This window comes from Streptomyces sp. SCSIO 30461 (assembly GCF_037023745.1).
Lineage (GTDB): Bacteria > Actinomycetota > Actinomycetes > Streptomycetales > Streptomycetaceae > Streptomyces.
The window spans coordinates 5,812,506-5,869,343 of the sequence record NZ_CP146101.1 but is presented as its reverse complement, the minus strand read 5'-3'; the positions used below and the strand labels follow the sequence as shown (position 1 = coordinate 5,869,343).

Sequence of the window (56,838 nt, the reverse complement as noted above, 5' to 3'; positions counted from 1 at the left end):
TGTCGGCGCCACGGCCGCCGTGGACCTCAGGCCAGGACACCACCGACCAGCGGCCGGCGTGCAGCGTCGCCTCCCATTCCCGGTGCGCGGCGAAGCCCTCCGCCGTCTCCAGGGAAGGCAGGGGGCGGGCGGGGACGTGGGAGCGCAGCCAGTCGCGGGCGAGCGTCCTCAAGGCGGTCTCGTCTTCCGAAGGGGTCAGATCCATGAGAAGTCCGCTTCCGTCCACGGCGTCGAAGACGCCGATTCGAGTACATCGCCGGCAGACGAGGCCGTTCCCTAACAAGTGTTTGGTAGGTTAACGTGCTGATGTGACGGACAACAAGGCTCAGTACGTTCCGGGGCACGCCCTGCTGGCCGGGCGCAGCGCCGTCATCACCGCCGCCGCCGGAGCCGGGATCGGCGGGGCCACCGCCCGCCGCTTCCTGGAGGAAGGCGCGCGGGTCCTGATCAGCGATGCCCACGCACGCAGACTTAAGGAGACCGAGGAGGCGCTCGTCGGGGAGTTCGGGGCGGAGGCGGTCTCCTCACTGCCCTGCGACGTCACCGACGAGGCCGCCGTGCAGGCCCTGGTCGGGGAGGCGGTGCGGCTGCACGGGGGCCTCGATCTCGTCGTCAACAACGCGGGCCTCGGCGGGACCGCACCGCTCGTGGACATGGCGGACGAGCAGTGGACGCGGGTCCTGGACGTGACGCTCACCGGCACCTTCCGCTGTACGCGCGCTGCCCTGCGCGCCTTCCGTGACGGGGGGCGGGGCGGGGTGGTGGTCAACAACGCCTCAGTCGTCGGCTGGCGCGCCCAGACCGGCCAGGCCCACTACGCCGCCGCCAAGGCCGGTGTCATGGCCCTGACCCGGTGCGCGGCGCTCGAAGCCGCCGCATACGGCGTCCGGGTCAACGCCGTCGCGCCGAGCCTCGCCATGCATCCGCACTTGGTGAAGGTCACCTCGTCCGAGTTGCTCACCGAGCTCACCGGGAAGGAGGCATTCGGCCGGTACGCCGAACCCTGGGAGGTCGCCAACGTGATCGTCTTCCTGGCCAGCGGCTACTCGTCGTACATGACCGGTGAGACGGTCTCGGTGAGCTCCCAGCGCGCATGAACAATGGACAGGTGCCTACCGCAAAGAAGAAGACCCAGGTGACCGCCTCTCCCGCCAGGCGCCGCGAACTGCTCGACACCGCCGCCGAGGTGTTCGCGGCCCAGGGATACAACGCCACCACCGTCCGCCGGATCGCCGACGAGGCCGGGATGCTCGCGGGCAGCCTGTACTACCACTTCGACTCGAAGGAGTCGATGCTGGACGAGATCCTCTCCACCTTCCTCGATGAGCTCTGGGCCGGATACGACGCCGTGCTCGGCGCCGGTCTCGGGCCCCGGGAGACCATCGAGGCCCTGGTCACCGAGTCCTTCCGGGAGATCGACCGGCACCGCGCCGCCGTCGCGATCTACCAGAAGGAGTCGAAGCACCTCTCCGCGCAGCCGCGTTTCCGCTATCTCGGAGACTCCCAGCGGAAGTTCGAGAAGGCATGGCTGGGGACCCTGGAGCGCGGGGTCAGGACCGGAGTGTTCCGCGACGACCTGGACATCAGGCTCACCTACCGGTTCGTCCGCGACACGGTGTGGGTCGCGGCGTCCTGGTATCGACCGGGCGGTGGGCACAGCCCGGACGAAATCGCCCGCCAGTACCTGTCGATGGTGCTGGACGGGGTTTCCGTACGCCCCTGACGACCCGAGGAGCAGCAGCCATGGCCGAGGCCTACATCGTCGAAGCGGTCCGCACCCCGGTGGGGCGGCGCAGGGGAGGCCTCGCGGCCGTGCACCCCGCCGACCTGGGCGCACATGTCCTCACGGCCCTGGTCGCCCGCTCGGGGATGGACCCGGCAGCCGTGGAGGACGTGGTCTTCGGCTGCCTGGACACGGTCGGCCCGCAGGCCGGGGATATCGCCCGCACCTGCTGGCTGGCGGCCGGCCTGCCGGAGGAGGTGCCCGGTGTGACCGTCGACCGCCAGTGCGGCTCATCCCAGCAGGCCGTGCACTTCGCCGCCCAGGCGGTGCTGTCAGGGACGCAGGACCTGGTGGTCGCGGGCGGGGTGCAGAACATGTCGCAGATACCGATCGCCTTCGCCTCCCGCCAGGCCGGGGAACCGCTGGGCCTCACGGAAGGTCCCTTCCACGGCTCGAAGGGCTGGCGGGAACGCTACGGCGACGCGCCCGTCAACCAGTTCCACGGCGCCGAACTCATCGCACGTCACTGGGGTGTCTCGCGCGGCGACATGGAGGAGTACGCCCTGCGCTCCCACCAGCGCGCGCTCCGCGCGATCGACACGGGCCGCTTCGAGCGCGAGACGGTCCCGTACGGCGAGGTGAGCGTGGACGAGGGCCCCCGGCGTGACACCTCGCTGGAGAAGATGGCCGCCCTCCGGCCCGTGGTGGACGGCGGCACCATCACCGCCGCCTGCTCCTCCCAGGTCTCGGACGGTGCGGCGGCGATGCTGCTCGCGAGTGAGCGGGCGGTACGCGCACACGGACTGACCCCGCGAGCCCGGGTCCACCATCTCTCCGTACGCGGGGAGGACCCCATCCGCATGCTCTCGGCACCGATCCCGGCGACCGCCCACGCGCTCGGCAGGTCAGGACTGTCCATCGACGACATCGACCTCGTGGAGATCAACGAGGCCTTCGCCCCCGTTGTGCTCGCTTGGCTCAAAGAGACCGGAGCAGATCCGGCCCGTGTCAACGTCAACGGCGGGGCCATCGCGCTCGGGCATCCGCTGGGTGCGACAGGGGTCAGGCTGATGACGACGCTGCTGCACGAGTTGGAGCGCACGGGCGGTAGGTATGGGCTCCAGACCATGTGCGAGGGCGGTGGCCAGGCGAATGTGACGATCATCGAGCGGCTGTGACGGGCCGTGCGGCTCCCGATGCGGCGGGGTGGGCCGTGCCGCTGTCCGCGATCGCCATGGTTTCGGCGGGTCGCGGCCGTGATGGCACAGGATTCAGAGGACGGGTGTGCTAGTCTGCGATCGTTGCAGTTGTGGTACCCATGAACGTTATGTGCGCCTGACGGGAAATGTTCGTCGGGCGCATTTTTGTTTTCCGGAGTTTTCCGGATGGGGCTGCTCGACCTGATCAGGAGAAAAAGTTATGGCCACCGGCACCGTGAAGTGGTTCAACTCGGAAAAGGGCTTCGGTTTCATCGCGCAGGACGGCGGCGGCCCCGACGTCTTCGCCCACTACTCGAACATCGCCACCTCGGGCTTCCGTGAGCTCCAGGAGGGCCAGAAGGTCACCTTCGACCTCACCCAGGGCCAGAAGGGCCCGCAGGCGGAGAACATCCTCCCCGCCTGACATCAGCGCGCCCAGGCCCTGCACAGCAGGGTCCGGCTCGCAGCCGGGACCCGCGCCGCCACGGCGCGGGTCCCGGTTTGTGCTGTCCATGAGGTCCAGGAAGGCAATCCCGATGACTCGTACCGAACGCCCCGGTGCCGGCCAGGCACGCAGGGGCCCGTCGCAATCCCGTGGCAGGGCAGCCGCGAGGACTTCCGGGAAGCCGTCCGCGAGGACCTCCCCGAAATCCTCCGCACGTGGCACCCTGCCCACCGGGGAGTTCACCCTCCCCGAGACCGTCACCCCCGCGCTGCCCCCCGTCCAGGCGTTCGGTGACCTCGACATGCCGGCGGCCCTGCTGAAGACGCTTGCCGCCCAGGGCGTGACCGCCCCGTTCCCCATCCAGGCGGCAACCCTGCCGAACTCCCTCGCCGGCCGCGACCTCCTCGGCCGTGGGCGGACCGGATCAGGCAAGACCCTCTCCTTCGGCCTGGCACTGCTCGCGCGCACCGCCGGCCGGCGTGCCGAGCCCGGCGCGCCGCTCGCTCTGGTGCTCGTGCCCACACGTGAACTCGCCCAGCAGGTCACCGACGCCCTCACGCCGTACGCGACCGCCGTCAATCTGCGGCTGACGACGGTGGTCGGCGGTATGTCGATCACCAAGCAGGCGGGCTCGCTGCGCAGGGGCGCCGAGGTGCTGGTGGCCACCCCCGGGCGGCTGAAGGACCTCATCGAGCGCGGCGACTGCCGACTGGACCAGGTCGCGATCACCGTGTTGGACGAGGCCGACCAGATGGCCGACATGGGCTTCCTGCCGCAGGTCACCGCGCTGCTGAAGCAGGTCGAACCGGGCGGTCAGCGGATGCTGTTCTCGGCCACCCTGGACCGCAACATCGACCGGCTGGTCAAGCAGTTCCTCAGCGACCCCGTGGTGCACTCGGTGGATCCGTCAGCGGGCGCGGTCACCACCATGGACCACCACGTCCTGTACATCGCCGACGAGACGGACAAGAAGGCGGTCACCACGCGCATAGCCGCTCGTGACGGCCGGGTCATCCTCTTCCTGGACACCAAGCGGTCCGTGGACCGGCTGGTGAAGCGGCTGCTCGCCAGCGGAGTACGCGCGGCCGGCTTGCACGGGGGCCGCTCGCAGCCGCAGCGCAACCGCACCCTCGACCATTTCAAGAGCGGTCATGTCACGGCACTGGTCGCGACCAACGTGGCGGCCCGCGGCATCCACGTGGACGACCTCGACCTCGTCGTGAACGTCGACCCGCCGACCGACCACAAGGACTACCTGCACCGGGGCGGGCGCACCGCCCGCGCCGGTGAGTCGGGCAGCGTCGTGACGCTGGTGCTTCCGGAGCAGAAGCGGGAGATGACCCGGCTGATGGCGGACGCCGGGATCAGCCCGCGGACCGCCAGGGTGAAGTCCAGTGACGAGGAACTCGCGCGGCTGACCGGCGCCCGCGAGCCGTCCGGTGTCGCGGTCACCATCGACGTACCGCAGCCGCCCCAGCAGCCGTCGGCCGAGTCGACCCGGCCGAAGCGCAGGCGCGCCCGGAGCGGCGGCGCCCGTGGCCAGTCGGCGGGGAGCACTCAGGGGAGCGGCTCCACCCGTGGCCAGGGGAATGGCGGCACCCGCGCCCAGGCGGGCAGCGGTCAGGCGGGCCGTGGCCAGGGGAGTGGTTCCAGCCGCGCCCAGGCCGGCGGCGGTCAGTCCGGGCGCGGCCGTCCGGGGCGCGCCGACGGCGCTCACGCCCAGGGCCGGAGCCGCGCGTCCGGCACCACCCGGAGCGGTGGCGCCGGCGGAGGCGGCGGCAGGCGGCCCGCGGCCAGGTGACTCGTCCTCCGGTGAACCGGCCGTACGCAGGTCGCCCGCTCCACGGGGCGCGGGACCCGCGGAACCGGTTCACCGGATCGCCGTCGCGCGGTTCCGGCGTCATCCGGGAGCCGGAGGTCCGCAGGTCCGGCCGAGCGCGCCCAGCACCTGGGCCGCCTCCTCCATCACCCGGTCCACCAGCTCCGCGCAGCTCGGCAGGTCCTCGATCACCCCTGCCACCTGGCCCGAAGCCATCACCCCGAGGTCGGTGCGGCCCTCCACCATGGCCGCTCTCAGCAACATCGGGGTGTTCGCGGCGAGCAGGACCTGGCCCCATGTCAGATCCTTGCCGTGCCGCATCGCGCGTCCGTCACGCAACATCGCGGCCCAGGACAGCCCGGAGAGCCGGCGGAATCCGGCGGCTCGGCGGACTGCATGCAGCAGGGTGCGGGCGCGGCCGTACCGCTCAAGCGCGGCGACGAGGTCGGTGCGGAGCATCCGGTGCGGGAGCCCGTCCACGGCGGTCGTCACGGTGACGTCCCTGACGGTGGCCGCCAGATAGCGGGCCTTGACGGCGTCCGGGACGGTCGAGTCGGATGTGAGCAGGAAACGCGTCCCCATGGCGATGCCCGCAGCCCCGTACGCCAGCGCCGCCACCAGGCCCCGCCCGTCGTGGAAGCCGCCCGCCGCGATCACCGGGATGTCGACGGCGTCCACCACCTGGGGGAGCAGCACGGTGGTGGCGACGTCGCCGGTGTGGCCGCCGCCTTCACCGCCTTGGACGACCACCGCGTCCGCGCCCCAGGCGGCGACTTTCTCGGCGTGGCGGCGGGCTCCGACGGACGGGATCACCACCACGCCCGCGTCCTTGAGTTCGGTGATGAGTTCCCGTGACGGGGCGAGGGCGAACGAGGCGACACGTACGCCCTCGTCCACGACGATCCGCACCCGCTCCCGGGCGTCCCCCGCGTCCGCGCGCAGATTGACTCCGAACGGCGCGTCCGTACGGGACTTGACCTCGCGTACCGCCCGCCGGAGCTGCTCCGCGGTCATGGTCGCGGACGCCAGGATGCCCAGCGCCCCGGCGTGGGCCGTCGCCGACACCAGGCGGGGGCCCGCGACCCAGCCCATACCGGTCTGGACGACGGGGTGCTCGACCCCGACCAGCCGGGTGAACGCCGTCTCGATCCGGCGCATCAGCCGCGAACCTCGCGCTCACGGGCGCCGGCCGGGTCGATGACCTCGCGGATCAGCCGCAGTTCCGCCGCGGTCGGTTCACGGGTGTGCGGCACGTCGTCGGCGGTGGCGAGCGGGAAGCCGGTGGCCTCCTGGACTTGTTCCACGGTCACTCCGGGGTGCACGGACACCAGCCGCATCGAGTGGTCCGGGGTGTCGAAGTCGAAGACGCCGAGATCGGACACGACACGGGGGATGCGGTGGAACCGGGTCGCCGAGTCGCCTGCCGCGGCGGCGTTGTCGTAGCCGACGCCGCTGACCATGTCGACTTTCTCGACGAAGACCCGCCGCGAATGCCGGGAGACCCAGTAACTCACTGGATTGTTGAGGGTGTTCACAGGGGCGCCGCGTACTCCCAGCAGCTGCCTGGCCGGGCGCGACCAGTCGCCGATGCAGGAGATGTTCTGATTGCCGTACCGGTCGATCTGGCTGGCGCCCATCATCACATGGCGTCTGCCGCCGGTGACCATGGTCAGATGGCGGCGGTAGGGCAGCCAGCCCTCGACCGTGCCGTCGAGGCCGACGAGCATGGCCTCGCCATCGGTCAGCAGCAGATCGGGGGAGAAGGTGTGGCGGGCGAGGCGGGCGCCGATTCCGGGGATCAGGCCCATCGGACTGGCCAGCACCTCGCCGTCGCCGCGCCAGGCGTCGGCGCAGGCGACCACGCAGAAGTCCGCCCTGGTGGCCGGTGCAAGGGTTGTCGGACCGGTCATCACTGCTCCTCGCGCCAGGCGCGTACCGCCGACTGGTAGGCCTGTTCGTCGGGGCCGGACAGGAATCGCTCGGCGAAGCCGTCCCAGGGGGTGTCGGCGTACAGCTTCTGGAAGGACTCGTCACGTCCGTAGTCGGGGACGCAGGAGGTGAAGTGGGCGCCGTGTGGGGTCTCCACGACACCGGTGACGCTGTGGCGGCCGACCAACAGGGACTGCGGCGCGGCGTCCTTGGCCAACTCGGCTGTGTCCAGCAGCTGTTCACAGGAGACGTATGCTTCGTCCGCTGCCTCGCAGAAGAGGTCGTCGAAGTACGGGTCCGGGCCCAGGTACTGGCCGTTGCCGATCCGATCGGCCCGGTTCATGTGCACCAGCGCCACATCCAGCCGCAGCGCGGGCACCGCGACGAGTTCCTCGCCGTCCTCGTACGGCGAGGTGATGGTCCGCAGTTCGGGGTTGACCCGCAGCACGTCCGAGCCGAGGCCCGCGCGCACCGGAAGGAAGGGCAGCCGGTTCACGGCCGCCTGCAGGCCCCACATGAACATGGCCTCGTCCAGCTCCGTCATCCGCAGGGTGCCGCCCTCGCGGGCAGCCCTGAAGTGCGGTTCGAGTGGGATCGAGTCCAGCGTCGCGAAGGGCGCGACAAGTCGGCGGATTCGGCCGGCGGCTGCCAGCAGGCCGACATCGGGTCCGCCGTACGAGACGACCGTCAGATCGGTGATCGAGGACCGGAGCAGTGCTCTGACCAGGGCCATCGGCTTGCGTCGGGAACCCCAGCCGCCGATGCCGACCGTCATTCCGCTGCTCAGCCGGGAGGCCACCTCGTCCGGCGTCATGGTCTTGTCAGTCACGCCCCCGTCCCCCTTCTTCTTCCTTCCCGAACGTGTCCCGCACCCGCGCGGCCGTCCCACTGAGGCCCGCCTCGAAGGTGAAACCCTGCTCGAAGCGATAGCTGCGGCGCACATCCACGGGGTCGATGCCGTTGATGGCGGCCTTGGCCAGTCGGAGCAGCCTGCCGTCCTTACGGGCGATCTCGCGTGCCAGCTCCGAGGCCGCGTCCGGCAGTTCCCCGCGGGGCACGACCCGCCACACCGAGCCGTGCGCCATCAGCTCGGCTGCGCTCACCGTGCGCGAGGTGTAGTACAGCGTCCGCATCAGATGCTGCGGCACCAGCCGCGCGAGATGCGTTGCGGCGCCGAGCGCGCCGCGGTCCAGCTCCGGCAGCCCGAAGACGGCGTCATCGGAGGCGACGATCGCGTCGGCGTTGCCCACCAACCCGATCCCGCCGCCGAGGCAGAAGCCGTGGACGGCGGCCACCACCGGCACCTCGCACTCGTAGACCGCCGCGAACGCCTCGTGGCAGCCGCGGTTGGCGCCGATCAGGGCCTCGTGCCCGGTGTCGCGCTGCAACTCCTTGATGTCCACGCCCGCGTTGAAGCCGCGTCCCTCGGCGGCCAGCACCACGCAGCGGATCTCCGGGTCGCGGCCCGCCGCCCGCACGGCGTCCGCGAGGTCGTACCAGCCCTGCACGGGGAAGGCGTTGACGGGCGGGAAATCGATCGTGACGACGGATATGCCCTTCTCGGGGCTTGCGGTGGAGACACCCATGAGCCGATCAGCTACCTTTCCACCAAACGTTTGTTAGGTGACTGCCCAGTGAGGAAGGTAGCAGCCGATGGAGCTGGACGGGAGGGTCACCGTCGTCACCGGCGGCACCCGGGGTGTCGGGGCGGGCATCGCGCGCGCCTTCCTCGCCGCGGGTGCCGAAGTCGTCGTCTGCGCCCGCAGACCACCGCAGTCCGCCCTCGAAGCCGCCGGACGTTCGGCCCACTTCGAGCCCGTGGATGTGCGGGACGCCACCTCGGCGCGCGACTTGGTCGATCGGGTGGTGCGCAGATACGGGAGGCTGGACACCCTGGTCAACAACGCGGGCGGGTCGCCCTACCGGTTGCTGGGTGACGCGGACCCCGCACGGCACGCACGGGTGCTGGAGCTGAATCTGGTGGGTCCGCTGGCCGTGTCGCTCGCCGCCTATGAGCAACTGCGTCTGGCGTGCGGCTCGGTCGTGATGATCGGCAGCGTGAGCGGCGCCCGCCCTTCGCCCGGCACGGCCGCCTACGGTGCGGCCAAGGCGGGGCTGGAGAACCTCGCACGCTCGATGGCGGTGGAGTGGGCCCCGCGGGTCCGGGTGAACACCCTGGTGCTGGGGATGGTCCGCACCGAGCAGGCGCCACTGCACTACGGCGACGAGGCGGGAGTGGCGGCTGTGGGCCGCACGGTGCCGCTGGGGCGGCTGGCCGAGCCGGACGAGGTCGGCGATGCGGCGGTCTTCCTCGCCTCGCCGCGCGCGGCCTATGTGAGCGGGGCGTCGCTGCTGGTGCACGGAGGCGGGGAGCGTCCGGCGTTTCTGGACGCGGCAACGGCCAACAAGGAGGTTTGAGATGAGCAGCGCCACACCGGGTGGGACACCCGGCATCTGCGCGGGCAGGGTCGTCATCGTGACAGGCGCCGGACGGGGGCTGGGCCGTGCGCACGCGCGCGCCTTCGCCGCCGAGGGCGCGAGAGTCGTGGTGAACGACCTCGGCACCGGACCCGACGGGTCGGGCGCATCCGCCTCACCGGCCGATGAGGTCGTCGCGGAGATCAGGGCGAGCGGCGGGGAGGCGGTCGCCCATGCCGCCGACATCACCACGGGCGAGGGTGCCCGCTCGCTGGTGGCCACCGCGCTGGACTCGTTCGGCCGTCTGGACACCCTCGTGAACAACGCCGGTTTCCTTCGGGACCGCATGCTCGTCAACCTGGACGGCGAGGACTGGGACGCGGTGCTGCGAGTGCACTTGCGGGGCCACTTCCTGCCGTTGAAGTACGCGGCCGCCCACTGGCGTACCGAGGCGAAGGCGGGACGCGAACCCCAGGCCCGGATCGTCAACACCTCCAGCGGAGCCGGGTTGCTGGGATCGGTCGGACAGGGCGGCTACAGCGCGGCGAAGGCGGGCATCGTCGGGCTCACCCTCGTCGCCGCGGAGGAACTCGCACCGTATGGGGTCCGGGTCAACGCGATCGCCCCGGCCGCCCGGACCCGGATGACCGAGCGGACCTTCGCCGTGACGATGGCCACCCCGGACGACCCGGCCGCGTTCGACGCGATGGCACCGGAGAACGTCTCGCCGCTGGTCGTCTGGCTCGGCTCGGCGGACAGCGAGGGGGTGACGGGGCGGGTGTTCGAGGCCGAGGCGGGACGCATCACGGTCATGGAGGGCTGGCGGCCGGGTCCCACGGCCGACAAGGGCGCCCGCTGGAGCCCCGCGGAGGCGGGCCTGGCGGCCCGAAAGCTCCTGGAGGCCGCCGAACCGCCACTGCCGGTGTACGGGGCGCGGGGTTAGGGCGGCGGCCCGCTGCCGGTGACGGGCGGGTGTGCTCAGTGCGCATGAGTACGGGTACTCATGCGCGCCACCTGCCGTCGTGATCAAGCTGGCAGGATGAGTGAACGTTCCATTAACCGCGATCCGCAGCAGGACGAGCAGAAGTCATCCGGGTTCGCCGCGTACGCGCTGGTGATCCTGGAGCTGGCGGGTCTGCTGCTGACATACGGAGCCTGGGCGCGGTCGGGGCTGAGCTTCGGCTCGGTGGGGCGCGCGAATCCGGCGGGGCCCTGCCTCGGAGTGGTGGGTGTGCTGTTGATGGTTGCTCTCGCACTGTGCGCCTATGGCACCTGGGCGCACAAACGTGCCCTGGTACGTGGACAGTTGGTCATGGCCGGACTGCTGATGCTGGTGTTGCTCGGAGGTGCGGCCGTTCAGGACGACGGCGGCCGTCAGCCGGTTTCGGCGGGATGTCATCCGTATGAACATCCAGAGGTGGCTGATTCGTGTAGGTGAGATGCACAGGAACTCCCCACGATTGTCATTGACGCGTCAATTTCTACGCGCGTCAATGGAGTCATGCGAATCCCCCCACGATTCACCCTGTTCGGCGCCGCCGCCCTTGTGTCCACGCTGCTCGTCGGCGGCTCGATCGCGGCCCCCGCAAGCGCCGCCACCGCATCGTACGTAGGCCAGATCTGCTACTCCGAACTGCCGTCGCAGGCCCATGACACCCTCGAACTCATCGATGAGGGCGGTCCGTTCCCCTACTCCCAGGACGGCACGGTCTTCTCCAACCGCGAAGGCATCCTCCCGTCGGAGTGGCAGGGCTACTACCACGAGTACACCGTCGAGACGCCCGGCTCCTCCACGCGTGGCGCCCGCCGCATCGTCACCGGTGACGCGTCGCAGGACTACTACACCGCCGACCACTACGCGTCCTTCGACCTCGTCGACCACGGCTGCTGACCGCCGCCGCTTCCCCCACCCCCACCACCGTGCCGTCGGCCCCTTCGGGCCGGCGGCACGGCCGTGTCCGCAGGGGCCGGAATCGCTCGTCGCCCGCCCGAGGGGGAGGAGTGGCGCGGTCGGTCCGCCGGGACTTGGCACTGTCCACCGTGCCGTAACCCCGGTGTCACCGCCGACCGGGAGGCTCCCGGTGGTCAAGAAGTTGTCTGCGTCCTGGCAATGAGGACGATTCCTGGCCTAAGGGCTGTCCCGTAATCCCCGGCGGGCGCGCGACGACAGCTACGGCCCCCGCTGCGTTGTCGAATCGCCCGAATACACCCAGTATGCGGGCGACCCTCCGCCTTGCGTTGCACCGCACCTGACGCCGCGCTCTGATCCACCGCGGATTACGGGACAGCCCTTATTCGCCGTCTACGTCCATGCCGCCGAGGAGAGCGGCGGCGCGGCACTCGCGCCTGAGCGGAGGCGACCATGTTGCGAGGACTCACCACGGTCAGTTTCCAGGCAGCCGATCCGATCGCAGCCAAGGCCTGGTACACCGAACTGCTGGGCAAGGGGCCGTACTTCGAGCGCCCCGGGTACGCCGAGTTCCGTCTGTCCATGGGTGGGAAAGTCTACGAGCGGTTGACGGAGCGGGGCCCGGGGTTCGTGACCGCCTCCGTGGTCGACCCCTTCGGCAACGTCCTGGGCATCATGTACAACGCGCACTACCTGGAGATGCCGGAACTCAACCGCCGAGCTTGCGTCCCAGCGCGCTCGCCGATGTCGAGCTCTGCATCGTGAACGCCACCGTCCCCGGCAGATAGCGGTCCTGGGACCACTCCACGGGCGAGCCGGACGGATCCGTCGAATGCCGCCGCTCCCGCAGCAGGGACTCGCCCTGGCGGCAGCCCAGCAGCTCCGCGTCGTCATCGTCCGCGGGCACCAGGTCGATCGTGTGCCTGGCGTCCGCGAACAGGACGCCGTGGAACTCCAGTTCCTCCGAGTGCGACACAGTGTCCGACGGCATGTCGGCAACCAGTTCCCCGATGCGCTCCGGATACGTCGTCCGCTCCACCATCACCGGAGTGCCCGAGAGAGTACGCAGTCGGCGCACCCGGAAGACGAACGCACCCTGTGGCAGGATGAGTTGCTCCGCCTCCTCCGGGGCCGCCGGAACCCGGTCCAGCGTCACCACACGGCCGCCCGGCTCCTCTCCCAGCGAGCGCGCCCAGCGGGTGAACGAGCGCAGCTCGCCGAAACTGTGCAGCAGCGGGCCGCCGGTCGGCAGCACGACCCGGCGCGCGCCGCGCCTTGAGGTGATCAGGCCGTCGGTGCGCAGGGCGGCGAGCGCCTGGCGGACCGTACCCCTGGAAACGCCGTACCGGCGGACAAGCGCGTCCTCCGCGGGCAACTTCGCTCCGGAGCCGTACTCGCCCGCCGTGATGGCGGCGCGCAGGTCGGCGGCGACCTTCAGATACAGCGGCGTCCCGGTCCGTCGTTCGCTCACGCGCACACCCATGTCACGCCGTCGGAACCGGTGGCACCAGCGACCTCAGCAACTCCGGGTCCACCTCGGTCAACGAGCGCACCAGGGTGACGTTGCCGGTCGCGGTGAGCGGTTCGACGGACGGTACCGCGAGCACCCGGCAACCCGCCGCGACGGCCGATGCCACACCCGTCGGACTGTCCTCGACCGCGACACACCGACGCGGGTCCGCGCCGAGCGCGGCGGCGGCCGCCAGATAGGGGTCCGGCGCCGGTTTGGTACGCGCGGTGTCCTCCGCGCCGAACAGTGCGTCGAAGCGATGCCCGTCCAGAGTTCTGGCGACCTGCTCCACCACAGCTCGCGGTGATGCCGACACCAGGGCCGTGGGCACCCGTCGGGCGCGTAGCGCGGCGAGCAGCCGCAGCGCACCAGGGCGGGGGGCGGCGGCCACCGCGAGCCGGGCGGCGAAGTCCGCGCCCAGTTCCGCGGCGAGTTCCTCCTCCGCCGTGCCCAGCCAGGTGTGCAGCACGGCAGCCGTGTCGTCCACCGAGCGGCCGGTCACGGCCGAGCGCCGCGCCGGGTCCAGTGAGCGCCCGCGGCGTACCACCGCCGTCTCGACCACGTCGAGCCAGACCTCCTCGGAGTCGACGAGGGTTCCGTCCATGTCGAACAGCACCGCGTGCAGGCCGCTCACCCCTGCCCGCCCTCCCCGCCCCGGGAGACGGCACTCCGCGAGGCGACCAGCACGGGCCGCTGCTGCGGGCTCACGGTCACGGCCGTGCCCGGGACCAGTCCGGCCACCGTATGCGTGGGTACGTCCGCCTTGACGGACGTGCCGTCGGCCAGCGTGACGCGGACCCGCGTGGTGGGGCCGTGGAAGGCGGTTCCGGCCACCCGGGCCGTACCGTCCGCGTCCGCCGCGACGTCGAGCGACTCAGGCCGGACCAGCGCCTGGACCTCACCGGGGTCGGGCGCGTCCCCTTCCACCGGCAGCCGGACGCCGAGCAGCTCCACCAGGCCGCCGTCGACGGCGCGTGCGGGAATCCGGTTCATGGTGCCGATGAAACCGGCGACGAAGCCGGTGGCGGGTCGGGCGTACAACTCGGTCGGCGTGGCGCACTGTTCCAGCCGACCCTGGTTCATCACGGCGACCCGGTCGGCCATCGACAGGGCCTCCTCCTGGTCGTGGGTGACGAACACGGTGGTGATGCCCAGTTCGAGCTGCAGCCTGCGGATCTCCTCCCGCAGGGCCACCCGCACCTGCGCGTCGAGTGCCGACAGCGGTTCGTCGAGCAGCAGCAGCCGGGGCCGCAGCGCCAGCGCGCGCGCCAGTGCAACACGCTGCTGCTGACCGCCGGACATCTGGTGCGGGTAGCGCCCTCCGTGACCGGGCAGTCCGACCAGCTCCAGCAGCTCGGCGGCACGCGCCCGGCGCTCGGCGCCCCCGACCTTGCGCATCCGCAGCCCGAAGGCCACGTTGTCGGCGGCCGTCAGATGCGGGAAGAGGCTGTACGACTGGAACACCATCGCCGTGTCACGGCGGTTGGCGGGCACCGGCACGATGTCCTCGCCGTCCAGCAGCACCTGACCGCGGTCGGGCTGCTCGAAACCGGCGAGCACCCGCAGCGCGGTGGTCTTTCCGCAGCCGGATGGGCCGAGCAGGGCGAGCAGCTCGCCGGGTGCCACGTCCAGGTCGAGCCCGTCGAGGGCGACGGTGGGGCCGAACGCACGGCGCAGTCCGCGCATCCGGAGAGCGGCGCCGGTACGCACCGGTGTGTCGAGCGTGGGCATCAGGAGGTCTTTCCTTCGGCGGTGGACGCCGCAGTGGAAGCGGCGGGGGGCATGGCAGCGGGCGTGTACGAGGCGCCGGGCCCGCTGCGGCGGTTGCCCAGCACGGTCAGGGCCAGCAGCAGCGCCCAGGTCAGCAGCAGACTCAGCAGCGAGACGGCCACCGAGAGCCGCGCGTCGGAACCGGACGCCTGCACGATCCATACCGCGAACGGCTGGAACCCCAGCAGCGAGGCGACCGTGAACTCGCCCAGCACCAGCGCGAGCGTGAGGAACGAGGCGTTCAGCAGAGCGCCGCGCAGGTTGGGCAGAACCGCCGAGACCAGCGCACGCGGCCAGGAAGCGCCGCAGTCGCGGGCCGCCTCCACCAGGGTGCGCACATCGACGGACCGCAGCCCCGCGTCCAGCGCCCGGTAGACGAACGGGAGCGCCATGACGGCGTACGCGAGCACCAGGACGAGGGGGAAGTCCGGGTTCTGCACGGCCACGAACGTCTGGTAAAGCGGGGTCGTGGACAGCTTCTCGGGTCCCCAGCGCAACACGGTACCGAGACCTGCGGTCAGCGCCACGGGCGGGACCACCAGCGGCAGGGTGCACATCACTTCGAGTACCGGGCGCAGCCGTGGCGCCGACAGCCGGGCCGCGACCGCGGCGGGCACGGTGACCAGCAGCACCAGGGCCACGGTGGCAGTCGCGAGCCCCAGCGAGAGCAGCAGGCTGCCGGTGAAGCCGGGCGCGGCGACGATCCGCGAGTACGAGGACAGGGTGAGGCCCTGGCCCGGTACGTCCAGGGTGAAGACCGCCGATGCGAGCAGCGGCACCAGGAAGTACATCCCGGCGGCCAGCAGGACGGCCCCGCGCCAGGGACGGACGGCGTTCAGGCGAGCCAACGGGTGCTCCTCCGCTGAAGGGGCAGATGGACGGCCATCACCAGCGCGGCGACCAGGACCATGTCGAGGCTGAGCGCGAGAGCCACGTTCTCCTGCCCGACGAGGACGTTCCCGGACAGCGCGTCCGCGATCTGGAGGGTGACGAGCGGCACCGAACTGCCCACCATCGCCGCAGCGGTGGCGTAGGCCGCGAAGGCGCTGCCGAAGAGCAGTACGAAGCCGCCCAGCAGCGTCGGCAGCAGCACCGGTACCCCGACATGCCGCCAGTACTGGCCCGCGGAGGCGCCGCAGTCACGCGCGGCTTCCCGCCACTGGGTGCGCAGCCCGTCGAGCGCTGGCGCGACGGTCAGCACCATCAGGGGCACCAGGAAGTACAGATAGGTCAGGGCCAGTCCCCAGAAGCCGTACAGCGACCAGCCGTACTCATCGAGTCCGAGCCGGGTGGTGAGCACGCCCGCGTTGCCGAGCGTGGCGACGAAGGCGAAGGCGAGCGGCACACCGCCGAAGTTGGCGAGCACACCGGACGCGGTGAGCACCGCCTCGCGCAGCGCCCTGCCGCGCGAGGTGACGACGGCCTGGGCGAGCAGCAGCCCGAAGAGCGTTCCGGCGGCGGCGGTGAGCGCGGACAGCCTGACACTGCCGAGCAGGGCGGTGCGGTAGGCGCCGTCGGCCGACGCGACCACATGGTCCAGTCCGTAGCCGGTGGGGAGGCCGGTGGACGGGTCGGTGACAGTGAGGGCGCCGTCGGCCATGGCCAGTGCGGGCAGCCCGAAAGCGACGGCGACGAGCAGCAGCAGTGGTAGCGCGGACAGCCAGGCCGGCGGCCTGAGCCTGCGGGGAAGCGAGCCCCGGCGGGGGCCCGCGCCCACGCCGCCGGCCGGTGCGGTGCCGGCCGGGGCATGGGCGGGGGAGTTCAGCAAGGTCATCGACGGATCACCCGGAGACGGCCGCGGCCCAGCCCTTGGCGAGGGTCTCCTTGGCCTTGGCGGTCTGCTGTTCGCTCGGGAACCGGGGGGTGCCTTCGACGGGCGGCAGAGCGGCGGAGGCGGCCTTGTCGATGGTGTCGTCGGCGGTCATGGCGGGCATCAGCACCGGGCGGGCGTGGCCCTTGAGCCACAGGTTCTGGCCTTCTGCGCTGTACAGGTACTCCTGCCAGAGCCGCGCGGCGGCCGGGTGCGGGGCGTCCTTGTTGATGGCCTGCGAGTAGTACTGGGCGTAGACGCCGTCCTTCGGGACGACGGTGCGCCAGTCGAGGCCCTTCGGCTTGAACTGCTCGGCGTAGCCGGAGTTGAGGTAGTCCCAGTCGATGCTGATCGGGGTCTCGCCCTTCTCGATCGTGGCCGGGGTGGACTCGACGGGGTTGTAGTTGCCGTTCCTCTTCAGCTTGCCGAAGAAGTCGATTCCGGGCTGGATGTCGTCGAACGACCCACCGTTGGCGATCGCGGCGGCGTAGACACCGCCGAAGGCAGAGCCGGACTTGGTGGGGTTGCCATTGAGGGCGACCTTGCCCTTGTACTCCGGCTTCAGCAGATCGGCGAAGGTCTGCGGGCAGACCTTGACGCGCTTGGCGTCGCAGCCGATGGAGACGTAACCACCGTAGTCGTTGAACCAGCGGCCCTGCGCGTCGCGCTGGCTCGCAGGGATCTTGTCGAAGGCGACGACCTTGTAGGGGGCGGTCAGTCCCTGTGCCGCCGCGGCCTGCGCGAAGGCAGCCCCGAGGTCGAGTACATCCGGCGCGCGGTCCTGGCCCTTGCGGGACTTCACCGCGTTGATCTCGTCCTGGCTGGAGCCGTCGGGGTTCTCGACGTGCACCTGGATGCCGTACTTGGCGGTGAACCCGTCGATGATCGCCCCGTAGTTCGCCCAGTCGCGGGGGATGGCGATCGCGTTGAGCGTGCCCTCCTTCTTCGCGGCGGCGACCAGCGCGTCCATCCCGCCCACGTCGGCAGCCGATGCCGCGGTCGCGATGTTCTTGCCGTCGGCGGTGGTGGCGGTGGTCTTGTCGGGTGCGGCGCCACAGGCGGTGAGGGTCAGGGCGATACCGAGGGCGCCGGTGAGAGCGGCGGTACGTGCAGGGGTGGTCACGCGTACTCCATGAGCGTTGCGAGGCGGGGCCGAAGCTGTATGGACAACTGTTGTCCGTACAGCTCCGCATTACGGCGGGCCGGAATGTCCCCGTGGTGAACGCGAGACGTCGCCCGCGATGCGTTTGCCGGGCGCGCCGGGTTCGGCGGGGCGGGGTGCCCGCACCCGCCGGGTCCCGACGAGTGAGGCGGGCAGACCCGGCGGCGCACCGCACCGGGGTGCGGTGCGCCGGGAGCGCGCACCCCGCTCAGCGACCGCGCGGCACCGTCGCGTCCAGGCGTCGACGGGCCGCCTCGTCCAAGACGTACTCCACCGCCTGCTCCGCGGTGGAGTACGCGTACCCACCCGGGTCCTCGTCCGCCAGGATCCGCTCCAACGCCGCCACCGCGCGGGTGTCCTGACGCATCGCCAGGCCGCGCGCGGCCTCCGCCTCGATGTCCGGGACCGCGTCCGCGAGGCGGTCGGCGAGAGCCTGGCGGATCGCGGGGCCGTCGGCCTCGGTGTCGGCCAGCACGGTCGTCGCCCAGTCCCGCACTCCGTCGTCCTCGTCCCGGGTGAGCCCGATGACCGTGTCGATGCCCTCGGCGTGGCCCCCGGGCAGCAGCCCGTGCAGCGCCACCGCCACACCGAAGCGCACCTCGGGATCCGCGTGTCCGGCGTGGCGCAGGATCTCCCCCACCCCGGCCGGGTCGCGCTGCTGTCCGAGCCCCGCGACGGCGGAGCGGATCACCTCAGGATCGCCGGCCTCCCGGGCGAGCTCCCGCAGCAGCGGCACCACGCGGGCTGGCAGCCCCGCGTGTCCGGGATTCGCCTGCCCCGACCCGGCCGGGACGCCGTCCGGATCGGCGGCACCGGTGCCGTGCTCCTCGTCCGGCAGCCCGAGACCCGCCAGCACATCCGCCCCGAACGCCTGCCGCAGCGGATCCTCGGTTCCCACCCACGCGGCTGCGGCCAAGAAGGTCTCCTCGTCGCCGCGGCGCTGGAGCACGCCCACGGCCTCGGTCCAGTCGTCCTGGTCGGGATCGCCGCAGCGCAGGGCGCGCTCGGCCAGCTCGCCGGCGGGGGTCCTCGTGCCCATCGAGGCCTCCAGCAATGTGGCGACGGCGGCGTGGCCGGTCTGCTGCTCGTTGCCTGCCACCAGGCTCCCGTCCTGGATCAGCTCGACGATCACCGTCACGGTGCCGCCCTCGTCGACACGACGGGACACGGTCTCAAGCCCTTCGCCGCCCATCCCGGACAGCTCACGGCGCAGCCGCGCCTCCACATCGACGCCGATCCACTCGCGAGCCTCGCCGAGTGCCTCCGGCGTGGGCCTGGCACCGTGGCGCAGCAGGGTTCGCACGCTTGCGGGTGAGCCGCGCCTGGCGGCGGTCACCAGTGGCGGCTCACCGCCTGAGCCCGGCAGATCCGGGTCGGCGCCGGCGGTGAGCAGCAGGTCCGCCACATCCGCGCGGCCCTGGCGGCAGGCCCAGGTCAGCGCGCGCACCCCGGGATCCTCCTCCAGATCGGGCCGAGCGCCCGCGGCCAGCAGAGCCCGCATCACCTCGGTGCGACCCCAGACCGCGGCCCCGCACAGGGGCAGCTCCGCGCCGTCGGCGCCGCTCGCGCGGTTCGGATCGGCGCCCGCGGCGAGCAGCAGGCGCACCATGCCCGGCCGGTTCAGGGACGCCGCGGCGTAGAGCGCCGTCTGCCCGTCCTCGTCGGTTGCCTCTGCCGCCGCCCCCGCCCGCAGGGCTCGTACGAGGGCGTCGTCGTCGCCCTCGTAGACGGCTTCGAAGAGCGCTGTGCCCGGATCGTCCGGCTCGTCGGTCCTCATGGGGAAACCCTACGGAAACGTCCTCAGGTATCGCATTCGAGAACTGTCCGGCACAGCGCGCAGCGGGCCCGTACCCGGCCCCGTACGGGCACCCGGATCCGCTGCCGGCACACCGGGCACGGGAACGACACCCGCAGTCCGTCCCCGGGCGACCCCTCGAAGGCGTAGGCCGGCCCTTCGAGGGCGTAGGTCGATCCTGGGGGCCAAGGGCCCGGCTGCCCGGACGCCGCGAGGCGCTGCTGCGCGTCGCGCCGGTCCTTCGCGTAGCGGCGCCGCCCGTTCCAGCCTGCCGCTGCGAGCGGCGGCTGCCGTCCGTCGCCCAGCGCCTGAGCACGGCCCTTCGTGTAGGCCGTGTACGCCTGCGGACTGGTGAACCACACCGAAGGGTCCTCGTCGAACAGCAGGGCGCGCTTCGCCAGCACGTAGCCGAATTCCTCAGGGGTCAGATAGCCCAGCTTCTGGCTGGACACCGCGTCCTCGCGGTAGGCGTCGAGCAGCAGCCAGCCGGCTCCCAGGTAGGTCGTCACGGTGTCCGTGAGGACCTCGTTGTCGCGTGTACCGGGGAAGGCGAGCCCGAGGCGGTGCAGCAGCACATGGGTGATCTCGTGTGCGAGTGCCGCGCCGATGTCCCTTCGGTGTCTGCGGAAGCGGTCGTTCAGCTCGATGAAGTACTCGGGCCCGGCGGTGAGTTCGACGCTCGCGGCGTGCCGCATCTCGCGGAAGCTCACGATCATCCGTGCTTCCGGCAGCCGGAGTTGGCGCACCAGGGCGTGGGCGACCCGCTGCGTCCCCAGATGGAGGTCGTCCTGGTCGGCGAAGGCCACATCGGCCGGGGCGACGCTGCTCGCGTAAGCCCGCACGCCGTCGGACGACAGGCGTGTGTGCAGCGCGGTGATGGCCGCCCGCGCGGTGTCGAGGTGCGGGTAGCCGTGTACCACCTTGCTGCCCTCCGCCACGTCCGTACCCCCTGCCGGTGCCGTGCGACGTCAGACGTGAGACCCGTCAACTCTACGGCTCGGTGCGGCGGTGGCGCGCGTCGCCGGGCCGCTCCCGCCGACCGCGTCCGGGCCCTCCTCCTGCCGTGCCGCCCCGGCCCGGCCTGGCCGAAAGTGCGCCTTGTGGGCTACGACACACCGTCCTCATAATCCGGACCAGTGTTGACGGGCTCATGTCACCCAGTGAGTCGCACGGCAACGCTCAACCGGCAAGACCCCCCACGGAAGAAGGCATTCGGTGAACAACACCCTCGTACGTGCCCTCAAGAGATGTGTGGCCGCAGGCGCGGTCCTGCTCGCCGCGGTCAGCCTCCAGCCGACCTCCGCCATCGCCTCCCCTCAGCCCGTCGTCGGCGGAACCCGCGCCGCCCAGGGCGAGTTCCCCTTCATGGTCCGCCTCTCCATGGGCTGCGGCGGCTCCCTGTACACCCAGCAGATCGTGCTGACGGCCGCCCACTGCGTGAGCGGCTCGGGCAACAACACCAGCATCACCGTCACCGCCGGTGTAGTGGACCTCCGGAGCTCCAGCGCCATCAAGGTGAAGTCGACCAAGGTCCTCCGGGCCCCCGGCTACAACGGCACCGGCAAGGACTGGGCCCTGATCAAGCTCGCTTCGCCGATCAACCTCGCGACACTCGAGATCGCCGACACGACCGCTTACAACAGCGGCACGTTCACCGTCGCCGGCTGGGGCGCGACCCGCGAAGGCGGCGCGCAGCAGCGCTACCTGCGCAAGGCCACGGTCCCGTTCGTCTCCGACGCCGAATGCGAGTCGGCGTACTCCGAGCTCGTCGCGGGCGAGGAGATCTGCGCGGGCTACAACGAGGGCGGTGTGGACACCTGCCAGGGTGACTCCGGCGGCCCGATGTTCCGCCGGGACAACAACAACGCCTGGATCCAGGTCGGCATCGTGAGCTGGGGATACGGCTGCGCCCGCGCCGGCTACCCCGGCGTCTACACCGAGGTGTCCACCTTCGCCAAGGACATCGAGAACGCGGCCGCGACACTGTGACTCGCGACCTCCCGGCAGCGTGACCCGGTAATCCGCGTCGCGGTACGGGACGGGGCGGGGGAGGCGCACCAGGAGGTCGCCTTCCCCGCTCCGCACGACCCCCGGCCGACGTAAGCTCCCTCCCCATGAGCACAAGCGAGCCCAGCGGCATCGACGCGTCCGTACAAGCCGAGCTGATCCGGTTGCGGGAGAGCATCGACAACATCGACGCGGCGGTCGTCCATATGCTCGCGGAACGCTTCAAATGCACCCAGCAGGTCGGGCACCTCAAGGCGCGCCACCACCTCCCGCCCGCCGACCCGGCCCGCGAGGCCCGCCAGATCACCCGGCTCCGCGAACTCGCCCAAAGCGCCAAGCTCGACCCGGGGTTCGCCGAGAAGTTGCTGAACTTCATCATCGCCGAGGTCATCCGCCACCACGAGACCATCGCCGACAAGGAACAGGGACAGCCATGACGAGCCCCGTGGCCGTCTTCACCCTCGGTGGCGCCATCTCCGCCCGGCCATCTCGACGCCCCCAAGGCCCGGCTGCTGCTGCACGCGCTGCCGGCCGACGGAGCGGACCGCGAACGCGTCGCCGGGACCTTCGACAGGATCGCGGGCGGAGAGCTCGCCCCGGCATGAGCGGGAGCACGGGGCGGAGCGGGACACGGAGCAAGGCCCGGCGGACGCGGCGCGGGAGCGGGACACGGGGAGCGGGACACGGAGACCGGGCGTGACCAGGCGCGGCCGGCGTGAAACCCGCCCACGCTGAGAGCGAATCCCCCGTGCCTTCGCTCGGCCCCATCAGGCAGCATGTCCCCCATGTCCGTACTGACGCGCGACGAAGCGCAGACCCGAGCCGAGCTCATCGACGTCCATCGGTACTCGATCGAACTCGATCTCACCACCGGTGATCAGAACTTCGACTCACGAACCGCGATCCGGTTCACGGCCCGGGCCGACGGGGACAGCTTCGTCGAGCTCAAGCCCGCCGCCCTGCGTTCCGTCACTCTGGACGGCCTGCCCCTCGCCCCCGAGACCCTCGACGGGAACCGGTTCCCGCTGAAAGGGCTCACGGCCGGTGAACACGAGCTCTGCGTGGACGCCGCGATGACCTACTCGCACACCGGCGAGGGCATGCACCGCTTCACCGACCCGAGCGACGGCGAGACCTACACCTACACCCAGCTGTTCATGGACGACGCGCAGCGGGTCTTCGCGGCGTTCGACCAGCCCGACCTCAAGGCGGTCTTCGAGCTCGCCGTCACCGCGCCCAAGGGATGGACGGTCCTCGCCAACGGGATCACCGAACACCACGGCGAAGGACGCTGGACAGCCGCGCCCACTCCGCTGATCCCCACCTATCTCGTCGCCGTCGCCGCAGGGCCCTGGCACTCCGTGCGCACCGAGCACGCGGGGCTGCCGTTCGGTATCCACTGCCGCCGGTCCCTCGCCCCCTACCTCGACGCCGACGCCGACGAGATCCTCGGCATCACCCGGGCCTGCTACGACCGCTACCACGAGCGGTTCGAGGAGCCCTACCCCTTCGACTCGTACGACCAGGCCTTCGTCCCCGAGTTCAACGCGGGCGCGATGGAGAACCCGGGCCTGGTCACCTTCCGCGACGAGTACATGTTCCGCTCCGCCGTCACCGACACCGAGCGGCAGTCCCGTGCCGTGACCATCGCCCACGAGATGGCGCACATGTGGTTCGGCGACCTGGTCACCATGCGCTGGTGGGACGACATCTGGCTGAACGAGTCCTTCGCCGAGTACATGGGCTACCAGATCCTGACCGAGGCCACCCGGTTCACGGACACGTGGATTTCCTTCGGCATCGCACGCAAGGCGTGGGGGTACGACGCCGACCAGCGCCCGTCGACCCACCCGGTCGCGCCCGACCCCGACGACGTGCCCGACTGCGCGTCGGCGCTCGTCAACTTCGACGGCATCTCCTACGCCAAGGGCGCGTCGGCCCTGCGCCAGCTCGTGACCTGGATCGGTGAGAAGGACTTCCTCGCCGGGATCAACCGCCACTTCACCCGGCACCGCTTCGGGAACGCCACCCTCGCCGACTTCCTCGACTCGCTCGCCGCCGTCACCGACCGCGATGTGCACGCCTGGGCAGAGGCCTGGCTGCGCACCACCGGGGTCGACACGCTCACCGCCGAAGTGGCGGAGGCCGACGGCGGCTGGCAGCTCCGCGTCGCCCAGGACGGCAGCCGCCCGCACCGTATCGCCGTCGGCGCCTACGACCGCGACCCCGTCGAGTCCCGACGCCTCGTGCTGCGTGAGCACTTCGAGATCGACGTACCGCAGCCGCAGCCCACGCCGGGCAGCGCGCCCGCGATACGACCGGGCCGTCGCCCCGCTCTCGTGGTGCTCAACGGCGGGGACCTGGGCTATGCCAAGATCCGCTTCGACAGCGCTTCCGAGGAGACCGCGCTGCGCGGTCTCTCCGGCATCCCCGACCCGCTCACCCGCGCCGTCGTCTGGAACGCCCTGCGGGACATGGTCCGCGACGGTCAACTCGAACCCGTCGCCTATCTGGAGACCGCGCGCGCCCATCTCCCCGAAGAGGCCGACCTCGCCGTCGTCCAGGGCGTCCTCGCCTTCGCGGCCACCCACATCACCGACCGCCTGCTCACTCCCGGGCAGCGCCCGGCGGGGCTCGCACTCATCACCGACCTCACCCGGGATCTGATCCGCCGCACCGAGGACGGCAGGAACCCCGGTCTGCGGCTGACCGCCGTACGCCACTTCACAGCCGCAGCAGCCCACCCCAACGGCCTGCACGACTGGCTCGACGGGGGAAGCGTGCCCGGTGGACCCGAACTCGACCCCGAACTGCGCTGGCGCATCCTCGCCAGGCTCGCCGTACTCGGCGCGATCGGCGAGGCCGAGATCGCGGTGGAGCTAGACCGCGACCCCAGCGCCACCGGACAGGAAGGCGCCGCGCGCTGCCGCGCCGCGCTGCCCACGCCGGAGGCCAAACAAGCCGCCTGGTCCCGGCTCTTCGAGACCGACGGTCTCTCCAACTACCTGTTCAACGCGACCGCCCAGGGCTTCTGGCAGCCCGAACAGGCCGAGCTGGTACGGGACTACGTGCCGCGCTACTACCCCGCGGCCGTGGCACTCGCCGCCCGCCGCGGCCCGGCCATCGCCCAGGCAGCGGGCCAGCACGCGTTCCCGGTCCACGCGGTCGAAGCGGAGCACCTGCGGGTGGGGGAGGAGTGCCTGCGCGACGCGGAGATCCCCCCGGCTCTGCGCCGCAAGCTCGTCGACCAGCTCGACGACTTGCGCCGCGCGTACCGGGTGCGCTCGCAGCAGGGGTAGCTCCCGAGCACATCGACCCGGCCGGCGGTCCTGTCCGCCCGGGCCTCCGCGGCGCACCGCGCCCCGTGCTGCAGCACACCACGGGGCGCGGTACACCCCGGGCGTCCCGGCGCCCCGCGGACCGCGACGTGCCGTAACCCGTTCGGGTTGGATACCCCCCAACCCGGAACAGCGCGGGGACGAACGAGTCCACCCTGGTGCAGCCGTCCCACAGCGCACCGAAGGACCCCGCATGAGCACACCGCCCCTCGCCGGAGGGGTTGCCGGGCGTGACGCCCTGCGCCCCCTCCTCGCCGTCGTACTCGACGCGCTGAAGGAGGGAGCGGACCGGAGGGGCGGGCCGCTGCCGCGCGGAGGCCCGGACGCGGTGGGCAGGAGGGTCCGGGGCACGGTCAGGCCGGTCGTCCCGGACCACGGCAGCGGCGCCGAGGAAGCGCTCCGTACCCTCGTCGGCTCCTTCGCAGCGGGTGCGGCCGACCCCGCGGACCCCCGGTGCGCCGCCCATCTGCACGGCCCGCCGCTCGCGCTCGCCGTCGCCGCCGACCTCGCCGCCTCCGCGCTCAACCCGTCGCTGGACTCCTGGGACCAGGCGCCCGCCGCTTCCGAGCTGGAAGCCGAGGTCACCCGGGCACTGGCCGCCGAGGTGTATCCCGGCGCCACGGCCCCCGACGCGATCGTGACCACCGGCGGTACCGAGGCCAACCAGATCGCCCTGCTCCTGGCCCGCGAACGGCTCGGCGCCGTACAGGTCGTCTGTGGCAGCCACACCCACCACTCGGTCCGCCGCGCCGCCTGGCTGCTGGGACTCCGCGAGCCGGTCGCCGTACCCGCCGCCGAGGGCACCACCGACCTCGCCGCACTCGACGAGGTGCTCAGCGCCCGGCGCGGCCCCGCGCTGGTCGTCGCCACCGCGGGCACCACCGACACCGGTCGGATCGACCCGCTGCCGGGCATCGCCGACCTCTGCGCCCGACACGGAGCCGAGCTGCACGTCGACGCCGCGTACGGTGGGGCGCTGCTCTTCAGCGCCCGGCACCGAGAGCTGCTGCACGGCCTTGAGCGCGCCGGCTCCGTCACATTGGACCTGCACAAACTCGGCTGGCAGCCGGTCGCGGCGGGACTGCTCACCGTCCCGGACGGCGCTCTGCTCGCGCCGCTCGCCTGCACCGCCGACTACCTGAACCCCGACGACGACACCGAAGCCGGGTTCCCCGACCTGCTAGGTCGCTCCCTGCGCACCACCAGGCGCCCTGACGTCCTCAAGATCGCCGTCACCTTGCGCGCACTCGGCCGCAGCGGACTCGCCGAGCTCGTCGAGCGCACCATGGCCGCTGCCCGGGAGTTCGCCGACCTCGTGGCCAAGCACCCGGCACTGGAACTCCACTCCGAGCCCGTGCTGTCCACGGTGCTCTTCCGCCCGCGCGGGGCGAGCGACGACACCGTGGCCGATCTGCGCCGCACCCTGCTGCACGAGGGCCGCGCCGTACTGGGCAGGTCCCGTGCCGACGGCGGTCTCTGGCTCAAGGCCACCCTGCTCAACCCGCACACCACCCCCGGCGACCTCGCCGCCCTGATCGCACTCGTGGAAGGCAATACCACCTGATGACCGGCACGTCGGCCCACGTCGCGTACGACCCGCACCAGCCCCGGGACCTGGTGGGGATCGGCATCGGCCCGTTCGGCCTCTCCCTTGCCGCACTCGCCCACGGGCTGCGGCAGCGGGAGGGGGGAAGGCCGGGCGACTTCGGGTTCGCCTTCTACGAGCAGCGCCCGGCCTTCCACTGGCACCCCGGTCTGCTCATCGACGGCGCCACCCTCCAGGTCCCGTTCCTCGCCGATCTGGTGACCCTCGCCGACCCGGCCAGCCCTTGGTCGTTCCTCAGTTATCTCAAGGCCCGTGAACGGCTCTTCCCGTTCTACTTCGCCGAGAGGTTCCACATCCAGCGAGCCGAGTACGACGCCTACTGCCGCTGGGTGAGTGAGTCGCTGCCCGGACTGCACTTCGGCCACCGGGTCGACTCCGTCCGCTGGAACGCCGAACGCACCCTGTTCGAGGTCGACTTCACCCGGACCGGCGGTGCCGATGACGCCCCGGACGCCCCGGACGCCCCGGACGTCCTCGGGCGGGCGTACGCGAGGAACGTCGCCATCGGCATCGGCACCGAGCCGCACATCCCGGTACCTCTGAAGCCGCTCGCCGACGCCCCCGGTGTCCGGGTGCTGCACTCCGCCGACTACCTCGCGCACCGCGAACAGCTGCTGGCCGCCGGGCATGTCACCGTGATCGGCTCAGGCCAGTCCGGCGCGGAGATCTTCCTCGATCTGCTGCGCGCTCGACCCACCGGTTCGGAAAGGCTCCACTGGCTGTCCCGCACCGAGGCCTTCGCCCCCATGGAGTACTCGAAACTGGGCCTCGAACACTTCACACCGGACTACACCCGCTACTTCCACGCCCTGCCCGAAGCCGTACGAGACCGGCTCGTCCCAGGGCAGTGGCAGCTTCACAAGGGCATCGACACCGAGACCATCGCCGCCATCCACGACGAGCTCTACCGCCGCACCCTGCACGGCGGCTGGCCGGACGCGGTCCTCACCCCGGGCGTGCGGGTGCGCACCGCAGGGCGGGTCGCCACCACCAAGGTCGAGCTGCACCTCGAACACCTCCAGCAGGGCACCCGTTCCCGACTCACCACCGACGCCGTGGTCCTGGCCACCGGGTACCGCGAGCGCCCGCTCGACCGGCTGCTCGCAGGGCTCGACGCCCAAATGTGTCGGGATCGGTCCGAACGCCCCTTGGTGGACTCGGAGTTCAGGTTGGTGCTCGACCCGGGTGTCACAGGCTCGGTGTACGTGCAGAACGCGGAGCGCCACACCCACGGTGTCGGCGCGCCCGACCTGGGCCTTGCCGCCTGGCGCAGTGCCACCATCCTCAACTCCCTGACCGGGAAGGAGCACTATCCGCTCCCGCGGCGTACCGCGTTCACCAGCTTCGGCCTGGAACACCAGGAGGCGCCCGGGCTCCCCGCCCAGGCGCCTCCGTTCACTCCGTTGGCGGAGCGGTCCTAGGGCGTGCTGCGAAAGTCCCTCCTGACCCTCGACGTCTGGCACGCACGCTCGCTGCGTTGTCGGAGTCATCCAAGTACGTCCAGTACGAGGATGATCCTCCGCCTTGCGATCGCACGCACCAGACGCCGCAGGCCCCGCCCTGCGGGCGGACGGAGCTACTTTCGCAACACGCCCTAGAACACCGGAACGCCGTCCCGGGTCAGCTTCCAGCCCACCGAGGCGAAGGAGGCCGGGTCGATCGTCCCCTTGGCCTGAGCCCACTGGATGATGGTGTTGCGAATCTCATCCGAATTCGCCCACAACTGCTGCGCCTTGGCCACATGCGGGAAGGCACCACCGCCGCTGGCCCGGTAGTTGTTCACCGCCAGCACGAACTGGGCTGCGGGATCGACCGGCTTGCCGTCGAACGACAGGTTGACGATCCTCGAACCGGACGGCTTGGCGATGTCGATCTCGTACGTCACCCCGTAGAGCGCGTCGTAGTTGTAGTCCGGGATGCTCTCGGCGTTCGTCAGCTTCGCCGTGTCCACCGGCGCCCCGGCGGTCGTCTGGACGTAGTACCTGGCCGAGTACTCCAGATAGTCCTTCAGCTGGGCGCCGGTCATCAGCCGTGCCTCCAGCGTGTTCTCGAACGGGTAGAGCCCGGCCGCCTCGCGGATCGTCACCTGGCCCTGCGGGATCGACGCCGTCCGGGAGAAGCACGAGGCCTGTGAGAGCACCGGCAGCGCGGCGTACGGACCTCCGGCCAGGGCCGCCTTGACCGTCTCCACCTGCACATGGCTGATCAGGTCGATGATCGGTTCGTCCTTCCACGGCGCCTCGGCCGTGGACATCGCGGCGGTCGACGTACCGATGATCTGGTTGACGTAGGCGACCACCTTCTTGTGCTCGTCCCCCAGCAGCCGGACGATCCGCGGGTCCTCGGCGGCCGTGTTCGAGTTGAGCACCCGCGCGCCCACCTTCTCGACGCTCCAGCGACCCTTCTGCCACACAAGGTCGAAATCGAACAGGGTCAGTCGCTGGCCCCACTTGAGCGGCTCGGAGAGGACGACCTGCTTGCCGGTCTCCTTGTTGGCGACCCTGTACTCCGCTATCTCGGTGTGCGCGTGCCCGACGAGGATCGCGTCGATGCCCGGTACCTGCTCGGCCACCAGTGCCGCCGCGTTCTCGATGTAGGGGAGCTGGTCGCCGTACGAGGAGGTGCCGCTGGAGCCGGAGTGCGCCGACACGATCACGACGTCCGCACCCATCGAGCGCAGCTTCGGCACCCACTTGGCCGCCTGCTCCTCAAGGCCGGGGAAGACCATCTTGCCGCCGACGTTGGCCTTGTCCCAGATCGCGATGCCGGGGTTGGTGAGCCCCAGGACCGCGATCCTCACATCCCGTCCGCACGGGGTGCGCAGGCGGTGCATGCTGTACGGGCGGAACGCGGGCTGCAGGGTCTTGGCATCCAGTGCGTTGGCGCCGAGCAGCGGGAAGTCGCACTGCTCCTCGAACTTGCGCAGCACCGGAATGCCGTAGTTGAACTCGTGGTTGCCGAGTGCCGCGGCGTCGTAGCCGATGGCGTTCATGGCCTGGGCCATGGGGTGGACGGGGCCGCGCCGGGCCGTGATCGGATCCACCTTGGCGTAGTAGTACGAGAGCTGGGTGCCCTGGATGGTGTCACCTGCGTCGATCAGCAGCGTGTTGCGCCGCCCCTTCTCCCGCCTTACCTGGTCGACCAGGGTGGAGATCTTCGCGAGGCCGACGTCGTTGTGGTTCTTGTCGTCGAACTCCTTGTCCGTGAAGTAGTCCCAGTTGAAGACGTTGCCGTGCAGGTCGGTGGTGCCCATCACGGTGAACGAGTACCGCTTCGGCGGTCGTCCGTGGCCGTGGCCGGGTGCATGGCCCTGAGCGGCGGCCGGAGTGGCGGCCACCGTCCCCGCGACGGCCGCACCGGCTCCCGCCGCGGCCGATCGGCCGAGAAACGTCCTGCGGTTGAGCGGCATTTGTTGATCTCCCTCGTTCAATGGCACAACGCGCGTAGATTCTGGCGCAGGCCGGCTGCCTGCGAAAGTGTTCCGGGAACAACAGCGAGGGAGACCACATGACGAATGAGGCGGCGCCGTACGGAACCCCCGAAACCCCGCGAGTCGCCGTCCGCGGCGAGGCGCGGTTGGAAGTCGATCCGGAGATCGCCAGGATCGGAGTCACCGTCAGTGCCCGCGGCAAGGACCGCAGGGCCGCGCTGGAGGACCTGACCGGCCGTAACGGCCAGGTGCTCGATCTGATCAAGTCCTATGGCGATGCGGTCGAGAAGCTGGAGACCGGGGCGTTCTCCATCAGCCCCGAACTGACTTCCCACGGCCGCAGTGAACGTGTTCGCGCCTACCACGGCCGGGTCCGCGTCACCGCGGTAATCGCCGACTTCACGGTCCTGGGGGAGCTCGTCACCCGCCTTGCCGACCTCGATCTCACCCATGTCGACGGCCCCTGGTGGGCCCTGCGCCCCGACTCCCCGGCTCATGCCGACGCCCGGCGCCAGGCCGTTCTCGAAGCCGTCCAGCGCGCCCGCGAATACGCCGGCGCCCTCGGTGCCGATCTCGCCGCCCTGGTCGAACTCGCCGACATCGGCGCGGAGTCCCCGGTGGCGTACCGGGGCGCCCAGCCTCCCGGCGCGGCGCGCGCGGGTGCTGCCGGTGCCCCCGCCCCTGCCCTCGATCTCGAACCGCAGCGCCAGACGGTCTACGCCCAGGTGAATGCGCGGTTCACGATGACACCACCGAAGTTGTAGGGCGTGCCGTGCCTACGGCCGCCGAACGCCGGACTCTGTGCAGCAACCGCGCCCCCGGCGGCCCGCGCTGCCGGGAGCGCGGTCGTGGATGCTCGGAAGAGCGCCCCTGTGCACACTTCATTGCTTGTCAACAACCCTTCATCGAAAGGTTGTTGAACGGCCATGTGTGCCAAATTCGCTACCCGTCGGTAGCCCATAGGCTCGAATCATGCGCCGAGCGAAGATTGTCTGCACACTGGGGCCCGCCACCGATTCATACGACCAGATCAAGGCACTGGTCGAGTCCGGAATGGATGTCGCCCGCTTCAATCTCAGCCATGGCACTCACGGTGAGTACGAGGAGCGCTACCACCGCGTGCGCAAGGCATCCGACGAGAGCGGACGCAGCGTCGGTGTCCTGGTCGACCTACAAGGCCCGAAGATCCGTCTCGGGCGGTTCCGCGAAGGTCCGGTACTGCTTGAACGCGGCGATGAGTTCACCATCACCGTGGAGCCGGTTGACGGTGACCGCGGCGTCTGCGGGACCACGTATTCCGGGCTCGCCGCCGATGTCGTCACCGGTGAGCGCATCCTCGTGGACGACGGGCGGGTCGCACTCGAAGTCACCTCGGTCGACGGTCCGCGGGTGCGGACACTCGTGATCGAGGGCGGCTTCGTCTCCGACCACAAGGGTCTCAATCTCCCCGGTGTGGCCGTCTCCGTGCCCGCGCTGTCCGAGAAAGACGTCGAGGACCTGCGCTGGGCGGTCCGGCTCGGCGCCGACGTCATCGCCCTGTCCTTCGTGCGCAGCGGGCGTGACATCGCTGACGTCCACCGGGTCATGGACGAGGAGGGCCGCCGGCTCCCGGTGATCGCGAAGATCGAGAAGCCCCAGGCGGTCGACTGCATCGAGGAGATCGTCGCCGCCTTCGACGGCATCATGGTCGCGCGTGGCGACCTCGGCGTCGAGATGCCGCTGGAGCAGATCCCGATCGTCCAGAAGCGTGCGATCAAGCTGGCCAAGCGCAACGCCAAGCCGGTCATCGTCGCCACCCAGATGCTCGACTCCATGATCGACAACTCCCGGCCCACCCGTGCCGAGGCGTCCGATGTCGCCAATGCCGTCATCGACGGCACCGACGCCGTGATGCTGTCCGCTGAGACCAGCGTCGGCAGCTATGCCTCGGAGACGGTCAGGACCATGTCCCGTATCGTCGCGGCAGCCGAGGAGGACATCCTCGCCATGGGCCTCCCGCCGCTCACCGAACGCAGCAAACCCCGGACACAGGGCGGTGCCGTCGCCCGTGCCGCGGCCGAGATCGGGGACTTCCTCGGCGCGAGGTTCCTGGTCGCTTTCACTCAGTCGGGGGATACCGTCCGGCGGTTGTCGCGCTACCGCTCGCCGATTCCACTGCTGGCCTTCACTCCTGATCCTGCCACCCGTTCCCGGCTCAACCTCACCTGGGGCGTCGAGACCTTCCTCGTGCCGCAGGCGGCCTCCACCGATGCGATGGTCGACCAGGTGGACGAGGAACTGCTGCGGATCGGCCGCTGTGTGAAGGGCGACATCGTGGTGATCACGGCGGGGTCCCCGCCTGGGGTGTCGGGCTCGACCAATCTGGTGCGCGTGCACCACGTCGGCACGGACGACACGCCCGGTTCCTGACCGCCTCGACCTTCGGATGGTGTTTGCCCCGCGCGTGCCTGGGCAGTCGGCGATTGCAGGGGCTTTTGGCTCTGGGACATACGGAGGTCCGGATGTCCACAGGAACTGTCGTCGCCATCGTCATCGCCCTGGCGGTCCTCTTGGCACTGGTCGTGATGGTGAGCCGGCTGACCATGCGCCGCCGCCGGCTCCGGCAGAGGTTCGGTCCTGAATACGACCGGGCCGTCGAAACGGACGGTGCAGGCAGGCGGTCCGCCGAACGCGAGCTGCACGCCAGGGAGCAGCGTCACCGTGCTCTCGACATCAGGGAGCTGCCACCAGAGGCCCGTGAGCGCTACACCATGGAGTGGAAGAGCGCGGAGGAACGCTTCGTGGACCAGCCGCGCCAGAGCGTGGACGATGCGGACCACCTGGTCACCCGGCTCATGGGCGATCGCGGCTATCCCACGGACGGGTACGAACAGCAAGTGCGCGACCTCTCCGTGGAGCACGCGAACACCCTGGAGCACTACCGGGCCGCCCACGAAGTGAACGTCCGAAACCAGGACGGCAGCGCAACCACCGAGGAACTGCGCGGTGCCATGGTGCACTACCGGACGCTTTTCAGGGAACTGCTCGGCAATCAGCAGCGAGACACACGCTACGGCGCGGCCTGACCGCCGTGCTCACGAGGTGAGTTGACATGCGGAACCCCGAGACGGCGCGCGGTGCACCGCCCGCGGCCGACCTCTCGACCGAAGACCTCACGAAGCCGGGGACGGACCGGCGGCAGGAGACGGAGCGGAGCATCTACCCGGGCCAGGCGGCACCGGTGACCGAAGCGGGCCCCGCGGCCGATGCCGCACCCGAGTCCCGTGGCGCACCCGCAACCGAGACAGCACCTCCGGTCGAGACCGCACCCCCGGCCGAAGCGGCGGAAGAGCCCGTTCGGCAGGCGCTCGTTCCCCCCGGTGAGGCAGAGGGCTATCGCGACCGCTGGCAGCAGATCCAGGGCACGTTCGTGGACGACCCCAGGGAAGCCGTACGCAACGCGGACACCTTGGTCGCCGAGGTGATCCAGTCCCTGGCCACGACCTTCGCCGACCACAAGCGGGAGCTTGAGGGCCAGTGGTCCCGTGGTGAGGAGATCCAGACAGAGGATCTGCGGATGGCGCTCCAGCGTTACCGGGCATTCTTCAACCAGTTGCTGAATGCCTGACGGCCACGGGATTCACGCGGCGACCACGCCGCCGACGTGACCTTGGGAATGAAGGAAAGTGCCCCAGGTGGGATTCGAACCCACACTGTCCGCTGTTTGAGAGCGGCCTCTCTGACCAGTTGGAGTACTGGGGCCTAAGAAAGCCAGGGTCGTGGTGGCCCTGTGGGTCACCACCTTACCGCAGCTGGGTAGGCTCATGGGGAGCAGTTCGTGACGCACCGAGGAGCCCCTGTGACCGCCCCCGAGTCGCCCCAGCCCGCCGACGACACGTCGCACGTCCCGCCGATGACGACCCGCGTCGTCATCGCCGAGGACGAGGCACTCATCCGCCTCGACCTGAAAGAGATGCTGGAAGAAGAGGGCTACACGGTCGTCGGCGAGGCGGGTGACGGCCAGGCGGCCGTCGAACTCGCGCGCGAGCACCGCCCCGATCTGGTGATCCTCGATGTGAAGATGCCCGTGCTCGACGGGATTTCCGCGGCGGAAGTGATCGCGGACGAGTCGATCGCGCCGGTGCTGATGCTGACCGCTTTCTCACAGCGCGAGCTGGTGGAGCGGGCCAGGGACGCGGGCGCCATGGCGTATCTGGTGAAGCCGTTCAGCAAGAGCGACGTGGTCCCCGCCATCGAGATGGCGGTGTCGCGCTTCACGCAGCTCAAGGCGCTGGAGCAGGAGGTCGCCGACCTCTCCCAGCGGTTGGAGACCCGCAAGCTGGTGGACAGGGCGAAGAGCATCCTGCAGACCCAGTACGGACTCACGGAGCCCGCCGCCTTCCGGTGGATCCAGAAGACGTCGATGGACCGCAGGCTGTCGATGCAGCAGGTGGCCGAGGCGGTCATCGAGGACGCCGAGGAGAAGAAGGCGGCGAAGGGGCAGTAGCCGAGCCCGCGCCCAGAGCCGAGAGGCCCGCACCCCGGAAGATCGGGGTGCGGGCCTCTCCGTGTGCGTACCGGTCAGTCCTCGCCGAGGTACGTCTTGCGGACGTTCTCGTCGTGGAGCAGGTCCTGGCCGGTGCCGGTGAGCTTGATCTCGCCGACCTCCATGACGTACGCCTGGTCCGCCAGGGACAGCGCGGCCTGGGCGTTCTGCTCGACCAGCAGGATCGTCGTACCAGTCGACTTGAGCTCGGCGATGGTCGCCATGATCTTCTGCATCATGATCGGGGAGAGACCCATCGACGGCTCGTCCAGCATCAGCAGCTTGGGCTGGGACATCAGAGCCCTGCCCATTGCGAGCATCTGCTGCTCACCGCCCGAGAGGGTGCCAGCGGCCTGCTTGCGGCGCTCTCCCAGGATCGGGAAGAGGTCGTAGGCGCGCTGGATGTCCTTCTCGATCCCGGCCTTGTCCTTGCGCAGGAACGCTCCGAGCTGGAGGTTCTCGGCGATGGTGAGGCGCGGGAAGATATGCCGGCCCTCGGGGGAGTGGGCCAGCCCGAGCGACACCACCTTGTGGGCGGGAGTGCCGTTGAGCGGCTTGCCGTCGAACATGACCTTGCCGCTGGACGGCTTGAGCAGCCCGGACAGGGTGCGCAGGGTCGTGGTCTTGCCGGCGCCGTTGGTGCCGATCAGGGTCACGACCTGGCCGGCCTCGACGGAGAAGGAGATGCCCTTGACGGCTTCGATCTTGCCGTACGCGACCCGGAGGTCCTCGACTTCGAGGAGTGCGGTCACTTCGCGTCCCCTTCCGTGCTGGTGGTGCTGGTGTCGCCGTCCGAGTCGCCGGCATCGGAGCTGTCGGTGTCGTCGGCGTCGTCGTCCGCCTCGTCGGAGTCGGTCGATTCGGCCGCCACTGCGGCGCCCTCCTCGGCGTTGGCCGCCGCCTGTTCGGCGGCCTCGACCTCGGCGGCTTCCTCCTGGCCCGGCTCGCCCTCGAAGGGTTCACCGAGATAGGCCGCGATGACGCGCTCGTCGCCCTGGACCACCGCGGCCGTGCCCTCGACGAGCTTCTCGCCCTGTACGAGACAGGCGACCCGGTCGCACAGGTTGAAGATGAAGCGCATGTCGTGCTCGATGACGAGCACGGCGATGCCCATGTCCCGGATCGCGAAGATCAGCTCTTCGGCTGCCCGGGTCTCCTGAGGGTTCATACCGGCCGTGGGCTCGTCCAGGAGCAGCAGACCGGGGTCGCTCGCGAGCGCCCGGGCGATCTCCAGCTTGCGCTGCTCGCCGTAGGGCAGGTTACGCGAGAGGTGCTGGGCCTTGTGGGCGAGACCCACGAACTCCAGGAGCTCCATGGCCCGCGCGTGGGACGCCGCTTCCGCCTTCTTGAAGCCCGGACCGCGCAGCAGGGCGGACCAGAGGCCCTCCTTGGTCCGGGTATGGCGTCCGACGAGGACGTTCTCCAGGACGGTCATGTTGGCGAAGAGCCGGATGTTCTGGAAGGTACGGGCGATGCCCGCGATGGTGACGAGATGCGGCTTGGGCGGCAGCACCGTGCCCTTGTACTTCACCGTGCCCTCGGTGGGCACGTAGAGCCCGGTGAGGCAGTTGAAGAAGGTCGTCTTGCCCGCGCCGTTGGGCCCGATGAGCCCGACGATCTCACCCGAGCGGACGGTCAGGTCCACGGACCGCACGGCCGTGAGGCCGCCGAACCGCATCGTGACGCCGCTCGCGTCGAGGACGGTCTCCGCCGTCTTCGTGGTGCTCTCTGCGGTGGTGGTGGTTGTCATGGTGCTCACGCCCCAGCCTTGGCCGTGCCGACGGAGGCGTCGCCGGAGGCCCGTTGTTCAGGTACGTCGAGTTGGCCGGTCTCGTGGAACTCCAGCTTGGCGCGCCGGTTGGCGATCAACCCCTCGGGACGGAAACGCATCAGCAGGATGAGGGCGATACCGAAGACGAGTAGCTGGTAGTCCTGGAGGAACTGCAGCTTGGCCGGGATCATGTAGAGCAGCGCGGCGCCGAGCAGCGGACCGCTGATGGTGCCCATACCGCCGAGGATGACGGCCGCCAGAAGGAAGGCGGAGTTGGGTGGCACCGGTCCGGCGAACTGGTACATCTCCGGAACCACGGTGTGCTGCACGTGTGCCTGCACGGTACCCGCGAGGCCGGCGAGGGTGGCACCGAGCGCGAACGCGATCAGCTTGACCCGGAAGCCGTTGATGCCCATGGCGGTGGCCGCGGTCTCGTCCTCGCGGATGGCGACCCAGGCACGGCCGATGCGGGAGTTGCCCGCGCGGCTGAAGACCAGGACGACGACGGCCGTCGCGAGGAGCATCAGCATGTAGTAGTTGGCGTACGCACCGAGCTCGAAGCCCAGGATGTTGTGCGACTCCCCGAAGTTGTATCCGAAGAACTCCAGGTCGGGGATGTTGGGGACGCCGTTCGGGCCGTTGGTGATCTGCGGTCCCGAGGTGCCGTCGAGGTTGCCCATGGCGATCCGGAAGATCTCACCGAAGCCGAGCGTCACGATGGCGAGGTAGTCGCCGCGCAGTCGCAGGGTCGGGGCGCCGATGACGACACCGAAGACCAGCGAGACGAACGCGCCGAACAGCACGGCAGCCCAGAAGGGCAGGTGGATGTCGAACGCGGAGGCCGTCGAGCCGGAGACGAGCGCGGCGGTGTAGGCGCCGACGCCGAGGAACGCGACGTATCCGAGGTCGAGCAGGCCCGCGAGGCCGACGACGACGTTCAAACCCAGAGCCACGGTCGCGAAGATCAGGATGTTGACCGCGATCAGGGTGTACTGGTCGGTGTTCTGGGTGAACGGGAAGGCCATCGCGGCGACGAAGGCCCCGATCACCGTCACCTGCCGGTGCTTGGCGGTGATCGCCGAAAGGCGTGCCATGAGCCCGGACTTGATCATGGCCGCGGCGGCGGAGCCGACGACGATGAGGTAGCCGGTGAAGAGTTCGGCGTACTCGGTGTCGATGCCGTACGTGATCACGTAGAGGCCGACCGCGAAGGCGGCGACGATGATCAGGATCTCGGCCCAGGAGGGAAGCTCCTTGGGCGGCGTGGCTGTGCGGGTGTCGTCGGGCAACCGGAACGCGGTGATGACGGGGATCACGGAGGCCACAGCGGCGACGTAGCCGCCCGGCTCCAGGTTGACCAGGCCGTTGAGTTCGACGGCGATGGCGACGAGGCTGAACCAGGTGGTGGCGAAGCCGCCCAGGGCCAGCGCCCGCAGGGCTTTGGCGCCGCCGGCGGGCACGAGCCAGCCGAGGCCCTTGATGCCGAGCGAGGCCAGCGCGACGAGGGCGGTGAGGAGGCCGGCGGCGAGGGTGAGGACCTGGAGGCCGCCCGGGTAGCCGCTGATGGTGAGGTTGCCGGGGAAGGCCGAGGTCCAGGTCCAGGCGAGGAAGGTGCTCGCGACCGTGGCCACGCCGCCCGCGGCGGTGAGCCGGAGCAGGGTGGTCGCCTTGGTGGCGCCGTCCGCCGGGGCGGTGCCCGGTGCCTTGGTGGTGTCGGAGGTCGTCATAGTTCTCACGCCCGATCCGCTACGCGCTCACCGAGCAGGCCCTGGGGCCTGAAGAGGAGCACGAGAATGAGAAGTGCGAAGGCCCAGACATCCTTCCAGGCGCCGCCGCCGAGCTGCTCCATGCCGGGGATGTCCGAGATGTAGGCGATCGACAGGGCCTCGGCGAGGCCGAGGACGACACCACCGATCATGGCGCCGTAGATGTTGCCGATGCCGCCGAGGACCGCGGCGGTGAAGGCCTTGAGTCCGAGCAGGAAGCCCATCTCGAAGTTGATCTGGCCCTTGTCCAGGCCGTAGGCGACCGCCGCGACCGCGGCGAACGCGGCGCCGATGGCGAAGGCCATCACGATGATGCGGTCGGTGTTGATGCCCATCAGCTTCGCGGTGTCCGGGTCCTGCGCGGTGGCCTGCATGGCACGGCCGCTGCGGCTCTTGGAGACGAAGAGTCCCAGGGCGAGCATGCAGAGCGGGGCGAGGACCAGCACGAAGGCGTCGGCCCGCTGGATGGCGAGGTTGTCGAAGATCTTGAAGGACTCGCCGGTGAATTCGGGGAAGCTCTTGGCGGACTTCGCACCGGGGTAGAAGCCCCAGATGATCTGCTGGAGCGCGATGGACAGGCCGATCGCGGTGATGAGCGGGGCCAGGCGCGGTGCGCTGCGCAGCGGCCGGTACGCGAAGCGTTCCGCGGCGGTGGCGACGGCGACGGAGGCGATCGCGCCACCGATGATCATGAGGGGGATCGCCACCACGAGCGGGGTTCCACTGGGGAGCCATATGTAGGTGGTGAGGGCGCCGAAGCCCCCGATCATGAAGATCTCGCCGTGGGCGAAGTTGATGAGCTGGACGATGCCGTAGACCATGGTGTACCCGATGGCGATGAGGCCGTAAAGGGCACCGAGGGCAAGGCCATTGGCCAGCTGTTGCGGCAGTTCGTTCACCGCAGGGCCTCCGATGAAGGTGTCGGATATGAAACCGCGCGAGGGCGCTGTTTGCGCCCTCGCGCGGGCTGGAACATGTGGTGCGGGGTACTGCGGTGGGTGGTCAGTCCTTGAACGTCTCGCTCTTGACGTCCACGAACTCGCCGTTCTTGACGACGTACACGGTGAGCTGCTTGTTCGTGGTGTCACCGAACTCGTCGAAGGCGACCGAGCCGGTCACACCCTCGAAGGAGACCTTGGCCATGGCCTCGGTGACCTTGGCGCGGGCGTTCTCCGGCAGCTTGTTGTCGTTGGCCGCGACGACGGCCTTGACCGCCTGGATGATCGCCCAGGCAGCGTCGTAGGAGTAGCCGCCGTAGGCCGCGTACGGGTCCTTGTAGCCCTCGGCCTTGTAGTCGGCGACGAACTTCTTGGCGGTCTCCAGCTTCTCGACCGGGTAGCCGATCGAGGTGGCGAGGTCACCCTCGTTGGGCTCGGCGGAGGCCTTGATGTACTGCGGGTCCAGGAGGCCGTCGCCACCCATCACGGGGATCTTGGCCCCGGCCTTCTTGATCTGGTCGGCGAGCAGGCCGCCCTCGGGGTACTGGCCACCGAAGTAGACCGAGTCCGCGCCGGAGGCCTTGACCTTGTCCGCGGTGGTGGAGAAGTCGGTCTCCTTCGGCGTGACGTGGTCGGTCTCGACGACCTTGCCGCCGAGGCGCTTGAACTCGTCGGAGAAGATCTTGGCCAGGCCGGCGCCGTAGGTCTGCTTGTCGTCGACCACGAAGACCTTCTTCTTCTTCGCGTCGTTGAACAGGTACTGGGCGGCGAACTTGCCCTGGATGTCGTCGGTGGCCGCGGTGCGGAAATAGGTCTGGAACGGACGCTTCTTCTCGCCCTTGCCCCAGTTGTCACCCATGGTCAGCGCGGGACCGGTGTTGGCAGGGGACACCTGCGTCAGGTTCGCCGAGTTGAACACGCCCTGCATGGACTGGGCGACGCCGGAGTTCAGCGGGCCGACCACGCCGAGGACTTCCTTCATACCGACCAGCTTGGTGGCGTTGGCCTGGCCGGAGGACGGCTGGGCCTGGTCGTCGAGGGACTCGATCTTGAATTCGACACCGGGGACCTCGTTGTTCTTGTTGGCGGTCTTGACCGCCAGGTCCACGGAGTTCTTGATACCCATGCCCAGAGCGGACAGCGAGCCGGTCAGCGGGGCGTCGACGCCGATGACCACGGTGGTCTTGTCGCCGCTGCCCTTGGCGCCGCCGTTGGCGTCGTCGCGCGAACCGCAGGCGGTGAGGCTGAGTGCTCCCGTGGTGATCACGGCGGTGAGAATGAGCAAGGAACGGTGTCGCACGCTGTGTCCTTTCCTGGCGGCCTCCTCATGGTTGAGGTGCCGTTTCCGTTGCCGGGCGTGCTGAAGGGTTTGGCGATGCCATGCCCGTGGAGCTCCCGGCGGCGCGGTGACTGGGCGTGACTCTAAGCGCAGCCAGCGGGCTCTGGGAGCGGTGAAGGTCAGGATGTGACTGTCTTGTTATGCCACGAGGGAGGGGACGTGGGTGCTGTGTGGCCAGATGGGGCGTTTCCGGCCGACGGCTGGTTTCTCACATAGTGAGAACTCCCAGTTCCGCTAAGGGGCATACGCTCCTCATGGTGCTGACATGGCGCGCATGTCTCCGCTGCTCGTCGTGGTGTTCGACGCCTGTCGCGCAGGGTGCGCCACCCGGATCTCCCACGGGGCCGTCATTACTCAGCGTTAACTTGGGGAAAATTCGTTCGACCGTCTTCCGAGTGCTCCCGCTGCCCTCTCGGCGAGGTTCCGCCTCGGCCCTCCCGGGATCGCTCCCGTGTGGGAAGCCGGCGGTGGCGTCGACCGCCTCCCGGTCCTCTCACGGGGTAAGTCGCCAGTTCTCGGAGCTGCCGGTTGCGCCGTTCCGTGCCGTGCACCGTGTGCTGACCTCGCGCCTGAGCCATGCCACCGCCGCTGCCCTGCCATTCCGCTTCTCCTCGGCGCGAGCATCCGCCAACACCGCGTCGTGGACTTCGAGTTGCTCGTTCGACAGGCCCTTCTGCTCCCAGTCGAGCCCTGCCCACTTGTTGCCTTTGAGTGCCTCCTCCACCCAGTAGGTGACCAGGCCGGTGCAGATCTCCACGGGAGTATCCGGGGCCGGGGCGGTGGGCGAGCCGGAGGCGCCTGCGTCGTTCCGGCCCGCGGGCGAACAGGCGACCGCGGCCATGAGGACGCATGTCACCAGATGCGCACCGGCGGCGGTCCGGGGTGAACGGTGTGCCGAGAGCCCCATGGCTCCACGCTACGGCTTGGCGCGTCTGGGGCAAGAGGGCGTACGCGAATGAGGTGTTGGCGCCTGCGCGGTCTGGTGCGGTTGGTACGGGAGCGATGGAATATGTCCGCACGTCCGCGCGATCGTCACCAACCCCGGCCCCGGAGGCAGCCACGATGGCAACAGCCACCCGAACAGGCAAGGACAAGCGGTCCGGCTTCGCGGGGAAGGTCCGCACCTGGGGGACGGCGGCTCTCGCCGCCTCCCTGTCGGCGGTGCTCTCCGCGCCCGGTGTGCACGCGGAGACCGCCCCCGCACTCGGCATCGCCGATGGCGTGACGCAGCCGGTGTTCTCCCACCGGGTGCACGTACCGCACCGTCCACCGCACCGAGACGGCCGACTTCAAGATCGTCTCGCGTGGCTGGGTCGACATCCGCAACCGTCGATCCCTGATTCGCCAGAGCGAGGTCGTCGAGGGGCGTGAGTACCGGCTCCATTGGGTCATGCAGCCGCAGGACTACGTCTTCAAGAAGGGGCACCGGCTGGGAGTGGTGCTGATCTCGACCGACCACGACTACACCCTGCGCTACCCGGCAGGGACACAGCTGTCCGTTCGGGCGGGGGGGCAGCGGCATCAGCCTCCCGGTGGCCCCCTGACCGGCCCGGCAGTCGGGCCCGGCACCATTGCCGCTGTCCACCCGGTGCCGCGCCGGACCGCTGGTGCACGGGCGTTCCGACGCAGGGCCGACTCGTGCGCCTTGCCGTCGGGCGCGCGGTGAAACGGCGGTTCCCGGGTGTGCGCGGGCGCCCGGGCGCGCGATGCGCTCGGGCGGGTGGCTCAGGCGCCGCCTCCGGGGAGGTTGTCCGCGTCCTGGGGGCGGACGTCGCGGAGCAGGCAGGTCAGGCGCGCCGTGCAGACCCGCTTGTCCTGCTCGTCGGTGATCACGATCTCGTAGGTGGCGGTGGAGCGACCCCGGTGCACCGGAGTGGCCACTCCGGTGACCAGCCCCGAGCGCACGCCCCGATGGTGGGTGCAGTTCAGATCCACACCGACCGCGATCTTGGAGATGCCGCCGTGCAGCATGGTGCCCACCGAACCGAGGGTCTCGGCCAGCACGGCGGACGCGCCTCCGTGCAGCAGCCCGTACGGCTGGGTGTTGCCCTCCACCGGCATGGTGCCCACCACACGCTCCGCGGAGGCCTCGACGATCCGGACGCCCATGCGGTTGCCGAGATGCCCCGCCGAGAAGAGGGCGGGCAGGTCGACGCCGAGCGCCGCGTACTCGTCGATGACTTCCTGCGGGAACTTCACGGTGGTCTGCTCGCCCATGGGCCCGGCTCCGTTCTTCTGCGTATGGCGCCGGGATGGTCCGACGTCCGTCACTTCGTCCACTGGTACGTATGCCTGCGGCTGCCTTCAGCCGCCTGAGCAACCAGGTCCCTGTCCGGGCGATCCCTGAGGATCGGCCCGCGGCGTCAGATGCGGTGCATCGCAAGACGGTGGGGGCTCCCTCGGCGGAGCCAGGGGGAGATCGTCCTCGCACGAGGCGTACTCGGGCGACTTCGACATCGCCGCGAGGGGGGCACCTCCCGGCGAAGCCAGGGGAGCGCCGTGGCCGGGGGTACCTCCCAGGCGGAACTCCGGGGGAGCGTCGCGGGCCCGAGACGATCGCCCGGACAGGGACCTAGACGGTTGGTGATTGTTCCAGACGGACCACCACGGACTTGCTCGCGGGGGTGTTGCTGGTGTCCGCGGTGGAGTCCAGCGGCACCAGGACGTTGGTCTCCGGGTAGTACGCGGCGGCGCAGCCCCGCGCGGTGGGGTAGTGCACCACCCGGAACCCCGGGGCCCTGCGCTCGACACCGTCCTTCCACTCGCTCACCAGATCGACATACGCGCCGTCGTCGAAGCCCAGCGCACGGGCGTCGGCCGGGTGCACGAGCACGACGCGCCGACCGCCCCTGATGCCCCGGTAGCGGTCGTCGAGGCCGTAGATCGTGGTGTTGTACTGATCGTGCGAGCGCAGGGTCTGGAGCAGCAGCCGGCCTTCGGGAAGCCGGGGGTACTCGACGGGCGCCGCCGTGAAGTTGGCCTTGCCCGTGGCGGTGGGGAAACGGCGCTCGTCCCTCGGCGCGTGCGGCAGGGTGAAACCGCCCGGACGGGCGATCCGCCGGTTGAAGTCCTCGAAACCGGGGACCACCCGGGCGATCCGGTCGCGGATCCCCGCGTAGTCCTGTTCGAAGTCCTCCCACGGGGTCCGCGACTCCTGGCCGAGCACGGCACGTGCGAGCCGCGCCACGATCGCCGGCTCCGACAGCAGGTGCTCGCTCGCCGGCGGCAGATTGCCCCGTGAGGCGTGCACCATGCCCATGGAGTCCTCCACGGTGACGAACTGCCTCCCGCTGCGCTGCACGTCCTTGTCGGTGCGGCCGAGGGTGGGCAGGATCAGCGCCCGCCTGCCCGTGACCACATGCGAGCGGTTGAGCTTCGTCGACACGTGCACCGTCAGCCGGGCGCGCCGCATCGCCGCCTCTGTGACCTCCGTGTCAGGGGCCGCTCCGACGAAGTTTCCACCCATCGCGAAGAACACCTTGGCCGCACCTTCGCGCAGTGCCCGGATGGAGCGCACGACGTCCATGCCGTGGTGCCGCGGCGGTGCGAAGCCGAACTCCTTCTCCAGGGCGTCGAGGAACGCGGTCGGCGGCCGCTCGAAGATGCCCATCGTGCGGTCGCCCTGCACATTGGAGTGCCCGCGCACCGGGCAGACGCCCGCACCCGGCCGGCCGACGTTCCCGCGCAGCAGCAGGAAGTTGACCAGCTCGCGGATGGTGGCCACGGAGTGCTTGTGCTGCGTCAGCCCCATCGCCCAGCAGACGATGGTGCGCTCGGACTCCAGCACCATGCGCAGCGCCTGCTCGATCCCGGAGCGCTCCAGACCGGTCGCGGCGAGTGTCTCGTCCCAGTCGGTGGCCCGGGCCGCGGCGGCGAACTCATCGAAACCGTGCGTGTGCTCTCGTACGAACGCCTCGTCGACCGCGCCGTCGGTCTCCAGGATCAGCCGGTTGAGCAGACGGAACAGCGCCTGGTCGCCGCCGATCCGTATCTGCAGGAACAGATCGTTCAGCGCGACGCCCTTCAGCAGCCCCTTCGGTGTCTGAGGGTTCTTGAACCGCTCCATACCGGCTTCCGGCAGCGGGTTCACCGAGATGATCCGCGCTCCGGACTCCTTGGCCTTCTCCAGCGCGGACAGCATCCGCGGGTGGTTCGTCCCCGGGTTCTGGCCCGCGACGATGATCAGATCGGCCTGGTGGAGATCCTCCAGCGACACGCTGCCTTTGCCGACGCCCAGAGTCTCGGTCAGCGCCGAGCCGGACGACTCATGGCACATGTTGGAGCAGTCCGGCAGATTGTTCGTGCCGAACTCGCGGGCGAACAGTTGGAGCAGGAAGGCCGCCTCGTTGCTGGTGCGGCCTGAGGTGTAGAACAGCGCCTCGTCCGGGGACGTGAGGGCCCGCAGCTCATCGGCGATGATCGCGAAAGCCCGCTCCCAGGGCACCGGCTCGTAGTGGTCCGCGCCCTCGGGCAGATACACGGGCTCGGTGATGCGGCCCTGCTGCCCCAGCCAGTACCCGCTGCGCCGCTCCAGCGCGGACACCGGGTGCGCGGCGAAGAACGCGGGAGTCACCCGGCGCAGCGTCGCCTCCTCCGCCACCGCTTTCGCGCCGTTCTCGCAGAACTCCGCAGCGTGCCGCTTGTCGGCCTCGGGCCAGGCACAGCCAGGGCAGTCGAAGCCGTCCTTCTGGTTCACCTTGAGCAGGGTCCTGGCGGTGCGAGCCAGTCCCATCTGCCGTTGCGCCATCCTCAGCGTGTGCCCGATGGCAGGCAGCCCGGCCGCGGAGTGCTGGGGCTCCCCCACCTGGGGTGCGTCCTGGACCGGGTCGCCGGAGGGCGGCTTGCTGGCCATCGTGCTCCTCCTCGAGCGCGAAATGAGTCTTCTCCGCTATAGATCCTGTCACGTGGCGGCGTCAGCCACCCGGTCGGCCTTGGCCTGCCGTGTGCGTGGCCCCGGCCGGGCCCGGCACCCCTGCCGTTCCCGGGGCCCGGGCCGGGTCCGGTTCCGGACTCCGCCGGCATGGCCCTGTCCCGTGCGGCCCCGCCGGCCGTCGCGGGAAGCGTTGTCAGTGCTCCGTGGGAGGATCGTGTTCGTGGCAGAGACAGCATCGAAGAAGACCCCAGAAGAAACCCGCCCGCGCCTGCTCCTCATGGACGGGCACTCCCTGGCGTACCGGGCGTTCTTCGCGCTGCCCGCGGAGAACTTCACCACGGCGAGCGGCCAGACGACCAACGCCATCTACGGCTTCGCGTCGATGCTGGCGAACACCCTGCGCGACGAGGCGCCCACGCATTTCGCCGTCGCCTTCGACGTGTCCCGGAAGACCTGGCGTTCCGAGGACTTCCCCGAGTACAAGGCGAATCGCTCCAAGACCCCGGACGAGTTCAAGGGGCAGGTCGAGCTGATCGGCGAGCTGCTCGACACCATGAACGCGGTGCGCTTCGCCGTGGACGGCTTCGAGGCCGACGACATCATCGCCACCCTCGCCACCCAGGCCGAGGCAGCCGGGTTCGAAGTGCTGATCGTCACCGGTGACCGGGACTCGTTCCAGCTGGTCACCGACCATGTGACGGTGCTCTACCCGACCAAGGGGGTCTCCGAGCTCACTCGCTTCACCCCGGAGAAGGTCCAGGAGAAGTACGGGCTCTCCCCGCGGCAGTACCCGGACTTCGCCGCTCTGCGCGGCGACCCGTCGGACAACCTGCCGGGCATCCCCGGGGTCGGTGAGAAGACCGCCGCGAAGTGGATCAACCAGTTCGGCTCGTTCGCGGAGCTGGCGGAGCGGGTGGACGAGGTCAAGGGCAAGGTGGGCCAGTCCCTCCGCGACCATCTGGACGCCGTCAGGCTCAACCGCCGGCTGACCGAGATGGTCCGCGACGTCGAGCTGCCGAAGTCCGTCGCCGACCTGGAGCGCGCCCCTTACGACCGGTCGGCGCTGAAGGGCTTCCTGGAGGTCCTGGAGATCCGCAACCCGAGCCTGCGGGAGCGCCTGCTCGCGGTCGACCCGGGCGCGGAGGAGGACGAGGCCCCGGCCCCGGCCGCCGGGGTGGAGCTCGACGGCAGCGTGCTGGGCGCCGGTGAGCTGGCACCCTGGCTGGAGACCCACGGCGAGCAGCCGCTCGGGGTGGCCACGGTCGCGAGCTGGGCCCTGGGCGTGGGCAGCGTCAGCGAGATCGCCTTGGCCGCCGCCACCGGCAGCGCCGCCTGGTTCGACACCACCAAGCTGGACGAGGCCGACGAGCGCGCCTTCGCCGCCTGGATCTCCGACCCGGACCGCCCGAAGGTGATGCACAGTGCCAAGGAGGCGCTGCGGGTCTTCCCCGAGCACGGCTGGGACCTCCGGGGCGTGACCATGGACACCGCGCTCGCCGCCTATCTCGTCAAGCCGGGCCGCCGCTCCTTCGCGCTGGACACCCTGTCCGTGGAGTATCTGCACCGCGAGCTCGCCCCGGCTGCCGCCGACGGCCAACTCGCCTTCGGCGCCGACGAGCAGGCTGAGGCGGACGCCCTGATGGCGCAGGCCCGGGCCGTGCTCGACCTGGGCGAGGCCTTTCGTGGGAAGCTGGCCGAAGTGGGTGCGGCAGAGCTGCTCCATGACGTGGAGCTGCCGACGTCGCTGCTGTTGGCCCGGATGGAGCGGTATGGCATCGCCGCCGACCGGCCGCATCTGGAGGCGATGGAGCAGCAGTTCGCCGGAGCCGTGCAGCAGGCCGTCAAGGAGGCGCACGCCGCGGTCGGCCATGAGTTCAACCTCGGCTCGCCCAAGCAGCTCCAGGAGGTCCTGTTCGGTGAGCTGAACCTGCCCAAGACCAAGAAGACCAAGACCGGCTACACCACGGACGCGGACGCGCTGGCATGGCTGGCCTCCCAGACCGAGCACGAGCTGCCGGTGATCATGCTGCGCCACCGAGAGCAGGCGCGGCTGCGTTCCACCGTCGAGGGCCTGATCAAGACCATCGCCGCGGACGACCGGATCCACACCACCTTCAGCCAGACCGTGGCGGCCACCGGACGGCTCTCGTCCACCGACCCCAATCTCCAGAACGTGCCGGTGCGCACCGACGAGGGCCGGGCGATCCGGCGCGGGTTCGTGGTCGGTGAGGGCTTCGAGGCCCTGATGACCGCCGACTACAGCCAGATCGAGCTGCGGGTGATGGCCCATCTGTCGGAGGACGAGGACCTGATCGAGGCGTTCACCTCGGGCGAGGACCTGCACACCACGGTCGCCTCCCAGGTGTTCGGGGTCGAGCGGGCGGCGGTCGACGCGGAGATGCGCCGCAAGATCAAGGCGATGTCCTACGGGCTGGCGTACGGACTCTCGGCGTTCGGCCTGTCCCAGCAGCTGAACATCGAGGCGGCCGAGGCACGGGCGCTGATGGACACCTACTTCGAGCGCTTCGGCGGGGTCCGCGACTATCTCCGCCGGGTCGTGGACGAGGCCCGCGCCACCGGCTACACGGCCACGATGCTGGGCCGCCGCCGCTACCTGCCCGACCTGAACAGCGACAACCGCCAGCGCCGCGAAGCCGCCGAGCGGATGGCGCTGAACGCGCCGATCCAGGGCACGGCGGCGGACATCGTCAAGCTGGCCATGGTGCGCGTCGACACGGCACTGCGGGCAGCGGGCCTCGGCTCGCGCATGCTGCTCCAGGTCCACGACGAAATTGTGCTTGAGCTCGCTCCCGGCGAGCGTGCGCGGGTCGAGGAGATCGTGCGCCACGAGATGTCGACCGCGGTTGAACTGCGGGCACCGCTGGATGTATCCGTGGGCGTCGGCCCGGACTGGGAGTCGGCGGCGCACTGAGTCCGCACATCCGTGGGTGCCGGGCAGGCCACCGACCTGCCCGGCACCCGCGGTGCCTCAGCGGGCCCAGGCACCGTGACACGGCTCAGCTCACGCCCGCGCCGTCCGCGCGAGCCTTCTCGGGGGCATCGGCCGGCACTGCCCGGCAAGGACGGAGCCGTACCGCCAGCGCGTAGAGCACGATCCCCGCCACCAGCCCCGCGCCCGCGCCGAAGCAGGCGGTCGGGATGATGTCCATGAGCGTGTCGATCCGGCCCCAGTACCAGTAGAAGCGCAGACAGCGGTGCGCCGTTGCGGCGAGCACGCACACCGTGATCAGCATCCCGGCCGTCAACCGTTCCCCGCTGCCGAGCACCGGCAGCCCGGCGGGTACCGGCAGCCGTACCGGCACCCTGCGCAGCGCCGATACGGTGAACCAGGCGATGACCACCAGCGCCACCGCCGAACTGCCGTACTGCGTGTACAGATAGAGGGGAAAGCCGGCGACCGGTTCGCTCAGCACGGGCGCCGCCCGCACACCCCAGCGGTCGAAGTGGGTGAAGGAGTCCCACACCACATGGGTCGCCGCGCCGAGCACGGCCGAGACATAGAAGACGAACATCCGTGCGGCAGGCGACCGCCGCACCCGCGTGGGCCCGCACAGCAGCGCGTGCACCCGTCCCTGCCGGCCGTGCGGCAGCAACGCCACCAGAGGATCGCGTACCAGGACCCACAGCCCTACCAGTGCCGCGGTGATCACCACATCGACCGTCAGCACGCCCTTGATGCTGTGGGTCACATCCCCGAAGAGCATCGCGTCGGGGTGCAGACTCGCCACGAAGTACGTCATGTCGGGCGCGAACGATCCCGCGATCAGGGCGGATGCCAGCAGCGGGCCACGCGTCGAGCCGTCTCTCCTGATGCCTGGCAGCACCGCTGCCGCGTGGCTGAGTGTGAACGGCATGCGATACCCCCAAGTCAGGCCGATTTGCGGATGATGTGGCCCGGTAAGTGTCACCCGGCGAATGTCGCCCAGTGCCGCGTCAGTCAAGGTTTGCACGTGAAGGAACGGCGTCCGGTACATGGGGTCTCCCCAGGCCCTCCCGGGCCGAGGGGGCGGGGTCTTCCCAGGCCCTCCCGGGCCGAGGGGGCGGGGTCTTCCCAGGCTCTCCCGGGCCGAGGGGACGGGGTCTTCCCAGGCCCTCCCGGCGCCGGATCGACCTCGTAGTGGGCCTACCCGGTTGATTCGGCAACGCCGCGAGCCGCCGTCCTGGGAGCGTCTCCCAGGCGAAGCTCTCGGGGCGTCGCGACGGGGCGAACCTCGCCTGACGCGACACCAGTATGCGCGATGTTGATCGTTCGTCCTGCGAACAGGTGCATCCTCATATCGATCCCTTCGGTCCGGATGGTCGAGGGCGAACAACCCGCGAGAGCGGCCGGGTATCCGGTGTTTCGGGGTTCCGGGTTGCCGTAGGGTCTTCGTGGCGCGCGGGGAGCGCGAAGGTCCGCCGACGGGGAGGAAACACACGTATGGCAGCGCAATTCGGCCGCCGGCTGCGCAAGGGAGCGACCAGCACGGCGGTGGCCGCGGCCGCGGTCGCCGCGCTCTCGGCGTCGCAGGCTCCGGGGGTCGCGCCCGCCGCGGCGGGCACCGAAGGCAACTCGGCGGGGACGGGTACCCCACCCGCGAGCACGGCCACGGGTGACTCCCCCTACTACACGGATCTGCCGCCGCTCAACACGCCGAACAAGCCAGGCGCGACCCCGCAGACCCCCGTGGCGACCGGTCCGGCCGAAGCCGGTATTCCGGCCACCGTGCTCGACGCCTACAAGCGGGCCGAAGCCGCTCTGGCATCCGCCGACCCCGCCTGCCGGCTGCCCTGGCAACTGCTCGCCGCGATCGGCAAGGTGGAGTCCGGGCATGCGAGCGGCGGCCGGGTGGGCGCCGACGGCACCACGACCACACCGATCCTCGGCCCGGTGCTGAACGGTGTCGGCTTCGCCGACATCTCGGACACCGACGACGGCGCGTACGACGGCGACCGCACCCACGACCGGGCGGTCGGCCCGATGCAGTTCATCCCGTCCACCTGGGCCGGCTGGGGCCAGGACGGCAACGGCGACGGCACCAAGGACCCGAACAACATCTACGACGCCGCGCTCGCCGCGGGGAAGTACCTGTGCGCCGACGGCCGGGATCTTTCTCAGTCGGCCGGCCTGGAACGGGCGATCCTCAGCTACAACCACTCGCGGGAGTACCTGAACACGGTGCTCTCCTGGTTCGGGTTCTACAACCGCGGCACCCATGAGGTCCCGGACGGCACGGGCGTGCTCCCGGTCGACCGCAGCGACGACGACACCACTGTCACCCCGAGCCCTGCCGCGAGCGTCCCTGCCCCGGCACCCACCAAGCCCGATGCCGGCAAGACGCCCGTCAAGCCGGGTGCCGGGAAGCCCCCGGCCGAACCGGCCAAGCCCGTCACCCCGGCCAAGCCCAGCACACCGTCGAAGCCGGAGCCCGGCGACGGCACGACGACCCCGGCGCCGGGCGAGAGCGTCGCCCGCATCGAGAGCGCGGTCAGCGGTACGCTCGCGGCCACGGCGGGCGAGGTGTTCGGCGAGCGGGTCAAGGCTCGTGCGAAGAACCGGGGCGGAGCGGCGGTCGGCAAGGCCGAGATCGCCTTCGAGATCATCGGTGACACCGACGCACGCTTCACCAAAGGACGTACGAAGGTCCTGGTCGCCACCGGGGACGACGGTGTCGCCATCGCGCCGGCCCTGACCGCCGGTGAGAAGACCGGGGACTTCACCGTCCGCGCCACCGTCAACGGCCGCGATCTGCCCGGCGTCGACTACGTCGCGTCCGTCACCGGTCGGCAGGCCGACAAGCTGGAGCGGGTCGGCGACAAGGAGTTGACGGCCGGAGCCGGTGCGGAGTTCGCCGAGGAGATCGAGGTCAAGGCCACGCTCAAGGGGGCGATCGCCGGCCGTGTGGCCGTGACCGCCACCATGATCGCTGACGCTGACGACCCCGCCGAGAACACCGAGGGCCCCTACTTCAAGGACGCCGATGGCGAGCCCCTTCGCGGACTCACCGAGCTGAAGACCGACGACAAGGGCCTGCTCGTCCTTCCGGAGATCTACACGGACGACGCCGATGGCACGTTCCTGCTGCGCCTCACGACGGAGGGCGGCGGGTCGCTCACCCTCGAGCTGAACGTCACTCCTGCGCCGGTCGTCGACGCGGAACCGGTCGTCGACGCGGAACCGGCCGACGGCACCGGACCGGCCGACAGCACGGATCCGGTCGGTGGCACCGAACCGGTCGTGACAGCCGGACCGCGGGACTGAGCCCCGGCTCCGTACCCCCGCACCGTTACCCACATCCGCCCACCACCCCTGCGCCGCACCCCGGCGTAGGGGCGGTGGGCGTTGTCGTGCGGTGCGAGCTGTTCTCTTCTCACGGCCGCGTTGCTACGGTGCCCGGAACGTCGGCGTTTCTGACGCTGCATCAGATAAGACCGGGAGGACGGCCATGCGCGCCCTCGTCGCCGCCGCCGTCGGGCTGGCCGCGGTGCTGCTCGTCATGCTGATCATCGCAGTCCTCGACGTACCGCCGGGGGAGACGTCCCCCAAACCGCTCCTGACCACCGTCCCCGGCCCCAAGCAGTAGACGGAAGGAGCCGCCGCCGTGCGTCGCCGCGCCAGCCTGGTCCTGCTCGCCCTCGCCGTGTTCTTCGGTGCGCTGGCGCCCGTGTTGCGCTGGTATGCCTTCCCGAGGCTGGTGAAGATCCCGCCCTCGCAGTACCAGGAGATGGTGCTGGAGGCGGCGCCGGCGACACTGCTCAGTTACGACACCATGGAGGCGGAGCAGGTCGACAAGGTCACCATCGTGCAGACCCTCAAGGGCAACGTCGAGGAGTCCGAGAAGATCGAACGGGACGCCGGACGCGATGTCGTCGTCTGGGACGCGCTGTCCCACGTGCAGGGGCCCGACGGCGCGATGGTCTCGCAGATCCCCGAGCGCTACGTATTCGACGCCCACACCCAGGTCCCCGTGCACGCCACCGGGGAATCGGTCGACGGCGACGCGGTGCGCCGCGAGGGCATCGAGTTCAAGTGGCCCTTCCTCACCGAGAAGCGGGACTACGAGTACTTCGACGCCCAGACACGCACCTCGGCGCCCATCCACTACAAGGGCACCCGCACCTTCCGCGGCCTTGAGGTCTACTACTTCGAGCAGACCATCCCCTGGACCAAGGTCCCGTACCCCAGGAAGATGCCGCTCCCCGGCATCGACGCCACCACACTGGAGAAGCAGACGGGCACCACACGCTGGTACACCACCAAGCGGATGTTCTGGATCGAGCCGGTCACCGGCGCCCCCGTCAACGGCGAGGAGATCCACACCGAGGAACTGCGCGGCGGCACGCTGCTGGGCGGCCGGGACAAGGTCACGGCGTTCTCGGGGCATGTGAAGATCCGTGAGGACTACCTGGACCACACGGTGGAACTGGTCACGGCCAACCGCGCGACCGTGCTGCTGCTGGTCTCCCATCTGCCGTGGGGCTGCACGGCCCTGGCGCTCCTGCTGCTCGGACTCTCCCTCTGGCTTGAGGCGCGCTCACGCCGTCCGGAAGGCGGGCCCCCGCTGCGGTCCGACCGCGAAACCGTCAGCGCTTGACCCCGCGGGTCGGTTCCGCAGTGGACGGGTCATCGGGCCACGGGTGCCTCGGATACCGGCCGCGGAGCTCCGCGCGCACGGCCCGGTAGCCATCGCGCCAGAACGACGCGAGGTCGGCCGTGACGGCGGCCGGCCGGCCGGCGGGCGACAGCAGGTGCACCAGCACCGGTACCCCTGCGACGACCGGCGTCTCCGACAGCCCGAACAACTCCTGGAGTTTCACGGCGAGCACCGGCTGCTCAGCCGAGTAGTCGACCCGGATCCGCGATCCGCTCGGCACCTCGATCCGCTCGGGTGCGAACTCGTCCAGCCGTGCGGCGTCACCGCTCGCCCACGGCAGCAGCCTCCGGAGCGCCTGCCCGGCGTCGATACGCCCCAGATCGGCGCGTCGGCGGGCACGCGACAGTTCAGGCTCCAGCCACTCGTCCGCCCGGTCCAGCAGAGTGCCGTCATCGGCCACCGGGGGCCACGGCGCCCCGATCGCCCGGTGCAGGAACGCGAGCCGCTGCCTGAGCGCCACCGCGTCCCGGGACCAGGCCAGCAGCCCGAGGCCCTCCCTCCGCAGGCCCGCCAGCAGCGCGTCCCGCACGAGCTCCGGCGCCGGTTCCCTCAGCGGCCGCACGAGCAACTCGACCGCACCCAGCCGCAGCACCTGCCGGGCCACCAGGCCACCGTCCTCCCAGTGCACCTCCTCGCCGTCGGTGAGCAGATGTGCGGCGGCGGTACGGGCCGTTTCCTCGTCGATGACGGCGGCGAGCCGGACTCGCGCCGACGCGGCGTGCGCGGGTCGGTCCGCGACGGCCACCGCGAGCCAGGGCGCACCACGCAGCCCCGAACCGTCCCCGACCTCCGCGCCCGTCCCTGAGGCCATCAGGAACGCCTGCTCCCCGCGGGCCCGTGCGACCCGTTCGGGAAAAGCGAGCGCCGTGACGAACCCGGCGGCGGTGTCGTCCGTGACGGGGGCCGCCCCGGAGGGACTCTCGGCGCCCGGCCTCACCGCGGGCGCGTCCCCGGGAGACCGCTCGCCGATCGCACGCGCCAGCCGCCCGGCCTCCGCCCGCCAACGCGCCCCGTACGCGTCACCCCCGCGCCGGGCGGTGCGCCACGCGGCGGCGAGATCGTCCCCGTAGTCCCGGGGAGGCTCCTCGCTCAGCAGCGCCACCACTTCGGCCGCACGCCGGGTACCCACATCGGCGGCCCCGTCCACCAGTGCGCGGGCCAGCCGGGGATGGACCCCCACCCGCGCCAGCCGCGCGCCCCGGTCCGTGGCCCGTCCCGACGCGTCCACCGCGCCGATCGCCGCGAGCACCGCGCGGGCGGCGGCCATTGCGCCCTCGGGTGGTGCGTCGAGCAGCGCGAGCCCGGAAGCCGAAGGGTCACCCCAGCAAGCCGCCTGGAGGGCGAACGAGGTCAGATCCGTGAGCTGGATCTCAGGCGCCGGGAACCGGGGCAGCCGGACGTCATCCGCCTCGGACCAGCAGCGGTAGACGGTGCCGGGCGCCTCACGCCCGGCACGCCCCGCCCGCTGACGGGCCGCCGCCTGCGAGGCCCGCACGGTGGTCAGGGAGCCGATGCCCCGGGCGTGGTCCACCCGCGGCTCGCGCGCGAGCCCCGAATCCACCACCACCCGCACCCCCGGCACGGTCAGCGAGGACTCCGCCACCGCTGTGGCCAGCACCACCCGGCGCCTCCGCCCCGGTGACGGCGACAGCACCGCGTCCTGCACCGCTGCCGGAGCCCGTCCGTGCACTTGGAGCACCTCGGCATCCACATCCGACAGCAGCCCGGCCACCCGCGCGAGCTCCCCGGCACCGGGCAGAAAGCAGAGCACGTCACCGGCGTGGCGGGGCAGCGCCCCGCGCACCACCGACGCCACATGCGCCAGCAGCGCCGGATCCACCCGCATCCCGTGCGGCGGGCGCACCGGCCCGGTGGGGGGAGCCCAGACCACCTCCACCTGGTGGGCGGCTCCCTCGGCCGCCACCACAGGCGCGTCGCCGAGCAGCCGCGCCCACCCGGCGGCGTCCGTGGTCGCCGACGCCGCCACGAGGCGCAGTTCGGGGCGCAGGGCCGCGCGTACATCGAGCAGGAAGGCCGCCGCGGTGTCCGCGTCCAGATGCCGCTCATGGCATTCGTCCAGGATCACCGTGTCGACCCCGGGGAGTTCCTGGTCCCGCTGGAGCCGCTGGAGCAGCACACCGGTGGTGACCACCTCGACGGAGGTGCCAGGACCGACGACACGTTCGCCGCGCACCGTGAAACCGACCCGATCACCGACACGCTCGCCGAGCAGCCACGCCATGCGGCGCGCCGCGGCCCGTGCCGCGATCCGGCGGGGCTCGGCGACCAGGACGCGGCCCGCACCGCCCCGGCCCGCACCGTCCTGGAGCAGCCCGGCCAGAGCCAGCGGTACGAAGGTCGTCTTGCCCGTCCCGGGCGGTGCGCAGAGCACCGCCGCGCCGTGCGTGTCCAGAGCGTGCTCAAGCGCGGGCAGCGCGGTTCGTACGGGCAGTCGCGCCAGTGCCTCCTCGTGGCTCACGCCGCCGGCTCTCCGCGCTCGTCCGCGCGCCGTGCACGCCCGTCCCGCTCGCAGACGAAGACCGCCGTACCGGGGATCAGATGCCCGCGCAGCGGAGACCAGCCGCCCCATTCCTGACCGTTCCACTCCGGCCACTCCGGCTCCACCAGGTCCAGCAGCCGGAAGCCCCCGGCGACCAGCGCGCGCACCCAGTCTCCGACCGTGCGGTGGTGCTCCACATAGACGGCGCGGCCTTGCTCGTCCTGTTCGACGTAGGGGGTGCGGTCGAAGTACGAGGCGGCCACACTCAGGCCCTCCGGGCCAGGTTCGTCCGGGAAGGCCCAGCGGACCGGATGGGTCACCGAGAAGACCCAGCGCCCACCGGGCCGCAGCACGCGGTGGATCTCGCGGAACACCTGTACCGCGTCCGCGACGAACGGCACCGCCCCGTATGCCGAGCACACCAGCCCGAAGGAGCCGTCGGCGAAGGGCAGCGCTCCCGCGTCGGCCTCCACCAGGGGGAAGCCGACTCCGATCAGCAGTGCGTGCTGGAGCTGCCGGTGCGAGAGGTCCAGTGCCACCGGGCGCGCGCCCTGCGCCGCCAGCCAGCGCGAGCACTGGGCCGCACCCGCGCCGATCTCCAGTACGTCCAGGCCCTTCAGTGATCCGGCTGGGCCGAGCAGCCTCGCCTCGGCTTCGTCGAGCCCCTCCGGGCCCCAGACGAACCGATCGTCGCCCAGGAACGACCCGTGCTCCATCTGGTACTCGTCCGCGTTCCGGTCCCACCAGCCTCGGCTGGCCCGGCTGCTCTCCGCGTCTCCGGCGGTGCGCCGTACGGCCTGCGGTTCGTACTCGTGTTCGTCCTCTTGGATCATCTCGCCCGTCGTTGTACGTTGCTTGAGTCCTGCGCGGCACGGCGACGGTCGCGGACGGTGATCGTGTCGCGTGGCGACTGCGGCGCGGGTCATCGTGGCCTCGGCAAACCTTAGTTGTGCCGGGTATGGGTTGTTCCACCCCTGGTGGTGCCGTTCGCGCATTGACCATGCCCTGCTGCGCCCTTATGCTAAAGGTTGCGCTGCGGGCTTGCGCGCCTCAGACGGAGCAGGCCGCGCTCGCATCTGTTGTATGTCCCCTCGGTTGTCGAGGCGCCATTCCCTACGGGTTGGCGCTTCCTAGGCTGTCCGGCTTCTTCAGCTGCGATACGGGCTCACGGCGTAGCAGTGCCTACGACTTCAATGTCCGTACCGGAGCCCTTTCCCACATGACGAGCAGCACCGAGACCACCGCCACCACCCCGCAGGTTGCGGTCAACGACATCGGTAACGAGGAAGCCTTCCTCGCCGCGATCGACGAGACGATCAAGTACTTCAACGACGGCGACATCGTCGACGGCGTCATCGTGAAGGTCGACCGGGACGAGGTCCTGCTCGACATCGGTTACAAGACCGAAGGTGTCATCCCGAGCCGCGAGCTCTCGATCAAGCACGACGTCGACCCGAACGAGGTCGTCAAGGTCGGCGACGAGATCGAGGCCCTGGTTCTCCAGAAGGAGGACAAGGAAGGCCGCCTGATCCTCTCGAAGAAGCGCGCCCAGTACGAGCGCGCCTGGGGCACCATCGAGAAGATCAAGGAAGAGGACGGCA

General features: G+C 70.5%; 53 protein-coding genes and 1 tRNA gene (2 of these 54 running past the window's edge). 28 read left to right on the top strand and 26 right to left on the bottom strand.

Annotated features, from left to right (window positions below):
* Positions 1–205, bottom strand: the beginning of a protein-coding gene (locus V1460_RS26325; RefSeq protein ID WP_338676096.1) for an acyl-CoA dehydrogenase family protein. The gene continues 956 nt to the left of window position 1, outside the view; only the first 205 of its 1,161 coding nucleotides appear in the window; the start codon lies at positions 203–205; the stop codon falls past the left edge of the window.
* A gap of 103 nt (positions 206–308) precedes the next feature.
* Here V1460_RS26325 and V1460_RS26320 point away from each other — a divergent pair, with 103 nt between their 5' ends.
* The 5 genes from V1460_RS26320 to V1460_RS26300 all read left to right on the top strand — a co-directional run bounded on the left by V1460_RS26320 (position 309) and on the right by V1460_RS26300 (position 5,168).
* A complete protein-coding gene (locus V1460_RS26320) occupies positions 309–1,097 on the top strand; it encodes an SDR family oxidoreductase (RefSeq protein WP_338676095.1) in 789 nt (262 codons plus the stop codon).
* An 11-nt stretch (positions 1,098–1,108) separates the two neighbouring features.
* The gene (locus V1460_RS26315) at positions 1,109–1,723 is read left to right on the top strand and encodes a TetR/AcrR family transcriptional regulator (protein ID WP_338676094.1); all 615 of its coding nucleotides are present in this window, start codon (positions 1,109–1,111) and stop codon (positions 1,721–1,723) included.
* A gap of 20 nt (positions 1,724–1,743) precedes the next feature.
* The gene (locus V1460_RS26310; protein ID WP_338676093.1) at positions 1,744–2,901 is read left to right on the top strand and encodes an acetyl-CoA C-acetyltransferase; all 1,158 of its coding nucleotides are present in this window, start codon (positions 1,744–1,746) and stop codon (positions 2,899–2,901) included.
* 241 nt (positions 2,902–3,142) lie between these two features.
* Positions 3,143–3,346, top strand: a complete 204-nt coding sequence (locus V1460_RS26305) for a cold-shock protein (protein WP_338676092.1) — start codon at positions 3,143–3,145, stop codon at positions 3,344–3,346.
* Positions 3,347–3,458: 112 nt separating this feature from the next.
* Positions 3,459–5,168 carry a DEAD/DEAH box helicase gene (locus V1460_RS26300; RefSeq protein WP_338676091.1) on the top strand — a complete coding sequence of 570 codons (1,710 nt, stop codon included), beginning with the start codon at positions 3,459–3,461 and terminating at the stop codon, positions 5,166–5,168.
* A 99-nt stretch (positions 5,169–5,267) separates the two neighbouring features.
* On the opposite strand, the gene V1460_RS26295 is transcribed toward V1460_RS26300, so the two are convergent.
* From V1460_RS26295 to V1460_RS26280, 4 genes are read right to left on the bottom strand one after another with little or no spacing between them, the layout of a single operon-like run.
* Complete coding sequence (locus V1460_RS26295) at positions 5,268–6,335, bottom strand: nitronate monooxygenase (RefSeq protein WP_338678207.1); 1,068 nt, start codon at positions 6,333–6,335, stop codon at positions 5,268–5,270.
* An 8-nt stretch (positions 6,336–6,343) separates the two neighbouring features.
* Positions 6,344–7,096, bottom strand: a complete 753-nt coding sequence (locus V1460_RS26290; protein WP_338676090.1) for a CoA-transferase — start codon at positions 7,094–7,096, stop codon at positions 6,344–6,346.
* Entirely contained in the window at positions 7,096–7,944 is an 849-nt protein-coding gene (locus V1460_RS26285; protein WP_338676089.1) for a CoA-transferase, read from the bottom strand. The genes V1460_RS26290 and V1460_RS26285 overlap by 1 nt, the downstream gene beginning before the upstream one ends.
* Positions 7,937–8,701 (bottom strand): enoyl-CoA hydratase family protein, encoded by a 765-nt coding sequence (locus V1460_RS26280; RefSeq protein ID WP_338676088.1) that lies wholly within the window; start codon positions 8,699–8,701, stop codon positions 7,937–7,939. Before V1460_RS26280 ends, V1460_RS26285 begins: the two co-directional genes overlap by 8 nt.
* A 67-nt stretch (positions 8,702–8,768) precedes the next feature.
* On the opposite strand from V1460_RS26280, the gene V1460_RS26275 reads away from it, so the two are divergent.
* From V1460_RS26275 to V1460_RS26255, 5 genes are all read left to right on the top strand, one after another.
* Complete coding sequence (locus V1460_RS26275) at positions 8,769–9,533, top strand: SDR family oxidoreductase (RefSeq protein ID WP_338676087.1); 765 nt, start codon at positions 8,769–8,771, stop codon at positions 9,531–9,533.
* Between the two features lies 1 nt (position 9,534).
* Positions 9,535–10,476: an SDR family oxidoreductase gene (locus V1460_RS26270; RefSeq protein ID WP_338676086.1), complete on the top strand. Its 942-nt coding sequence runs from the start codon at positions 9,535–9,537 to the stop codon at positions 10,474–10,476.
* 96 nt (positions 10,477–10,572) lie between these two features.
* Positions 10,573–10,971, top strand: a complete 399-nt coding sequence (locus V1460_RS26265; protein ID WP_338676085.1) for a DUF6234 family protein — start codon at positions 10,573–10,575, stop codon at positions 10,969–10,971.
* A gap of 63 nt (positions 10,972–11,034) precedes the next feature.
* Complete coding sequence (locus V1460_RS26260) at positions 11,035–11,424, top strand: ribonuclease domain-containing protein (RefSeq protein WP_338676084.1); 390 nt, start codon at positions 11,035–11,037, stop codon at positions 11,422–11,424.
* 471 nt (positions 11,425–11,895) lie between these two features.
* Entirely contained in the window at positions 11,896–12,207 is a 312-nt protein-coding gene (locus V1460_RS26255; protein ID WP_338676083.1) for a hypothetical protein, read from the top strand.
* Here V1460_RS26255 and V1460_RS26250 read toward each other — a convergent pair.
* The 8 genes from V1460_RS26250 to V1460_RS26215 all read right to left on the bottom strand — a co-directional run bounded on the left by V1460_RS26250 (position 12,152) and on the right by V1460_RS26215 (position 20,427).
* Positions 12,152–12,913 (bottom strand): GntR family transcriptional regulator, encoded by a 762-nt coding sequence (locus V1460_RS26250; RefSeq protein ID WP_338676082.1) that lies wholly within the window; start codon positions 12,911–12,913, stop codon positions 12,152–12,154. The genes V1460_RS26255 and V1460_RS26250 overlap by 56 nt on opposite strands.
* A gap of 13 nt (positions 12,914–12,926) precedes the next feature.
* Entirely contained in the window at positions 12,927–13,586 is a 660-nt protein-coding gene (locus V1460_RS26245; RefSeq protein WP_338676081.1) for an HAD family phosphatase, read from the bottom strand.
* Positions 13,583–14,683: an ABC transporter ATP-binding protein gene (locus tag V1460_RS26240; RefSeq protein ID WP_338676080.1), complete on the bottom strand. Its 1,101-nt coding sequence runs from the start codon at positions 14,681–14,683 to the stop codon at positions 13,583–13,585. Before V1460_RS26240 ends, V1460_RS26245 begins: the two co-directional genes overlap by 4 nt.
* Positions 14,683–15,570 carry an ABC transporter permease subunit gene (locus V1460_RS26235; RefSeq protein WP_338676079.1) on the bottom strand — a complete coding sequence of 296 codons (888 nt, stop codon included), beginning with the start codon at positions 15,568–15,570 and terminating at the stop codon, positions 14,683–14,685. The genes V1460_RS26240 and V1460_RS26235 overlap by 1 nt, the downstream gene beginning before the upstream one ends.
* Positions 15,558–16,496, bottom strand: a complete 939-nt coding sequence (locus V1460_RS26230) for an ABC transporter permease subunit (RefSeq protein ID WP_338676078.1) — start codon at positions 16,494–16,496, stop codon at positions 15,558–15,560. Before V1460_RS26230 ends, V1460_RS26235 begins: the two co-directional genes overlap by 13 nt.
* Before the next feature lie 7 nt (positions 16,497–16,503).
* Positions 16,504–17,655, bottom strand: a complete 1,152-nt coding sequence (locus V1460_RS26225) for an extracellular solute-binding protein (protein ID WP_338676077.1) — start codon at positions 17,653–17,655, stop codon at positions 16,504–16,506.
* Between the two features lie 247 nt (positions 17,656–17,902).
* Positions 17,903–19,471 carry an ankyrin repeat domain-containing protein gene (locus V1460_RS26220; RefSeq protein ID WP_338676076.1) on the bottom strand — a complete coding sequence of 523 codons (1,569 nt, stop codon included), beginning with the start codon at positions 19,469–19,471 and terminating at the stop codon, positions 17,903–17,905.
* Between the two features lie 23 nt (positions 19,472–19,494).
* The gene (locus tag V1460_RS26215; protein WP_338676075.1) at positions 19,495–20,427 is read right to left on the bottom strand and encodes a hypothetical protein; all 933 of its coding nucleotides are present in this window, start codon (positions 20,425–20,427) and stop codon (positions 19,495–19,497) included.
* A 277-nt stretch (positions 20,428–20,704) separates the two neighbouring features.
* Between V1460_RS26215 and V1460_RS26210 the strand changes: the two genes are divergently transcribed.
* The 6 genes from V1460_RS26210 to V1460_RS26185 all read left to right on the top strand — a co-directional run bounded on the left by V1460_RS26210 (position 20,705) and on the right by V1460_RS26185 (position 27,861).
* Positions 20,705–21,478, top strand: a complete 774-nt coding sequence (locus tag V1460_RS26210; RefSeq protein WP_338676074.1) for a serine protease — start codon at positions 20,705–20,707, stop codon at positions 21,476–21,478.
* Positions 21,479–21,603: 125 nt separating this feature from the next.
* A complete protein-coding gene (locus tag V1460_RS26205; protein WP_338676073.1) occupies positions 21,604–21,933 on the top strand; it encodes a chorismate mutase in 330 nt (109 codons plus the stop codon).
* A 27-nt stretch (positions 21,934–21,960) separates the two neighbouring features.
* Positions 21,961–22,101: a hypothetical protein gene (locus V1460_RS26200; protein WP_338676072.1), complete on the top strand. Its 141-nt coding sequence runs from the start codon at positions 21,961–21,963 to the stop codon at positions 22,099–22,101.
* Positions 22,102–22,272: 171 nt separating this feature from the next.
* The gene (pepN, locus tag V1460_RS26195) at positions 22,273–24,795 is read left to right on the top strand and encodes an aminopeptidase N (RefSeq protein ID WP_338676071.1); all 2,523 of its coding nucleotides are present in this window, start codon (positions 22,273–22,275) and stop codon (positions 24,793–24,795) included.
* A gap of 232 nt (positions 24,796–25,027) precedes the next feature.
* Entirely contained in the window at positions 25,028–26,398 is a 1,371-nt protein-coding gene (locus V1460_RS26190; RefSeq protein WP_338676070.1) for an aminotransferase class V-fold PLP-dependent enzyme, read from the top strand.
* Positions 26,398–27,861: a SidA/IucD/PvdA family monooxygenase gene (locus V1460_RS26185; protein ID WP_338676069.1), complete on the top strand. Its 1,464-nt coding sequence runs from the start codon at positions 26,398–26,400 to the stop codon at positions 27,859–27,861. The genes V1460_RS26190 and V1460_RS26185 overlap by 1 nt, the downstream gene beginning before the upstream one ends.
* Before the next feature lie 173 nt (positions 27,862–28,034).
* Here V1460_RS26185 and V1460_RS26180 read toward each other — a convergent pair whose 3' ends face one another.
* Positions 28,035–29,849 (bottom strand): 5'-nucleotidase C-terminal domain-containing protein, encoded by a 1,815-nt coding sequence (locus V1460_RS26180; RefSeq protein ID WP_338676068.1) that lies wholly within the window; start codon positions 29,847–29,849, stop codon positions 28,035–28,037.
* Between the two features lie 98 nt (positions 29,850–29,947).
* Here V1460_RS26180 and V1460_RS26175 point away from each other — a divergent pair, with 98 nt between their 5' ends.
* The 4 genes from V1460_RS26175 to V1460_RS26160 all read left to right on the top strand — a co-directional run bounded on the left by V1460_RS26175 (position 29,948) and on the right by V1460_RS26160 (position 33,477).
* A complete protein-coding gene (locus V1460_RS26175; protein ID WP_338676067.1) occupies positions 29,948–30,634 on the top strand; it encodes an SIMPL domain-containing protein in 687 nt (228 codons plus the stop codon).
* Positions 30,635–30,842: 208 nt separating this feature from the next.
* Positions 30,843–32,279, top strand: a complete 1,437-nt coding sequence (pyk, locus tag V1460_RS26170; RefSeq protein WP_338676066.1) for a pyruvate kinase — start codon at positions 30,843–30,845, stop codon at positions 32,277–32,279.
* Between the two features lie 92 nt (positions 32,280–32,371).
* Complete coding sequence (locus V1460_RS26165; protein WP_338676065.1) at positions 32,372–32,935, top strand: hypothetical protein; 564 nt, start codon at positions 32,372–32,374, stop codon at positions 32,933–32,935.
* Positions 32,936–32,961: 26 nt separating this feature from the next.
* Entirely contained in the window at positions 32,962–33,477 is a 516-nt protein-coding gene (locus V1460_RS26160) for a hypothetical protein (protein WP_338676064.1), read from the top strand.
* Positions 33,478–33,536: 59 nt separating this feature from the next.
* Here the strand turns inward: V1460_RS26160 and V1460_RS26155 are convergent.
* A tRNA-Leu gene (locus V1460_RS26155) sits at positions 33,537–33,611 on the bottom strand.
* A 97-nt stretch (positions 33,612–33,708) separates the two neighbouring features.
* Between V1460_RS26155 and V1460_RS26150 the strand changes: the two genes are divergently transcribed.
* Positions 33,709–34,356, top strand: a complete 648-nt coding sequence (locus tag V1460_RS26150) for a response regulator (protein WP_338676063.1) — start codon at positions 33,709–33,711, stop codon at positions 34,354–34,356.
* Between the two features lie 74 nt (positions 34,357–34,430).
* Here V1460_RS26150 and V1460_RS26145 read toward each other — a convergent pair whose 3' ends face one another.
* From V1460_RS26145 to V1460_RS26120, 6 genes are all read right to left on the bottom strand, one after another.
* Positions 34,431–35,147, bottom strand: coding sequence for an ABC transporter ATP-binding protein (locus V1460_RS26145; protein WP_338676062.1), 717 nt, complete (start codon positions 35,145–35,147; stop codon positions 34,431–34,433).
* On the bottom strand, positions 35,144–36,145 hold the full coding sequence (locus V1460_RS26140; protein ID WP_338678206.1) for an ABC transporter ATP-binding protein: 1,002 nt from the start codon (positions 36,143–36,145) through the stop codon (positions 35,144–35,146). Before V1460_RS26140 ends, V1460_RS26145 begins: the two co-directional genes overlap by 4 nt.
* 5 nt (positions 36,146–36,150) lie before the next feature.
* Positions 36,151–37,893, bottom strand: a complete 1,743-nt coding sequence (locus V1460_RS26135; RefSeq protein WP_338676061.1) for an ABC transporter permease subunit — start codon at positions 37,891–37,893, stop codon at positions 36,151–36,153.
* A gap of 5 nt (positions 37,894–37,898) precedes the next feature.
* Positions 37,899–38,831 (bottom strand): branched-chain amino acid ABC transporter permease, encoded by a 933-nt coding sequence (locus V1460_RS26130; RefSeq protein WP_338676060.1) that lies wholly within the window; start codon positions 38,829–38,831, stop codon positions 37,899–37,901.
* A gap of 103 nt (positions 38,832–38,934) precedes the next feature.
* The gene (locus V1460_RS26125) at positions 38,935–40,170 is read right to left on the bottom strand and encodes a branched-chain amino acid ABC transporter substrate-binding protein (RefSeq protein WP_338676059.1); all 1,236 of its coding nucleotides are present in this window, start codon (positions 40,168–40,170) and stop codon (positions 38,935–38,937) included.
* Positions 40,171–40,702: 532 nt separating this feature from the next.
* On the bottom strand, positions 40,703–41,116 hold the full coding sequence (locus V1460_RS26120; RefSeq protein WP_338676058.1) for a hypothetical protein: 414 nt from the start codon (positions 41,114–41,116) through the stop codon (positions 40,703–40,705).
* A gap of 155 nt (positions 41,117–41,271) precedes the next feature.
* Between V1460_RS26120 and V1460_RS26115 the strand changes: the two genes are divergently transcribed.
* A complete protein-coding gene (locus V1460_RS26115) occupies positions 41,272–41,580 on the top strand; it encodes a hypothetical protein (protein WP_338676057.1) in 309 nt (102 codons plus the stop codon).
* Complete coding sequence (locus tag V1460_RS26110) at positions 41,504–41,875, top strand: CocE/NonD family hydrolase C-terminal non-catalytic domain-containing protein (RefSeq protein WP_338678205.1); 372 nt, start codon at positions 41,504–41,506, stop codon at positions 41,873–41,875. The genes V1460_RS26115 and V1460_RS26110 overlap by 77 nt, the downstream gene beginning before the upstream one ends.
* Before the next feature lie 59 nt (positions 41,876–41,934).
* Here the strand turns inward: V1460_RS26110 and V1460_RS26105 are convergent, their stop codons facing one another.
* Entirely contained in the window at positions 41,935–42,426 is a 492-nt protein-coding gene (locus V1460_RS26105; protein WP_338676056.1) for a hotdog fold thioesterase, read from the bottom strand.
* Between the two features lie 355 nt (positions 42,427–42,781).
* A complete protein-coding gene (locus V1460_RS26100) occupies positions 42,782–45,061 on the bottom strand; it encodes an FdhF/YdeP family oxidoreductase (RefSeq protein WP_338676055.1) in 2,280 nt (759 codons plus the stop codon).
* Between the two features lie 298 nt (positions 45,062–45,359).
* On the opposite strand from V1460_RS26100, the gene polA reads away from it, so the two are divergent.
* Positions 45,360–48,014, top strand: a complete 2,655-nt coding sequence (gene polA, locus V1460_RS26095) for a DNA polymerase I (protein ID WP_338678204.1) — start codon at positions 45,360–45,362, stop codon at positions 48,012–48,014.
* A gap of 85 nt (positions 48,015–48,099) precedes the next feature.
* Here the strand turns inward: polA and V1460_RS26090 are convergent, their stop codons facing one another.
* Positions 48,100–48,957: a DUF4184 family protein gene (locus V1460_RS26090; protein WP_338676054.1), complete on the bottom strand. Its 858-nt coding sequence runs from the start codon at positions 48,955–48,957 to the stop codon at positions 48,100–48,102.
* Positions 48,958–49,523: 566 nt separating this feature from the next.
* Between V1460_RS26090 and V1460_RS26085 the strand changes: the two genes are divergently transcribed.
* From V1460_RS26085 to V1460_RS26075, 3 genes are all read left to right on the top strand, one after another.
* Complete coding sequence (locus V1460_RS26085; RefSeq protein ID WP_338676053.1) at positions 49,524–51,344, top strand: lytic murein transglycosylase; 1,821 nt, start codon at positions 49,524–49,526, stop codon at positions 51,342–51,344.
* Positions 51,345–51,528: 184 nt separating this feature from the next.
* Positions 51,529–51,666: an SPW_0924 family protein gene (locus V1460_RS26080; protein ID WP_338676052.1), complete on the top strand. Its 138-nt coding sequence runs from the start codon at positions 51,529–51,531 to the stop codon at positions 51,664–51,666.
* Between the two features lie 18 nt (positions 51,667–51,684).
* The gene (locus V1460_RS26075; protein ID WP_338676051.1) at positions 51,685–52,677 is read left to right on the top strand and encodes a DUF3068 domain-containing protein; all 993 of its coding nucleotides are present in this window, start codon (positions 51,685–51,687) and stop codon (positions 52,675–52,677) included.
* Here the strand turns inward: V1460_RS26075 and hrpB are convergent.
* On the bottom strand, positions 52,667–55,216 hold the full coding sequence (gene hrpB / locus V1460_RS26070) for an ATP-dependent helicase HrpB (protein WP_338676050.1): 2,550 nt from the start codon (positions 55,214–55,216) through the stop codon (positions 52,667–52,669). The genes V1460_RS26075 and hrpB overlap by 11 nt on opposite strands.
* Positions 55,213–56,070, bottom strand: coding sequence for a class I SAM-dependent methyltransferase (locus V1460_RS26065; protein WP_338676049.1), 858 nt, complete (start codon positions 56,068–56,070; stop codon positions 55,213–55,215). The genes hrpB and V1460_RS26065 overlap by 4 nt, the downstream gene beginning before the upstream one ends.
* 386 nt (positions 56,071–56,456) lie before the next feature.
* On the opposite strand from V1460_RS26065, the gene rpsA reads away from it, so the two are divergent.
* A protein-coding gene (gene rpsA, locus V1460_RS26060) for a 30S ribosomal protein S1 (protein WP_338676048.1) crosses the window boundary here: on the top strand, positions 56,457–56,838 show its 5' end (the start). The gene runs 1,112 nt beyond the window's last position; 382 of the gene's 1,494 nt are visible here — the first part of the coding sequence; it begins with the start codon at positions 56,457–56,459; its stop codon lies off the right edge, out of view.

Bases quoted from the DNA above. Each gene is read 5' to 3' on its own strand.
- V1460_RS26260 (WP_338676084.1), top strand. From the start codon at position 11,035: ATGCGAATCCCCCCACGATTCACCCTGTTCGGCGCCGCCGCCCTTGTG.
- V1460_RS26085 (WP_338676053.1), top strand. From the start codon at position 49,524: ATGGCAGCGCAATTCGGCCGCCGGCTGCGCAAGGGAGCGACCAGCACG.
- V1460_RS26160 (WP_338676064.1), top strand. From the start codon at position 32,962: ATGCGGAACCCCGAGACGGCGCGCGGTGCACCGCCCGCGGCCGACCTC.
- V1460_RS26255 (WP_338676083.1), top strand. From the start codon at position 11,896: ATGTTGCGAGGACTCACCACGGTCAGTTTCCAGGCAGCCGATCCGATC.
- V1460_RS26135 (WP_338676061.1), bottom strand. From the start codon at position 37,893: ATGACGACCTCCGACACCACCAAGGCACCGGGCACCGCCCCGGCGGAC.
- V1460_RS26275 (WP_338676087.1), top strand. From the start codon at position 8,769: ATGGAGCTGGACGGGAGGGTCACCGTCGTCACCGGCGGCACCCGGGGT.
- V1460_RS26270 (WP_338676086.1), top strand. From the start codon at position 9,535: ATGAGCAGCGCCACACCGGGTGGGACACCCGGCATCTGCGCGGGCAGG.
- V1460_RS26065 (WP_338676049.1), bottom strand. From the start codon at position 56,070: ATGATCCAAGAGGACGAACACGAGTACGAACCGCAGGCCGTACGGCGC.
- V1460_RS26230 (WP_338676078.1), bottom strand. From the start codon at position 16,496: ATGACCTTGCTGAACTCCCCCGCCCATGCCCCGGCCGGCACCGCACCG.
- pepN (WP_338676071.1), top strand. From the start codon at position 22,273: ATGTCCCCCATGTCCGTACTGACGCGCGACGAAGCGCAGACCCGAGCC.
- V1460_RS26185 (WP_338676069.1), top strand. From the start codon at position 26,398: ATGACCGGCACGTCGGCCCACGTCGCGTACGACCCGCACCAGCCCCGG.
- V1460_RS26205 (WP_338676073.1), top strand. From the start codon at position 21,604: ATGAGCACAAGCGAGCCCAGCGGCATCGACGCGTCCGTACAAGCCGAG.
- V1460_RS26165 (WP_338676065.1), top strand. From the start codon at position 32,372: ATGTCCACAGGAACTGTCGTCGCCATCGTCATCGCCCTGGCGGTCCTC.
- V1460_RS26140 (WP_338678206.1), bottom strand. From the start codon at position 36,145: ATGACAACCACCACCACCGCAGAGAGCACCACGAAGACGGCGGAGACC.
- V1460_RS26190 (WP_338676070.1), top strand. From the start codon at position 25,028: ATGAGCACACCGCCCCTCGCCGGAGGGGTTGCCGGGCGTGACGCCCTG.
- V1460_RS26305 (WP_338676092.1), top strand. From the start codon at position 3,143: ATGGCCACCGGCACCGTGAAGTGGTTCAACTCGGAAAAGGGCTTCGGT.
- V1460_RS26115 (WP_338676057.1), top strand. From the start codon at position 41,272: ATGGCAACAGCCACCCGAACAGGCAAGGACAAGCGGTCCGGCTTCGCG.
- V1460_RS26080 (WP_338676052.1), top strand. From the start codon at position 51,529: ATGCGCGCCCTCGTCGCCGCCGCCGTCGGGCTGGCCGCGGTGCTGCTC.
- V1460_RS26120 (WP_338676058.1), bottom strand. From the start codon at position 41,116: ATGGGGCTCTCGGCACACCGTTCACCCCGGACCGCCGCCGGTGCGCAT.
- V1460_RS26290 (WP_338676090.1), bottom strand. From the start codon at position 7,096: ATGACCGGTCCGACAACCCTTGCACCGGCCACCAGGGCGGACTTCTGC.
- V1460_RS26240 (WP_338676080.1), bottom strand. From the start codon at position 14,683: ATGCCCACGCTCGACACACCGGTGCGTACCGGCGCCGCTCTCCGGATG.
- V1460_RS26090 (WP_338676054.1), bottom strand. From the start codon at position 48,957: ATGCCGTTCACACTCAGCCACGCGGCAGCGGTGCTGCCAGGCATCAGG.
- V1460_RS26100 (WP_338676055.1), bottom strand. From the start codon at position 45,061: ATGGCCAGCAAGCCGCCCTCCGGCGACCCGGTCCAGGACGCACCCCAG.
- polA (WP_338678204.1), top strand. From the start codon at position 45,360: ATGGACGGGCACTCCCTGGCGTACCGGGCGTTCTTCGCGCTGCCCGCG.
- V1460_RS26220 (WP_338676076.1), bottom strand. From the start codon at position 19,471: ATGAGGACCGACGAGCCGGACGATCCGGGCACAGCGCTCTTCGAAGCC.
- pyk (WP_338676066.1), top strand. From the start codon at position 30,843: ATGCGCCGAGCGAAGATTGTCTGCACACTGGGGCCCGCCACCGATTCA.
- V1460_RS26105 (WP_338676056.1), bottom strand. From the start codon at position 42,426: ATGGGCGAGCAGACCACCGTGAAGTTCCCGCAGGAAGTCATCGACGAG.
- V1460_RS26310 (WP_338676093.1), top strand. From the start codon at position 1,744: ATGGCCGAGGCCTACATCGTCGAAGCGGTCCGCACCCCGGTGGGGCGG.
- V1460_RS26280 (WP_338676088.1), bottom strand. From the start codon at position 8,701: ATGGGTGTCTCCACCGCAAGCCCCGAGAAGGGCATATCCGTCGTCACG.
- V1460_RS26265 (WP_338676085.1), top strand. From the start codon at position 10,573: ATGAGTGAACGTTCCATTAACCGCGATCCGCAGCAGGACGAGCAGAAG.
- V1460_RS26300 (WP_338676091.1), top strand. From the start codon at position 3,459: ATGACTCGTACCGAACGCCCCGGTGCCGGCCAGGCACGCAGGGGCCCG.
- V1460_RS26175 (WP_338676067.1), top strand. From the start codon at position 29,948: ATGACGAATGAGGCGGCGCCGTACGGAACCCCCGAAACCCCGCGAGTC.
- V1460_RS26180 (WP_338676068.1), bottom strand. From the start codon at position 29,849: ATGCCGCTCAACCGCAGGACGTTTCTCGGCCGATCGGCCGCGGCGGGA.